We start from the raw sequence: 56,176 nt of genomic DNA, 5'->3' as shown, positions 1-56,176 counted from the left end.
TCCTTCACGTAGCGCAGCTGATTCAGGCCGCGCGGGCGAATCATGCCTTTTTTGGTGCGCAGGGCGACGGACGGTTCGGCAGGAGAGTGGTTGTCCATCTGCTCGGCGGCTGATTCCTGAAGGAACAGGTGCACCAGGTCCGGCGACAGCTCGGTCCCCTTGGTTTCCCGGTACAGGCGGCGCAGCAGGTTTTCCGCAGATGTGGTGAGCTTGGGATCGCCGATCAGCTCGAACTGGTTTCCGCGGTTGCGGATCTCGATGGTCAGGCGCTGTTCGATCAAGCGCAAATGCTCGTCGAATTGCCCGCACAGATTGGCGAAGCGGCGAGCCTCAAAGGGCTCGAGAATAAAACGATGTGGTTCGATGGGTGCGTTCAAGGTCGTATTTAGCCGCCCTGGGGCAATTAAGATGAAATCAAGGATAACGCCAGTGGCTTGGGTGCGAAAGCTCTTAAATAGCTCAGCCGATAAGCGCCGCTGCGCTTGACCTGTGGGAGCGGGCTTGCTCGCGAAAGCGTCGTGTCAGCCGCCATCAACGTTGCTGATACACCGTTTTCGCGGGCAAGCCCGCTCCCACAAGGGAAATGCGGCGTTATTGAATTAAAGAGCCGCGCAGCGAGTGCGGTTGCGCCGCGTCAATGTGCACGTCGGCGAACTGGCCGATCAGGGTTGGATTGTCGCAGCGGAAGTTGACGATACGGTTATTCTCGGTGCGCCCTTGCAGCTCGCCCGGATCTTTCTTCGAATAATCGGTCACCAGAATGCGCTGGATCGAACCGACCATTTGTCGGCTGATCTCGAAGCCCTGCTGATTCAAACGATGTTGCAGCGCGTTGAGGCGTTCTTTCTTCAACTCTTCCGGGGTGTCGTCGGCCAGATCGGCGGCGGGCGTGCCCGGGCGTTGGCTATAAACGAACGAATAGGAGAAGTCGAAGCCGACATCGGCAATCAGCTTCATGGTTTGTTCGAAGTCTTTCTCGGTTTCACCCGGGAAGCCCACGATAAAGTCCGAACTGATGCAGATCCCCGGCACGGCGGCGCGCAGTTTGCGCAGCTTGGACTTGTACTCCAGCGCCGTGTGGTTGCGCTTCATCGCCGCGAGGATCCGGTCGGAGCCCGACTGCACCGGTAAATGCAGGTGCTTGACCAGCTCCGGCACTTCGGCGTGGGCCTGAATCAGGCTGTCGGAGAATTCCAGCGGGTGCGAGGTGGTGTAGCGGATGCGGTCGATGCCGTCGACGGCGGCGACCACACGAATCAGCTCGGCCAGATCGGCCAGACGACCGTCGTGGGTCAAGCCGCGATAGCCGTTGACGTTCTGCCCCAGCAGGGTTACTTCGCGCACGCCGTGCTCGGCAAGGTGGATGATCTCGGCGATCACGTCGTCAAATGGCCGGCTGACTTCTTCGCCACGGGTATACGGCACCACGCAGAACGTGCAGTACTTGCTGCAGCCTTCCATCACCGAGACATAGGCGCTCGGCCCATCGATACGCGGCTCGGGCAGGTGGTCGAACTTTTCGATTTCCGGGAACGAGACGTCGACCTGCGGCAGTTTGGTGAGACGCGCGGCGTCAATCATCTCCGGCAGACGGTGCAGGGTCTGCGGGCCGAACACCACGTCGACGTAAGGAGCGCGGTCACGAATTGCCGCGCCTTCCTGACTGGCCACGCAACCGCCGACGGCGATGACCATGTCCGGGTTGGCCAGTTTCAGCTCGCGCCAGCGGCCCAGTTGCGAGTACACGCGGTCCTGGGCACGTTCGCGGATCGAGCAGGTGTTGAGCAGAATCACGTCGGCGTCTTCCGCGCGGGCGGTGACTTCCAGGGCCTGATGTTCACCCAGCAGATCGACCATGCGCGAGCTGTCGTACTCGTTCATCTGGCAACCGTGGGTTTCGATGTAAAGCTTCTTGGCCATGGATTAGTGTCGTCACGTGATTCAAAGAACCGCGCATTATAGGGAACAAGCCGTCAGGTTCCTACCGCTGTGCGTCCGGTGGCTATGCTATAGTTCGCGCCCTCATTTTTCTCCCCGATGTTATCCGTCCGCCATGACCAAACGCGAAGCTCCAATCTACAAGGTGATATTCCTCAACCAGGGCCAGGTGTTCGAAATGTACGCCAAGCAGATCTATCAAAGTGATCTGTGGGGCTTTCTGGAAGTGGAAGAATTCGTCTTTGGCGAGCGCACGCAAGTGGTCGTCGACCCGAGCGAAGAGAAGCTCAAGGCGCAGTTCGAAGGCGTGGTGCGCAGCTTTGTGCCGATGCACTCGATCGTGCGCATCGACGAAGTCGAACGTCTGGGCACCCCGAAAATCAGCGAGGCCCGCGGCGCGGTCGGCAACGTGATGCCGTTCCCGATGCCGATGCCTGAGAAGTAAAAACAGATTCTGCATTGGAATGAGTTTGTGGCGAGGGGATTTATCCCCGCTGGGCTGCAAAGCGGCCCCAAACCCTGCAATCCGGTTCTGTCTGACACACCTCGCTGAATGGATTTGCGACTGCTGCGCAGCCGAACGGGGCGGTGCGACGTTTCGCTAAATCCCCTCGCCACAGTTAACCTCCACAGCCCTTAGGGCAGTGGTGAGAATGGCGTACGCCCATCGGCGCTCTGCAGTTCCATCAGGTACTTGCGGAAAATCTGCCCCAGCACCTGAGTCGCTGTTTCGAGATCTTCGCGGGACATTTTTTCCGAGACTTCGTCGGCTGTGTCCAGCGCGTCTTCGGCGCCGTTGACCGCAGCCATCTTAAGCACGATGTAGGCCTGGATATTGTTGGCCTGCACGCCTTCGCCGTGGAAGAACATGGTGCCGAGCTTGAACTGTGCCTGCGCGTGGCCTTGCAGCGAGGCTTTTTCGAAGTAGCTCAGCGCTTGATTGAGGTCGCGCGGCGTGTTCTTGCCGTCATAGTAGAACTCACCCAACTCGTATTGCGCTTGCGCATCCCCTTCGTCCGCCGCTTTCTGGCAGGCGGCCAGTGCCTGCGTGACGTCTTGCGGCTGAGTATTGAGGGTGCAACGACCCATCGCCGGGATCAACAACGAGTTGCCGCCTGCTTGTGCATGCGCGAGCAGGGGCTGAAGGAGCAACAGGCAGCCCAATGCAAGGGTGCGGCCGGTGCGGTTCATGGGAATCGACTTACCTCTGAAGGGCACGCGGACCCGTCGAGGGATCCAATAAGCGCGCATTATGAAATAAGCAGGGCCATCCTTACAAAGTCTTTACTCGTTTTTCTGCTGCGTGGGGAATATATCGCCCACTTCTGCGCACATTTTTAGCAGACGCGTCGGAAAAACCGTGCAGATGTAGGTGAAAGCTGACGCTGGCGATAGCCAACGTCAGCGGGGGCGGTGCTTACTTCAGTGCGGCGAAGGCGCGCTCGGCGGCGTCCAGGGTCAGTTTCAACTCGGCTTCGCCGTGGGCAATCGAGGTGAAACCGGCTTCGAAGGCGCTCGGCGCCAGGTACACGCCGCCTTCGAGCATCAGGTGGAAGAAGCGACCGAACAGTGCGGCATCGCTGGCCATCACGTCTTCAAAGGTGACGATGTCGTCGGCGCCGCTGAAGTACAGGCCGAACATGCCGCCGGCCTGGGTGGTGACGAACGGAATGCCCGCCGCATCGGCGCGCTGTTGCAAGCCGTCGAGCAGGCGCGTGGTGTAATCGGTCAGTTCGGCGTGAAAACCCGGGCGGCTGATCAGGCGCAGGGTAGTCAGACCGGCCGCCATCGCCAGCGGATTACCCGACAAGGTTCCCGCCTGATACACCGGGCCCAGTGGCGCAATGCGCTCCATGATGTCGCGCTTGCCACCAAAGCAACCCACTGGCATGCCGCCGCCGATGATTTTGCCGAAGGTGGTCAAGTCGGGAGTCACGCCGTAGTGCGCCTGGGCGCCGCCGAGGGCAACACGGAAACCGGTCATCACTTCGTCGAAAATCAGCACCACGCCATGTTGGTCGCACAGCGAGCGCAGGCCTTCGAGGAAGCCCGGCGCTGGCGGCACACAGTTCATGTTGCCGGCCACCGGCTCGACGATGATGCACGCCACATCCTGGCCGACTTCAGCGAGCATGGTTTCAACCGCGCCGATGTCGTTGAACGGCAGGGTCAGGGTGTGTTTGGCGAATGCCGCCGGCACGCCGGCCGAGCTCGGTACACCTTGGGTCAGCGCGCCGGAGCCGGCCTTGACCAGCAGGCTGTCGGAGTGACCGTGGTAGCAGCCTTCGAATTTGATGATGCTGTCGCGGCCGGTGTAACCACGGGCCAGACGGATCGCACTCATGGTCGCTTCGGTGCCGGAGCTGACCATGCGCACCATGTCCATCGATGGCACCAGCGAGCAGACCAGATCGGCCATCTCGGTTTCCATCGCAGTCGGCGCGCCGTACGACAAGCCGTGTTGCAGCTGATTGCGTACCGCGTCGAGCACGTCCGGATGGCTATGGCCGAGGATCATCGGGCCCCACGAACCAACGTAATCGACATAACGCTTGTCGTCTTCGTCGGTAACGTAGGCGCCTTCGGCGTGTTTGAAGAACAGCGGCGTGCCGCCCACGCTCTTGAACGCGCGGACCGGTGAGTTGACGCCACCGGGAATGTGTTTCTGGGCATTGGCAAACAGGGTTTCGGAACGAGACATGATCGGGCTCTCAATCTTCAGGATTTGGCGAATTATTTACGCAGCAGTTCGTTGAATGCGCGGGCGCGGCGGGTCACTTCGGCGCTGCTGTCGGCGCCGAACAGGCCATGAATCACCGCGAGCAGATCGACACCGTGTTCGACCAGTGGCGCGGCGTTATCCAGGGTGATACCGCCAATCGCGCAGACGGGCAGGTGCAGTGAGCGTTTGGCCTCGGCGAGCAGTTCGAGGCTGCACGTCGGCGCACCGGGCTTGGTATTGGAATTGAAGAAACGACCGAAGGCGACGTAGCTGGCGCCTTCTTTGGCGGCCTGTTCGGCCAGCGCGATTTGCGCGTGGCAGGTCGAGCCGATGATGGCTTTCGAACCGAGCAGGGCGCGGGTCGGTGACAGTGGGCCGTCGGTCTGGCCCAGGTGCACGCCGACGTTGAGGCGCGCGGCCAGTTCGGCGTCATCGTTGATGATCAGCTGCGTCTTGTAGCGTTCGCACAGGTTGCGCAGTGCTTCGGCCTCGCGCAGGCGGCGGGCCTCGTCGCTGCTCTTGTCGCGGTATTGCAGCAGGGTGACGCCGCCTTCCAGCGCCGCCTCGACATAAGACAGAAACTTGCCGGCCAGCAGTTGGCTGTCGGTGATGGCATACAGGCCACGTAGTTTCATCAGGCAGACCTCACGACGTTACGAGCAGAAATCCAGCGGCAGGCGACGCGGGACGAACTGGCCTTTGCCCAGTTGTTCGGCATCGCGCAGGGTGCGCCAGGTGTAATCCAGCGCACTGCGCACGGCGCTGGCCAGGTGTTCGCCCTGGGCCAGGCGGCCGGCCAGCGCACTGGCGAGGGTGCAGCCGGAGCCGTGATAGCTGCCCGGCAGGCGCTGGCAGATAAAGGTTTCGCGCAGGCCGTCGCGGCTGTACACGCGGTTGTGGATTTCAGTTTCGTCGCCGTGACCGCCGGTGATCAGCAGGTTTTTGACGAACGGCAGAAGTTTTTCCGCGCACTCATCCGCAGTGCCTTCGGGCAGTTCGGCGAGGATGCGGGCTTCAGGAAGATTGGGGGTGGCAATGATCGACAGCGGCAGCAGACGCTCGCGCATCGCATAGCCGACCTCGTCCTTGCCCAGGCGTCCGCCGCCGCCGGCACGCAGTACCGGGTCGCAAACGACTGGCAGGTGCGGGTGCGCCGAAAGCAGTTCGACCACCGTGTCGACCATCGCCAGCGAACCGAGCATGCCCAGTTTCACCGCCGCGACTTCGGAGTCGTTGAGTACGGCGTTGGCCTGGGCCAGGACCCACTCGCGATCGAGGACGCGAAAGTCAGTGACGTTGACGGTGTCTTGCACGGTCAGGGCGGTGACGGCCGGAGCCGCATGGCAACCCTGCGCGAGCAGGGCTTCGATATCTGCCTGCAAGCCGGCGCCACCACTGGGGTCGTGGCCGGAGAGACAGAGGACAACGGGGCGGGAGCTGTAGATATTCATGGTGCGCGAGCTTACCACCAAAGCTGATTTTCGGGTTCAGTACTGACGTTGTTTGCGAGCAGATTGTCGGACAACCCCGCAGTCTTTATTTGGAGCACATTTGTGGCGAGGGGATTTATCCCCGTTGGGCTGCGAAGCGGCCCCAAACCCTGCAATCCGGTTCTTTCTGACACACCATCGCTGGATGGACTTGCGACTGCTTCGCAGCCGAACGGGGATAAATCCCCTCGCCACAATTGGTCACCTATCAAGGAGGCTGTCGTCGCAAGTTGACCAATGCAACAGCTCTAGGTCGCTGCTTTGCTCTGAAACGCCCGTTCTAGAGCCTTTGTAGGAAAAATTTCAATGGTGCTCAATGGCCATCAACGGCTATGCTAGTCTGGATCCAAACCAATAACAGGTAATACCGGTTTTACGTCTACTCAAAGGGAATGGGGGGCTTCCTGACACAACCGGACGAGCCACGCTGGGGCTTCAATGCGCTATTTGCTGATGTTGCTGTTCTGCTTGCCCCTCCTGGCGAGCGCCGTCGAATTCGACGAATTCACCCAGAGCCTGCCTCTGGGCCGGTCGCTGCAAGTGTTCGAAGACCCCAGCGGTCAGGCGAGCATTGCCGATGTTCGCGCGCAAGCCGCCGCCGGCCAGTTCAAACCGCACGATAAAGCCACGCTCAACGCCGGTTATTCGCGTTCGGCGTTCTGGCTGAAAATCGACCTGCATTATCGCCCGAGCAATCCCGCCGCCCAGCGCACCTGGCTGCTGGAGCTGGCGTATCCACCGCTCGACCATCTCGACCTGTACCTGGCCGATGCCCAGGGCAATTATCGTCTGGTCCGCCAGACCGGCGACGCCTTGCCCTTCGCCAGCCGTGAGATCCGCCAGAACAACTACCTGTTCGACCTTGCGTTCAAGGCGGATCAACAGCAGACCGTGTACCTGCGACTGGCCAGTGAAGGCTCGATTCAGGCACCGGTAACGTTGTGGTCGAGTACCGCGTACCTCGAAGACCAGCCGGTGCGCCTGTATGTGCTGGGCATCATTTATGGCGTGCTGCTGGGGATGCTGGTCTATAACCTGTTCATCTTCTTGAGCGTGCGCGACACCAGCTACCTCTATTACATTTTCTACATTGCTTCGTTCGGCCTTTATCAGCTGTCGGTGAACGGCGCGGCGGTGGAGTACTTCTGGCCCGACAACCCGTGGTGGGCGAACGCTGCGACGCCGTTCTTCATCGGTTGCGCAGGCTTGTTCGGCAGTCAGTTCGCGCGCAGTTTCCTGCAGACCAAGACCCACAGCCGCTGGCTCGACCGATTGCTGATAGCCCTGATTGCGTTTGGCGCGCTGGTGGTCGGTCTGTCGCTGATGGCCAGTTACGCACTGGCGTTGCGCCTGGCGACGACGCTGGCGCTGACCTTTACCATCGTTATTTTCGCCGCCGGTCTGCTGGCCTGGTGGCGGGGCTTGCGCGTGGCCCGTTATTTCATCATCGCCTGGTCGGCGTTTCTGCTCGGCGGCATCGTCAACACATTGATGGTGCTCGGTCTACTGCCCAACGTGTTCCTGACCATGTACGCCAGCCAGATCGGCTCGGCCATCGAAGTGGCGCTGCTGTCGCTGGCGTTGGCCGACCGCATCAACGCGATGCGCGAGCAACAGGCGCAGACCCTGTACGACGCCGGGCAGAAACTCGAAGTGCTCAACCAGCAACTGGCCCACAGCAACAAGCTCAAGGACGAATTCCTCGCGACCCTGACCCACGAGCTGCGCACGCCGATGAACGGTGTGATCGGTTCGCTGGAGCTGATGCAAACCGTCGAGATGGACGCAGAACTTGAGCAGTATCAACAGACCGCCGCCGGTTCCGCGCGGGACATGATGCGTATGGTCAACGGCATTCTCACCCTCACCGAATTGCAGGCCGGCAAGCTGACAGCGACGTCGGCCAGTTTCAGCCTGCGCGGTGTGATTGAAGCACTACGCACTCAGTTCGCGGGCAACGCGGCGAGCAAGTCGCTGGACTTCAAGGTCGAGGTGCTGCCGACTCTGCCGGATCGCCTGCTCGGCGACAGCGCAAAACTGGCGCAATGCCTGGAGTGCCTGCTCGATAACGCGATCAAATTCACGCGGGTCGGCGGGCTGGCGTTGCGGGTGACCGGCAAGCCCTCGACCGGCAATCGTCTGGCGCTGTCGTTCGCGGTGATCGACAGCGGCATCGGTTTCTCCGATCTGGGTGAGGCGACGTTGTATCAGCGTTTTTTCCAGCTCGACGGCTCCATGACCCGCGAGTACGGTGGACTGGGCGTTGGCCTGGCGATCTGCCGGCAGTTGGTGGAATTGCTCGGTGGCAAGCTCACGCACCGTTCCGAGCCGGGCAGCGGCAGTCGCTTTCAACTGGACGTCGAATTTGCGCTGCCGCTGGTCGAGACAGCGCCAGCACCAACGCGTGATTGCGCACGGGCACCGCAGGACTGCACGGTGCTGCTGGTCGACGACAACAGCGTCAATCAACTGGTGATGCGCGGCATGTTGCTCAAGCTCGGCTTTCGCGTACGCAGTGCCGACAACGGCGTGGCGGCGCTGGACTGCCTGCAGCGCGAAACCTTCGATGCAGTGTTGATCGATTGCCAGATGTCCCGCCACGAGGGCGCGTCGTTGTGCTGCCAGATTCACGCCTTGCCCGGCTGCGCCGATGTGCCGGTGTTCATGCTGGCGTTGACGGCTGACCGTGAACCCTGCGCTCCTGGCGCAGCCATCGATTATCTGCACAAACCGGTGAAATTCGAGGATTTGCAGGCTGCGCTGGAGCGTCGGGTGCTTAGCTGCTGATGGGGTAAAAGCGCCGCAATAACGGCGCGTATGACACTTTGTTCAAAAAAGCACCAGTGCTTAACTGGTGGCATTGCTGAACAAGGAGCCTTGCCATGAACCTGCATCAGTTCGCCGAAACCCACGAAGTCACCAACCAGCCACCGTCGCTGGACGGCACCAACCTGTACCGCATCGACCTGCCTTTGCAGGAGTGGTCGCGGCGGTTCGGCGCCGGTTGGGCCGAGTCGCGGATCGACGCCTACGGCGCACTCGCCGGTGGCCCGCTGATGGAAGCCGGGTTCCTTGCCAACCAGAACAAACCGGTATTCGCCAGCCATGACCGCTACGGTCATCGTATCGATCTGGTCGAATTTCACCCGGCTTACCACGAGCTGATGCGCACCGCGATCGAACATGGCCTGACCTCGCTGCCGTGGGCTCATCCGCAGGAAGGCGCGCATGTCGCCCGCGCGTCGATGACGTATCTGCACAGCCAGGCCGAGGCCGGCAGCGGTTGCCCGCTGACCATGACCTTCGCCAGCGTGCCGGCCTTGCGCTTGCAGCCAGAGCTGGCCGAACAGTGGCTGCCCAAAGTCCTTGCTACTGAATACGATCCGCGCAACGTCGGCATGGCACACAAGGCCGGTGTGACCATCGGCATGGCGATGACCGAAAAACAGTGCGGCACCGACGTGCGCGCCAACACCACCAAAGCGTATCCGGTCGGCGCCAGCGGCCCGGGCCAGGCGTATGAGCTGGTCGGGCACAAGTGGTTCTGTTCGGCGCCGATGTGCGATGCGTTTCTCACCCTGGCGCAAACTGACAAGGGTTTGAGTTGCTTCCTGCTGCCGCGTCATCGCCCGGACGACACGCGCAATCAGTTCTACATCCAGCGCCTGAAAAACAAACTCGGCAATCAGTCCAACGCCTCCAGTGAAGTGGAGTTTCGTGGCGCGCTGGCATGGATGATTGGCGAAGAAGGGCGCGGCGTGCCGACGATCATTGAAATGGTTGCGATGACGCGCTTCGATTGCATGGTCGGTTCCAGCTCGCTGATGCGTCAGGCGCTGACCCAGGCCAGCCATCACTGTGCACACCGCACGGTCGGCGGCAAATTGCTCAGCGAACAGCCATTGATGCAGAACGTCCTGGCCGATCTGGCGCTCGAGAGCGAGGCCGCACTGGCGCTGAGCCTGCGCATGGGCAAGGCGCTGGATCATCTGGATGATCGCCACGAAGCACAATTCGCGCGGCTGGTGACGGCGGTGGGTAAATACTGGATCTGCAAGCGGGCGCCGGGAATGATCAACGAAGCGGCGGAATGCATGGGCGGTGCCGGCTATGTCGAGGACAGCATCCTGCCGCGCCTGTACCGCGAAGCGCCGGTGAACTCGACGTGGGAAGGCTCTGGAAATGTGCAGTGTCTGGACGTGCTCCGCGCGCTGTCGAAAGAGCCGGGTGTGCTGGACGTGTTGTTCAGCGAATTGGGTGACGGGCATGGCGATAAGCGTCTGGCGGCGCATCTCCAGCAATTGCAGGCGCAGTTCAAGGACACCAGCGACATTCAGTATCGGGCGCGGCAGTTGACCGAAGACATTGCCCTGGGCTTGCAGGCCAAATTGCTGCTGGAGGCTGGCAACTCGGTGGTCAGTGATGCCTTTATCGCCAGTCGCCTGAGCGGTGGCGGCCGTGTCTACGGCGCGTTGCCGCGCGGGCTGAATGTCGAAGCCATCGTCGCCCGCTCAACCCCACAGCATTTCTGAATGCACACAAATCCCCTGTAGGAGTGAGCCTGCTTGCGATAGCGGTGTGACAGTCAATGCAATATCGACTGATAGACCGCTATCGCGAGCAGGCTCACTCCTACAGGGTCTGTATGCGACCGACATATTGTGGGGTTGCCAACATGCCACTGTTCCCGTGAGACCACGATGCAGGCAAGATGAAGCTCTGCAAGTCAGAACACAGGAAGCTGATCGTGACCGAAGCGTTTATTGTCGTTCAAACCGCCGAACAAGCCGTGGATCGTCTCGCCGAGTTGCATGAGCGGGCCACCACGGCGCTGAACTCGGCGCTCAAGCGTTACCTCAAGGATCGCGTCGAACCCGACGCTGTACAGCGTGCCCTGTTTCGTTATCCCGAGCTGCGTCTGACCTACCATTGCCAGGGCGAAGTCCCGCAGACCACCCGCGCTTACGCCAAAGTACAATTGCCGGGCACTTACAGCGTCACCGTCACCCACCCGGCGGCGTTTCGCAAATACCTGCTCGAACAACTGACACCGTTGATGCACGACTTCACCGTGACCGTCGAAGTCGGCGTCAGCCAGCAGAACATTCCGTATCCGTATGTGGTCGAGCAGGGCGATGAACTGGCTGGTTCCGGCGTTACCGCCGCGGTGCTGGCGCGGGTGTTCCCGAGTACCGACCTGTCCGCTGCGACCGACGGCATTGCCGACGGCCTCTACGACTGGGAAAACACCGATCCGCTGCCACTGGCACTGTTCGACGCTGCGCGCGTGGACTTCTCGCTGCGTCGCTTGGTGCATTACACCGGCAGCGACTGGCGCCATGTGCAGCCATGGATTCTGTTGACCAACTATCACCGTTACGTCGACCAGTTCATCGTCCATGGCCTGGAACAATTGCGCCGCGACCCGCGTTTCGTGCGCATGGTCTTGCCGGGCAACGTGATCATCGAGAAGGGCATGGATCACGGCGAGGCGTCGGCGATTGCCGCCGGTGTGGTCTGGCACCGTTACCAGATGCCGGCCTATCACCTGATCGCCAGCGATGGCCATGGGGTGACCTTGGTGAATATCGGCGTCGGCCCGTCCAACGCCAAGAACATTACTGACCACCTGGCCGTGCTCCGTCCGCATTGCTGGCTGATGATCGGCCACTGTGGCGGCCTGCGTCAGTCGCAGACCATCGGCGACTACGTGCTGGCCCACGCCTACATGCGCCGCGACGGCATTCTCGATCGTGTGGTGCCGCCGAACATTCCGATCCCGGCACTGGCCGAAGTGCAAATGGCGCTGCAACAGGCGGCTGCGAACGTTACTGGCGAGAAGGGCGACGACCTGAAGAAACGCCTGCGCACCGGCACCGTGCTGACCTACGACGACCGTAACTGGGAGTTGCGCTGGGCTCAGGAGCGACCACTGATCAACCTGTCCCGCGCGGTCGCCGTGGACATGGAAAGTGGCACGATTGCCGCCCAGGGTTATCGTCTGCGGGTGCCATACGGCACGCTGCTTTGCGTCTCGGACAAGCCGCTGCACAGCGAAATCAAACTGCCCGGCTCGGCCAACGCGTTCTATGAACGCGCGGTCAGCCAGCATTTGAAGATCGGCATCGAAGCGGTGGATCTGCTGCGCACCGAGCTCAACTCGCTGCACTCGCGCAAACTGCGCAGCTTCGACGAGCCGCCGTTCCGTTAACGGTTAATCGTGGTCATTTGGCGGTCGGGGCACTAGCATTGTCAGCCCTGATCGCCAGATGTTGTTTTGTCCATGTCTCGTCCTCCGCGTCCTCCTTCGCGCCGTCCCGGTGTGAAGCCGCCATCCTCTTCGCCACGCCGTGTCGCGAAAGCGCCGCCGGCCGAGCCCAGGCTGATCCTGTTCAACAAGCCGTTCGATGTGCTGACGCAGTTCAGCGACGGTGAAGGGCGGGCGACGCTCAAGGACTACATCGATGTGCCGGGCATCTATCCGGCCGGGCGTCTGGATCGCGACAGCGAAGGATTGTTGCTGCTGACCAACGACGGCCAGTTGCAGGCGCGGATTGCCGATCCGAAACATAAACTGGCGAAGACTTACTGGGTGCAAGTCGAAGGCGAGCCGACGGCCGAGCAGTTGCAGCGCTTGCGTGAGGGTGTCGAACTGAATGACGGCATGACTTTGCCCGCCGAAGCGCGGCAGCTGGATGAACCACAATTGTGGCCGCGCAACCCGCCGGTACGCTTTCGCAAAAGCGTGCCGACAAGCTGGCTGGAACTGGTGATTCGCGAGGGGCGCAACCGTCAGGTGCGGCGCATGACGGCGGCGGTCGGGTTGCCGACGTTGCGTCTGGTGCGGGTCAGGATCGGCGACTGGACCATCGAGGGCCTCGATCAGGGCCAGTGGAAAGAAGCGCCGGCGCGTTTATAGAGCGCCGGACTCGATCAGGCCGATCACCACACTCTTGATGATGAACGCGGCCACACCCAGGCCCAGTACGAAAAACAGAATGAACGAGCCGAACCGTCCGGCCTTGGACTTCTTCGCCAGATCCCAGACGATGAAACCCATGAAAATGATCAGGATGCTGACCAGACCGGTCATCATCCATTCTTCGAGCAGTGCTGGATCCATCGGCGATCTCCGGCGCGGGGGCAGGGCTGAAAGGGCGGCGGCGAGTATACGTCATGGTCGGTGGGGGTGGCATTGATCTGGGTCGCCTGTGCCGGCCCCTTCGCGAGCAAGCCCGCTCCCACATTTGGAATGCATTTCCCTGTGGCAGCAAGCCTGCTCTCACATTTGCAATGCATTTCCCTGTGGGAGCGGGCTTGCTCGCGAAAGCGGTTTCAGCTGCGCAGATGAGTCAGCGGCAACTCGGTGCTGTTCAGCACTTGGTTCAACACAAAACTCGACCGCACGCTCGTAACCCCGTCAATGCGGGTCAGATGCCCCAGCAGCAATTTCTGATAGTGATCCATATCCGGCACCACCACCTTTAACTGGTAGTCGGCGTCCACCCCGGTCACCAGGCTGCACTCCAGCACCTGCGGCAACGTACGAATGGCTGCCTCGAAATTTTCGAAGCGCTCTGGTGTATGCCTGTCCATGCCGATCAGCACATACGCGGTCAGGCTCAGCCCGAGCATTTTTCGATCAAGCAGCGCGACCTGCCGCGAAATGTAGCCGTCGTCTTCCAGTTGCTTGACCCGACGCGAGCAAGGCGAGGGGGACAGACCGATGCGCTCGGCCAGCTCCTGGTTGGAGATGCGGGCGTCGCGTTGCAATTCCGCCAAAATGCTCAAGTCGTAACGGTCGAGTTTGCTCATCAATCTGTCCTTGGCTGTAACTATTGCGGCAGATTATCTATCCAGGGTTAAAAATTGCGCAAGTGGTGTTTATTTGAGCAATCTTCGCAATCATCTGTCGCGGCGTCCGGCCTATTCTTATCACCAGAATCACTGCTCGGTAACACAGTCCACGCGGCCCGCCCAATCCGGCCCGCCGCGGCCGCCACCCCCACCGGGGTTGTGCCGGCCCCCGAGCTGCACACTGTCCAGAAGACGGCGTGAGGTGAGCCGACGTCAAAAGCGTCGAGCCAGGACGAAGTTCTCTAAAAGGGAGGCCGACGGGTCTCCCTTTTTTCTTGCCTGCGATTTCATCTTGTCGCCTCAATAAATAAGTTGCGCGACTGATAACCTGTTGCAGAACCCGGTGTACCGGTTTCGAGTCTTAGCAACAGGCCCTCCCAATGACAGGCTCTCGCGCCGTGAGGAAAAGCATGAATTCGCGTATCTGGCGTCTGGCCGGTGTTGGTTTGCTGTGTGTGAGTGTCAGTGCGCAAGCGCTTGCCGATGAGCCGCAGAATCGTGGCCCCGACGACAATGGCCGCGGCCAGGACCATCAGGGCAATAATCAGGGCCGTGGCGGCGAGCAGCCGCCGCGCGGGCAGAACAACGAGATCATTCGTGGCGACAACAGTCGTCAGTTCGAGCACAACGGCCAGTCTCATCAGAGCGACGGGCAGTGGCAGAACCGCGACCGTCCTGACAATCGGCCAGAGCCGCCCCGGCAACCGAACAACAATCTGCCGATTCAGCCGCGGCCCGATACCGTGCGCCAGACCGAGGAACCGCGTCCGGGCTACTACCGCGACGAGCGCCCGCAAAACGGTTACCACAATCAGCAGTGGCCGACCCGCCCTCGGCCCGATGACGACCGCTGGCCGGGGCGCCCGAACGGACATGGCAATGGCTGGGGACCCGGCCCGCAATATCGCCCGGGGCAGGTGATCGAGCGCTTCCCGGATCGCGATTATCGCGTGCCGTATCGCGGCCAGGATTACTTCTATTCCGGCGGCTACTGGTATCGCTCGCAAGGCCCGCGCTACATCGTCGTGCAGCCGCCGCGCGGGATCCGTATCCAGTATTTGCCCGATTATGCCCGTGAGGTGTGGATCGGCGGTTCGCTGTTGTTCCTCGCCGCCGGCTCCTATTACGCCTATCAGCAAGCCACGCAGGATTACGTGGTGGTCGAACCGCCGGTGCAGCCGCCGCCACAATCTCAAGGCTATGACGTCGAGGCGTATCCGGCCAACGGCCAGTCACCACAGCAGGTGCAGCAGGACGGTTACCAGTGCTACCAGTACGCGGTGCAGCAAAGCGGTTTCGACCCGCGCACCGCGACCTACCAACCGGCGCCCGAAGTGGTCCAGGCGTACCGTCAGGCGCAGGGCAATTGCCTGAGCAGTCGCGGGTATAAAGTCAATTATTGAGTTCGGGCGGCGAGCACCACTTCCTGTGGATCGGCGTGGACCAGCACCTCGGCCTTGGGGTAAGACGTGTGAATCGCTGCCGCCGCTTGATCGCTGATGCCATGGGCGACTGACAGGGTCAGTTCGCCCGGCAGTTCCAGATGCAACTGCACAAACCAGTGATTACCGGAGATGCGGGTGCGCAAGTCATGCGCGCCCAGCACCCCCGGCACACTGCACGCCAGTTCGAGCATGTGCTGGCTGACATCCGCCGGCAGCTCCTCGTCCATCAACACCGAAAAGCTTTCCCGAGCGATCTGGACTGCGCTCCAGAGGATGTACGCGGCGATTCCCAGGCCGAACCACGCATCCAGTTGTGCAAAACCAAACCCGGCCAGTACCAGCGCTATCAGAATGCTGCCGTTGAGCAACATGTCCGAGCGGTAATGCAACGAATCGGCACGCACGGCGTTGGAGCCGGTCTGCTTGATCACCCGGTGTTGCAACATCAGCAACGCGGCGGTCAGCAGCAGTGAAAAAACGATGACGCCGATGCTCAGCCATGGCGCGCCAAGCGGTTGCGGCGTCTGCAAACGTTCGTAGGCCTGAAACGCGATCAGCAGCGCACTGCCACCGATGAACAACGCTTGCGCCATGCCGGCCAGCGATTCGGCCTTGCCGTGGCCATAACGGTGATCGTCATCCGCCGGACGCAGCGCGTAATGCACCGCGAGCAGATTGAGCAGCGAGGTGACGCCATCCAGCGCCGAGTCGGTGAGGCCGGCAAGCATGCTCACCGAACCGCTGAGCCACCAGGCAATGGCCTTGGCGACGATCAACGTACAGGCCACCGCTACCGAGGCGCGGGTCGCCAGCCGCAGCAGGCGGGCGTGTTCGGGGCTGGTGGTCATCGAAGGTCCTTGTTCAGGCGGCCGGTTGCAGGCCGAACATCGCCAGTTGCTGGGTGCTGCCCTTGTGTTGAATGAGGCGTGGGTCGTCGAGGGCCCTATTTATTTCAACGGCAGCTCTTCCCAGCTCGCTCTCGAGAATCGCCTGCAACTTGTGGTTATCGACCTGGCCGTCCGCACCGATGGCTTGCTTGAGCTTGGCCGGGTCGATCTGCGCGGTGTGCCCCGGTTCGAAATAGATCGCGCCAGTGGCGAAATCGACGGCAAACGCGATCAGCCCCGGGATGATGTAAAACAGCAGGCCGACGGCATCGAGCGCGGCAATCGCCGGGTCGATCTTGCCGTCGATCTGGCCGCGACGGTCCGGGTAGAAAATCGAACCGCACGCAGTGATTTGCGTAAGCAGCGTGGCGACCAGAACACCGCCGATCAGGCGAAAAGGTAAGCGCATGGAAATGTCTCCTGAGAGCTGAACAATAACGGCTACTGTTTTGAGTTCAGACTACGCCAAACAGTTCGCCGTTATACTCGCCGATCTGTTTGGGAGCCAGCATGATTTCTTTGCCGATCGACGATGTTTTACCCGCCCTGCGTGAAGCCCTCGCGGCGCGCCACGAAGCCGTACTCGAAGCACCACCCGGCGCCGGTAAAACCACCCGCGTGCCCTTGGCCCTGCTCAATGAAGCGTGGCTGGCGGGGCAGACCATCGTCATGCTCGAGCCGCGGCGTCTGGCGGCTCGCGCGGCAGCGGAACGTCTGGCCAGTGAACTGGGCGAGAAGGTCGGTGAAACCGTTGGTTATCGCATTCGCCTGGACAGCAAGGTCGGCCCCAAGACACGTATCGAAGTGGTCACCGAAGGCATTCTGACCCGGCGTTTGCAGGATGACCCGGCGTTGGAAGGCGTGGGCCTGCTGATCTTCGATGAGTTTCACGAACGCAGCCTCGACGCCGATCTGGCGCTGGCGCTCAGTCTGAACGGTCGCGAGCTGTTTCGCGCTGAACAACCGCTGAAGATTTTGCTGATGTCGGCCACCCTCGAAGGCGAGCGTCTGGCCGGCTTGCTTGACGATGCGCCGATCCTGCGCAGCGAAGGGCGCATGTACCCGGTGACGATGCGCTGGGGCCGACCGTTTCAGCCCGGCGAATACATCGATCAGCGCGTTACACAAACGGTACTCGAAGCGCTGCACGATGAGACCGGCAGCCTACTAGTGTTCCTGCCGGGGCAGGCGGAAATCCGTCGTGTGCATCAGCAACTGGCGGACGCCATCGGCGAGCGCAAAGACGTCTTGCTGTGCCCGTTGCACGGCGAACTGGACCTCAATGCGCAACGGGCGGCCATCGATCCGGCGCCACCCGGCCAGCGCAAAGTGGTGCTGGCGACCAACATTGCCGAGACCAGCCTGACCATCAACGGCGTGCGTGTGGTGATTGATGCCGGGCTGGCGCGGGTGCCGCGATTCGATCCGGGCAGCGGCATGACACGCCTCGACACTCAACGGGTTTCCAGGGCCAGTGCCACGCAGCGAGCCGGGCGGGCCGGGCGTCTGGAGCCGGGTGTCTGCTATCGCTTGTGGTCGCAGGATCAGCACGAACAACTGGCCGCGTATGGCAGTGCGGAAATTCTCTCGGCGGACCTCGCCAGTCTGGCTCTGCAACTGGGGCGCTGGGGCGTCACGCCCGACGAACTGGTCTGGCTGGACGCGCCGCCCGCAGCGGCTTATGCCCAGGCGCAGGATTTGTTGCAGCGCCTCGGCGCCTTGCACGGTGAAACGCTGACGACCCACGGCCAGGCGATGGCCGAGTTGCCGGCCCATCCCCGCATCGCCCATTTGCTGTTGCGCGGTCAGGCGCTGGGATTGGCGAACATGGCGTGCGATGTCGCCGCGTTGCTCGGCGAGCGCGATATCTTGCGCGGCGCTGGCGCGGATTTGCACAGCCGCCTGGTCTTGCTCTCGGGCGAGGAACGCGCCGGTCGTGGCACGCAGGGCGGGGTGCAACGCGCCCGGCAATTGGCGCGGCAGTATCGCGGGTACCTGCGTGGCAAACCGAGCGAGCCGGTCAGCGATCCCGATCATCCGCGCTGGCTCGGCGCGTTGCTGGCGCTGGCCTATCCGGATCGCGTCGCCCAGCAGCGACGTGCCGGTGGCGCCGAATATCGTCTGGCCAACGGACGCGCGGCGCTGTTCGCCGAAGCGGACAGCCTGATGAAAGAACCGTGGATCGTCATCGCCGACCTCGGCAGCCGCCAGGGTCAGCGCGAAGAGCGGATTTATCTGGCCGCTGATTTTGATCCGGCGCTGTTCGATTCAGTGCTGGCAGAACAGGTGCGCAACGTCGATCAACTGGACTGGGACGAGCGTGAAGGCGTGCTGCGCGCCGAGCGTCAGCGCAAGGTCGGCGAGCTGATTCTCAGCCGTGAGCCGTTGACGGGCCTTGATGAAAACGCGCGCAGTCAGGCGCTGGTCAATCTGGTGCGGCGCAAGGGCCTGGAGTTATTGCCGTGGACGCCGGAGTTGCGGCAGTGGCAGGCGCGGGTGGCGCTGTTGCGCCAGCTGGATCTGCATACGCAGAACGACAGTCAGTGGCCGGATGTCAGCGACGCGACGCTGCTCGACACCCTCGAAGACTGGCTGCTGCCGTATCTGGGCAAAGTCTCGCGGCTCAGCCATTTCGCCCAGCTGGATTTATCGAGCATTGTGCGCAACCTGCTGCCCTGGCCGCTGCCGCAGAAGCTTGATGAGCTGGCACCGCATCATTTGAGCGTGCCGTCGGGGTCGTCGATTCGTCTGGACTACAGCGAACATCCGCCGATCCTCGCGGTGCGCTTGCAGGAGCTGTTCGGCCTGGCCGACACGCCGCGCATCGCCGGCGGCCGGCAGGTCGTCAAGCTGCACCTGTTGTCACCAGCGCGGCGACCGGTGCAGGTGACGCAGGATCTTGCGAACTTCTGGCGCAGCACCTACGCCGAGGTAAAGAAGGATCTGAAGGGGCGCTATCCGAAGCATTACTGGCCGGACGATCCATTGGTGGCTGAAGCGACCGCGCGGGCGAAACCAAGGGGGACCTGAACAGCAATAGCCACGTGCCATTAGCCCATCCGTGCTAATTGCCCTTGTTTGTTCAGGCTCCCAAAATCGCGGCCTGACCCACAACGAGTGTTGCTGCCTGGCAACCTTTGCCCAAGGAACGGAACTGCCCATGTCATCTTTCTTCAAGTTCAAGAAGATCATCTTCTTGTCGGCTGCGCTGCTGGCCGCCTCCGGTTCGGCCATCGCCGAAGAGCCGAACCCGGCGGGCGACTGGTGGATTATCTACGGCAACGGCGTTGCCCAGAAAAACATCATGTACGTCGCCGATGCGATGTCGGTGGTGCCTTCGGAAAAAACCAAAGGCGCGACCATGGTTGCGGTGACGCTGGTGTATGAAGAACCCGGCAAACCGATGATCGACGTTTACAACATCGAAGCCCAGTGCTCTACGGGCAAGGTACGGTTTATCAATGGCCAGTCCATCGAGCGTCTCGCTTACACCATGCGTCATCTGAAAGTTGCCAATCAATGGCAGACCCCGAAAGAGTTTTGGGTCCAGCAAGCGCTGAAGTTTGCCTGTGCGCCGGGCAGTCGCGCCAAAAACGACATGGCCGCCGTGGGCAAGATGGAATATCTGCAGATGATCCAGATGCTGCAGCAGATGTTCTTCAAGCTCGCGCCGATTCAGCAAAAGAGCCAGATGATGGACAACATCGACAGCCTGCTCGAACTGAAAAAATAAGCCGGGGCATCCAATGACTTACACACGCTTATCGCTGACAACCCTGTTGGCGGGGTTGCTCTTGACCGGTTGTTCCAGCATTGCGCAAAGCCGCTGGGAAGGACGCGACCTTCAGGAAGCGCTGGACCTGTTCGGCACACCCGATTCGATGCAAAAGGAAACCGCTCCGAACGGCGAACCCTTGGCCGTGCTGACCTGGTACAAGTCCGCGAGCTGGACCACCACCGAAGCGGCCGGCACTTCGATGAACCATACCGGCAATGGCATGGTGTACACCGAGCACTACCAACAGGTCGGGCACAGTTCTACCTGCAAGTTGCAGGCGAAGATCAATCAGCAGAAGAAGATCGCCCAGTTCCTGATCGAAGACGGGCGGATATTGCACGGCAAGTGTGCCAACGTTCGTTATGTTCCGGGCTACGTTCCGCCGGGGCTCTGACCTCGCGAGCTGTCACCGCTGCGCAAAAACTGTCTCGACCCAGCCTTGCAGTGTGTACTTGCGATAGATCGGTTCAGGAATATCGACATACGGCGCAGAGATGAACGAAGCCGGAATCACCGGCTCCGCCTCATCGATCACCAGTATGTTCGCCGGGTTGTAGAAGTCGTAATCGAGCACATGCTTATTGGTGGTAATGACTTTCTTGCGCGCGGCCATGGCTTCGAAAAACCGGAAGCTCAAACCGGCCTGGCCGGGCTTGGAAATGTCCAGAATGATCCGCGAGCGTTTCACCAGATCGCCGACCGATTCCAGTGACATTCTTTGCTCGAAAAAGGTGATGCCCGGATGCGCGTCGGGAATCGGTTTGCATTGCACGAGAAATTTGTAGTCGGTCACGCCTAACTGATCGAATGCTCTGGCCAGACCTTCCAGCGCAGGCACGCGATCTTTCCCGGCCATCACCACAAAAGCGGCATATTCGCCGGCATCGCCATCCTCGACGTAGTCGTCGTAAATGAAGTTGTGCAGTGTTTTCAGACCGTATTGCTCGGCATTCTGCGGGTCGAAGGAGAACACTTCGTCGTACACCGCCAACGCTTCACGGCTCATGGGCCAGCGACTGAAACTGTCGTAGAGGTAGGCGATCTTGCGCTCGCAAGCGTTAAGCCCTGTCGCCAGTTGCTTCGGGTCGATTTGCGCCGGGTTGATGATCAGGGCGACGTCGAAGCGCCCGCCAGTCGCCACGGCCTTGCTGAACTGGCGCAACTGCGACCAGCGATTGAGCGGGCGCCGCAAGATCTTCGGCGCGCGATCGAAAGGTTTGGCCAGCGCAGCGGTATCGATGAAGCAAACCTCATGATCGATACTCAGGTGCTCTGCCAGCTTGCGCGCATAGCCACCGATGTCCTTGCATACCAATAAGATCTTCATGCTATTCCATGTCTTGAATTCGAGGCGGTCGGCCCGTTGAGTACCGCTTGGGGTCAGGGTGCCGCCGGCAGCAGAAACCGTGCAATCACCGGCAGGTGGTCGGAGATCCGCAAGGTGTCGTCCTGTCGGACCCGCGCCTGGAGCCGTTTGATCCTGGGACTGTAAAACAGATAATCCACCGTGCGATCCGGGCCGTTGAGGCCAGGATCGTTGGGGTAGTGGGTCAGCCAGCGGGCGCGGTCGATACCGCTGGCTTCGCTGTTGGTCGGGATCATTGGATATTTATCCCACAGCAGGTGCAGTTCGCTGTCGGCGGCGTAAGGCGTGCGCTGCTCGGCGGGCAGGCGGCGATACTGGCCGAGGGGCAGCAGGTTGAAATCGCCACCGATCAGCCATGGCAGGCCCTGGCTTTCATATTTGTCGAGCACCTTGGCCACGGCGCTCATTTGCCTGCGCAAAGTGTCGTCTGGCTGCCGGGCGCGCTCCAGATGGGTATTGAAAACGGTCAGTTGCCCACCATCGCTGAGCGGCAGTTTGCTCGCCAGCAGGGCATTGCGCGGCTGAAACTGGCGGCTGATGAAGTTGCCTGACGCCACCGGCAATTGCAGGCGTTCGGCGTGTTCGATGCGATAGCGGCTCAACGTGACCAGTTGCCGGCCGACGCTGCCGTAGAGGTGCGGCTGCGGGACAAAATCGGCCTTCCAGTCGAATGCACTGACGCTGCACGGATACAGATCGGCGAGTCGGTCCTGCAACAGTTTTAGCTGGTTCTGGTAATCGCTGGCCTTGGCGCCGTCGTCGAGTTCCTGCAACAGCACCACGTCGGGCTGCTCGTCGCGAATCACTCGGGCCACTTCGTCGAGGCTGAACGCCATGTCTTCCAGGGTCGGCGCTTCATCGTCGCCCTGGGCCAGGTCATGCCAGAACACGTAACGCTTGCCGGCGAGAAATTGCACGTTCCAGGTCATGACTTTCAGCGCTTGCCCCGGCACCAGTGTCGGCGCCGTGGCGCTGCAACTGACTGGCAGGGTTTCGCGGGCGGCGGGGCGCCAGGTCAGGCTGAACGTCAGTACGCCGAGCAAGACGATGGCGAGCACAACGAGCAACAGGGTGTAGCGCAGCAGACGGGTCATGGCTCGGCTTATAGCGTTACAGAAAGTGGCCCCGAGCATACCTGACGGCAACCGCGAAGCCCAAGCGGCGAGCGGTCAGACCGCTCCGTCATTTTTCTCAGGCAATTGGCTGATCAGCATGAACAGGCGGAACAGCACCACGCTGGTGAACAGTTGCAGGAAGCTGTGGGCACTGTCGATCAGCACGGCGACCAGCGGGTTTTGCGGCTCCGGGTACACCGCCAGGGTGGCGCCCTTGAGCAACCACAAGGGCGTCATCACACAGAGGATGCACAGCAGAATGCGCCAGAAATGCCCACGGGTCAGGCGCAGGCTTTCCTTCATCGCCTGCAACGGCCCGAGGCCACGCAGCACCAGCAGGTATTCGCCAAAGGCGAGCATGACCATCAGCATCAGCCCGGGCAGGAAATACAGCGACAGCCCCAGCAGGATCAGCAAGGTGTTGAGCGCGGTGAGCACGGCGAAGCGCGGCCACAGGGTCGCGGCCATCGCCAGCAGGTCGCGGTTGCGTGGCGACTCACCGCGGCTGCGCGCATCGAGAAACAGAATCAGCGCGGCGGTGTACAGCGGATACACCAGCAGGCCGACGATGATGCTGATCCCCGAGAAGCTCTCGGGTCCGGTGGCGTGATCGACCGCCTGTTGCAGGAACGCCTCGACGATCACCAGCGGCAGGCACAACTGCACGATGCTGCCCAGATGGCGTTTGAAAAAATACAAAGAGTCGCGCAGTACTTCGAGGGCATTCATCAGTCGGTATCGCAGGTCGAAAACAGTGGCTCACTTTAACCGATGATGACTGGCGCGACACAAACGTAAACATTCGGTAAAGGTCATTGAAACGTTTTGTCACCGTCTCCATTACAGGGAGGCACCTCGGCCAATGTGGACGAGGGCAACGTTATCCCCGGCAATCTACGAGGTCGCCATGAACAGCGAAGAGCAAACCCTGATCGATGGACTGTTTTCCCGGCTGCAACAGGCCGAAACGGAGGCAGCCCCGCGCGACGCCCAGGCCGAGGCGCGGATCAAGGAACACCTGACCCGCCAGCCGGCGGCAGGCTATTTCATGACCCAGGCGATTCTGGTGCAAGAGGCGGCGCTCAAGAGCCTCGACGAACAGAACAAGCAACTGACCGAGCAAGTCCAGCGTTTGCAGGCCGATTTGCAAGCGGCGAAGGCCCAGGGCAGCGCGCCTGCACCGAGCGGTGCGGGTGGTTTTCTGTCGAGCATCTTTGGCGGCGGCAGTTCGCGTCCGGCGTCGACGCAAAATGCCCCGGCGTCCACTGGCGGTTGGCGTGAGCCGGCGCCGCAGCAGAGCTTCCAGGCGCCGGCCCCTCAACAGAACTTCGGCGCCGCGCCGCCCAACTATGCGCAGCAGGCAGCCCCGGCGGCGGGCAACAGCTTCCTCGGCGGCGCGCTGAAAACCGCCGCGGGCGTGGCCGGCGGTGTAATGCTGGCGCAGGGCATCAGCAGCCTGTTCCATCACAACCAGGCGCCTGAGGAAATCGTCGAGGTGATCAAGGAAGAACCGGCGCAGGTGGCCGACCAGAGCAATAACGGCTGGGGCGATGAGCCGCGTGTGGCGGATAACGGGTTCTCTGGCAACGATCAGGCCGGGTTTACCGACGCCGATTACAGCGCTGACAATTCATCGTTCTTCGATGATGACGACTCGTTCGTCTGACACAGCCTTTCAAGGCTGACATCGACCCTGTGGCGAGGGGATTTATCCCCGTTGGGCTGCGCAGCAGCCCCGCTTTTCCTAATTGGAGAGAGGACTGCTGCGCAGCCCAGCGGGGATAAATCCCCTCGCCACAACACCGTTTGTCAGGGACACCTCGGCGCCAGCCGGCGATTATTCGCTGAATCTTTCTCTTGGCTGGCATACTGAGCGCCTTTTTCAGGCCCGATCGCCTGATCCCGCTTCGTGCGCTCGTGCGCCCAGGAACTCCGGTGAAAAAAATCGCAGTGTTCGCCGATGTGCAGAACCTCTACTACACCGTGCGTCAGGCCTATGGTTGCCACTTCAACTACGCCGCGCTGTGGGCGGACATCAGCAAGGACGGGCAGATCGTCGAGGCCTATGCCTACGCAATCGACCGGGGCGACAGCAAGCAGCAGCAGTTTCAGCAGATCCTGCGCAATCTCGGCTTCACCGTGAAGCTCAAGCCCTACATCCAGCGCAGTGACGGCTCGGCCAAGGGCGACTGGGACGTTGGCATCACTCTCGATATCATGGACGCCGCCGACCATGTCGACGAAATCGTCCTGGCCTCCGGTGATGGCGATTTCGACATGCTGCTCGAACGCATCATCAACAAACACGGCGTGCAAGCGGTCGCTTATGGCGTGCCCGGCCTGACGGCCAACTCGCTGATTCGCGCCGCCAGCCGTTATGTGCCGATCGAAGGCGCACTGTTGCTCAAGAATTGATTTGAACGGAGTTGAACCCGGTTTGGAACGCATTGCAGTCATCGACTTTGAAACCACCGGCCTGTCGCCGAACAGCAGTTGCCGCGCTACGGAAATCGCCGTGGTCATGCTGGAAAACGGCCGCATCGTCGAGCGTTACCAGAGCCTGATGAACGCCGGCGTGCGCGTCCCCGCGTTCATCGAACAACTGACCGGTATCAGCAACGCCATGCTGCGCACCGCGCCGTCGGCCGAGCGCGTGATGGAAGAGGTCAACGAGTTCGTCGGCTGCACGCCATTGCTGGCGCACAACGCTTCGTTCGACCAGAAGTTCTGGGATTTTGAACTGGGGCGGATCAAACGCACACGTCTGCAGAATTTTGCCTGCTCGCTGTTGCTGGCGCGGCGGCTGATGCCGGCGGCGCCGAATCACAAGCTCGGCACGCTGACCACCTTCGCGCGTCTGCCGCACACCGGCCAGGCTCACCGGGCCATGGCCGATGCCGAGATGGCGGCCAATCTGATGGCGCATCTGGCCGATGAGTTGCGTAGCAAGCACGGCGTGCGTGAACTCAACCACGATCTGCTGTGCAAATTGCAGAAAGTCCCTGCGGCCAAAGTGGGCGAGCATTTGCAGCGTTATCGCTGATCCCAGACCCCGACACAAAGGCCCCTGTGGGAGCGGGCTTGCTCGCGAATACGGTGTGTCATTCAAAGCGTTGTTGTCTGATACGGCCTCTTCGCGAGCAAGCCCGCTCCCACATTTGGACTTCGGGGGGCCTGATTATTTGCCGTTGCTTTCGATATGGCCGAGCGGCACGCGCTTTTCGACGGCGCTCGACAGCACGATCGAAGTCTTGCTGAAACCAAACGTCGCCACCCGATTGATCAACTCCTCGAGTTCCGGCATCGAGCCCACCGCCGCCTGCATGATCACGCACGGGTCGCCCGTGACCCGGTGGCATTCGGTGATTTGCGGGATTTTGATCAGTTCGTCGTAGGTCTTCTGGTTGCCATGCTGGTTCAGGCGCAATTCGATAACGCACTGGATCGGCAGGCCGATTTTCGCCAGGTCGATTTTCGCCTGATACCCGGTGATCACCCCGGACGCCTCAAGCTTGGCCACGCGCTCGGCGACGGCGGGGGCGGAGAGATTCACTTTGCGCGCCAGATCGGCGTAGGACGCGCGACCGTTTTCCAACAGGGCGCTGAGCAGCATGCGGTCGTATTTGTCCAAGGCGCACCTCTTGAAAATGCCAGACTTTCGAAATCGCGCTTTATTCCGCTGATCTCCGTGATTTCAAAAGTGTACCGGCCAGATAAACAGGTTTTGTAACTTATTTTTGCGCGGCGGCCTTTCTAGAATAATCCGTCCACAGAAATCTGACTGTCGAGTTGCCCATGCCTGCCTTGCGCCGTTTTTCCTTGCCGTTGATTGCCGCGTTTTTTGCGCTGTATGTGATTTGGGGATCGACCTATCTGGTGATTCGCATCGGCGTCGAATACTGGCCACCGCTGTTGCTGGCCGGGGTGCGCTTCGTCATCGCTGGCAGCCTGATGTACGGCTTTCTGCGCTGGCGCGGTGCGCCGGCGCCGACCTGGGCGCAGTGGAAAGCGGCGGGGATCATCGGGATTCTGCTGCTCAGCTTTGGCAATGGTGCGGTCAGTGTCGCCGAGCATACGGGCGTGGCGTCCGGCGTCGCTGCGCTGGCCGTGGCGACGGTGCCGCTGTTCACGTTGCTGTGCGGCTATTTCTGGGGCGCACGGAACACGCGACTGGAATGGGCCGGGGTGGTGCTGGGGATCATTGGCATCGCGATGCTCAACATGGGCTCCAATCTGCAATCGAGTCCGCTGGGGGCGACGTTGCTGATTTTCGCGGCCGCGAGCTGGGCGTTCGGTTCAGTGTGGAGCCGGCACCTGCCGTTGCCGGCGGGGGCGATGGCCAGTGCCGTGGAAATGCTCGTCGGTGGCGTGGTGCTGTTGATCGGCAGCGTCGTGAGTGGCGAGCAGTTGCACGCCATGCCACCGCTCGAAGGCTGGTTGGCGCTGGCGTATCTGATCGTTTTTGGTTCGATCATCGCTTTCAATGCCTATATGTATTTGCTCAAGCACGTGCGTCCGGCGGCGGCGACCAGTTATGCCTACGTCAATCCGGCGGTGGCGGTGCTGCTGGGCATCGTGTTTGTCGGCGAGACCATTGGCATAGAGGAGGCGCTGGCAATGCTGGTGATCATCAGCGCCGTGCTGCTGATCAGCCTGCCGCAGTGGCGGCGGCCGGCGCAGCCCCCGGCAGTGGAGGAGAAAGCCGTTCCGGCGGAAGCGCGTACGAATTAGGGTAAACTGCGCGGCATTGCATCCTCGCGTCATTTTTTCCTACGGTACTCCCATGACTTTCGCCTCCCTTGGCCTGATCGAACCCTTGCTGCGCTCCCTCGAGACGCTCGGCTACCAGACCCCGACGCCGGTGCAGGCGCAAGCCATTCCGGCGGTGCTGGCCGGTCGTGACCTGATGGCCGCGGCCCAGACCGGCACTGGCAAGACCGCCGGTTTCGCTTTGCCGCTCTTGCAGTTGCTGGCCATGGAAGGGCCGAAAGTCAGCGCCAACTCGGCGCGTGCGCTGATTCTGGTGCCGACCCGCGAGCTGGCCGAGCAGGTTCATGAGTCTGTGCGCCAGTACGCCGAAAACCTGCCGCTGCGCACCTATGCGGTGTACGGCGGTGTCAGCATCAACCCGCAGATGATGAAGCTGCGCGGCGGCGTCGATGTGCTGGTCGCCACGCCCGGTCGCTTGATCGACCTGTTCCGCCAGAACGCGCTCAAACTCGATCAGTTGCAAACGCTGGTGCTGGATGAAGCCGATCGTATGCTCGACCTGGGCTTCTCCGAAGAACTGGCGAATATTTACCGCATGCTGCCGAAAAAGCGCCAGACCCTGTTGTTCTCCGCAACCTTCTCCGATGACATCCGCTTGCTCGCCGGGCAGATGCTCAACGATCCGCTGAGCGTCGAAGTCAGCCCGCGCAACGTTGCCGCCAACACCGTTAAACAGTGGATTGTGACGGTGGACAAGAAGCGCAAGGCCGAACTGTTCGTGCACCTGATGCGCAAGAACAAGTGGAAGCAGGTGCTGGTGTTCGCCAAGACCCGCAACGGTGTCGATGCACTGGTGGAAAAACTTCAGGGCCTGGGCGTGAACGCTGACGGTATCCATGGCGACAAACCACAGGCGACTCGCCAGCGCGCGCTGGACCGTTTCAAACTCAGCGAAGTGCAGATTCTGGTGGCGACCGACGTCGCCGCCCGCGGTCTGGACATCGAAGACCTACCGCTGGTGGTCAACTTCGACCTGCCGATCGTGGCCGAGGACTACATTCACCGCATCGGTCGTACTGGCCGTGCGGGCGCTACGGGCGAGGCGATCTCGCTGGTGTGCGCCGATGAAGTAAACATGCTGTCGGCGATTGAAATGCTGACTCGCCAGACCTTGAAGCGCCAGAACGAACCGGACTTCGAGCCTGAACATCGCGTGCCGGACACCGATGCCAGCGGTCAGGTGATCAAAAAGCCGAAGAAACCGAAGAAGCCGAAAGCGTCGGGCGGTGGCGGCGGTAAGCGCAACCTGGGCAAGTGGGTGGACAGCGGCGAGACCTCGGCACCGGAACCATCGATCAAGCCTGTGCGCAAGGTGCCGGTCTTTAATACTGGGCCGCGTAAACGCAAACCTTAAACATCGCTGCGCCTGTCAGATTGCTATCGCGAGCAGGCTCACTCCTACAAGGTCCTATGCGCTCCCTGTAGGAGTGAGCCTGCTCGCGATCTGGTAACGCACGGTCTTCAGCCCTTACGCTGCAACCATTCCAGCATTGCAAAACCGGCAGCCCGCCCGCTGGCAAAACACCCGGTCAACAAATACCCACCCGTCGGCGCTTCCCAGTCAAGCATCTCGCCCGCGCAAAATACCCCCGGCAACGCCCTGAGCATCAAGCGCTCATCCATCGCTTCGAACGTCACGCCACCGGCACTGCTGATCGCCTCATTCAGCGGCCGGGTTTTCACCAAGGTCACCGGCAATGCCTTGATCGCTCGCGCCAAGAGCGCCGGATCGGCGAAGGTCTGGGCATCGGTCAACTCACGCAACAACGCCGCTTTCACCCCATCAATTCCCACCTGACTGTGCAGATGCTTGGCCATCGAGCGTGAACCGCGTGGCTTGCTCAGCGCTGCCTGCAATTTATCCACAGGCCGGCCGGGCAGCAGATCGATGTGGATAACCGCTGCCCCATCGCGATTGATTGCCTCGCGAATCGGCGCCGACAGTGCGTAGATCAGACTGCCTTCCATCCCGGTCGCGGTGATGACGCATTCGCCCAAGCGCGGCACATCGTCGTTCAATCCAATGGCGATGTTTTTCAGCGGCGCGCCGGCGAATTTACTGACCATCAGCTCGCTCCAGGCCCGCACCTCGAAGCCGCAATTGCTTGGCTGCAACGGTGCCAGGTCCACACCGCGTTGCTCCAGCGCCAGCATCCATGCGCCATCCGAACCCAGGCGCGACCAACTGCCGCCGCCGAGGGCGAGCAGGGTGGCATCGGGTTCGACGGCTATTTCGCCTTGTGGCGTGTCGACGCGCAGCGCGCCTTGCTCATCCCAGCCGAGCCAGCGATGGCGGGTGTGGATCACTACGCCGCTGTCGCGTAGGCGCTTGAGCCAGGCGCGCAGCAACGGGGCGGCTTTCATGTCGGTGGGGAACACGCGGCCGGAGCTGCCGATGAAGGTTTCGATACCCAGTTCGTGAATCCATCGGCACAGCGCATCGGCATCAAACGCCCGTAACAGCGGGGCGACCTGCGGCGCACGGTCGGCGTAGCGCGAGAGAAACGCCGGGTAGGCTTCGGAGTGGGTGATGTTCATGCCGCCGACCCCGGCCAGCAGGAATTTGCGCCCGACCGAGGGCATGCCGTCGTAGAGATCGACGCGCACGCCGGCCTGGCTCAGCACTTCAGCGGCCATCAGGCCGGCGGGGCCACCGCCGATGATGGCGACGTGAGCATTGATGGGGACGGAGTTCTGGGTCATGGGCGTGCGCTGCGGTATGGCGGGATAAGGCGCGCATTCTAACAGCGCAAAACCCCTGTAGGAGTGAGCCTGCTCGCGATAGCGGAATCACATTCAACATTGATGCTGGCTGATCAACCGCAATCGCGAGCAGGCTCACTCCTACAGGGACTGCGCAGTGGCCAATTATTAACCAGTCTTCTGTAAGCCCCAGCCACCAAGGCCCGCAGTGCCTTTCACTCAGGTTATCCACAGGCAGTTCCACAGCGATTGTGGGTAACGCAGCACGTTTCAATGACAACCGTGTGAATCCCACACGCGCTTTGCGCTGTGATGAAGGATGCCGTGGCGGCGGGCGAGGGCGTGGCGGTCCTTGCTGTAGCCGCCGCCGATCACGCCCATCACCGGAATGTCGCGGCCCAGGCAATGGCGCATCACGCTTTCATCGCGGGCGGCGACGCCCGCGTCGGTCAATTGCAGATAACCGAGGGCGTCGTCCTTGTGCACATCGACGCCGGCGTCGTACAGCACCAGATCCGGCTGGTACAACGGCAACAGGTAATTGAGCGTGTCGTCCACGACCTTCAGATAGTCGGCATCGCCCATGCCTTTGGGCAGTGGAATGTCCCAGTCACTTTCGGCTTTGCGCGCAGGAAAATTCTTTTCGCAATGCAGGGAAACGGTAATCGCCTCTGGGGTGTTATGAAGAATCCGCGCGGTGCCGTCGCCCTGATGCACGTCGCAATCGAAGATCAGCACGCGATTCACCCGACCGCTTTGCAGCAGGTAATGGCTGATGATCGCCAGGTCATTGAAGATGCAGAAGCCGGCCGGATAATCGTAGTGGGCGTGGTGAGTACCGCCCGCCAGATGGCAGGCCAGGCCATGTTCCAGGGCTTTTTCCGCCGCCAGAATCGAACCGCCGACCGCCCGCACCGTGCGCCGCGCCAGCGCCTCGTTCCATGGCAAGCCGAGACGCCGTTGGTCTTCGCGGGACAACTCGCCGCTCATGTAGCGTTCGATATAGCGGCGGTCATGCGCGAGGGCGAGGATGTCGTTGGGGCAGATTGGCGGGCGCAGCAGGTCGGCATCGCGGGTCAGGCCGCTGTCGATCAGGTGATCGCGCAACAGACGAAACTTGTCCATGGGGAAGCGGTGATCCGCCGGGAACTCGGGGCTGTAGTCTTCGTGGTAGATCAGCGGCAGCGGCATGACTTGTTTCGTGCAGGACGTAGGAAAGAATGAAGGATCCTACCAGCGATGTAGACTGGCGGCATGGAAATGGAGGGGCACGATGGAGCCGATACTGGAACTGCAAAGCGCACGTTTGCTGATGCGTCAGTGGCAGGACGAGGATTTGCCGGCATTTGCGGCGATGTGCGCCGATCCGCAAGTGATGCGCTATTTTCCGGCGCCGTTGAGCCGACTGCAAAGTGCCGAGCTGATCGGCCGGGTCCGCGGGCATTTTGCCGAGCACGGCTTCGGCCTGTGGGCGCTGGAGCGCAAGGACACCGGCGAATTCATCGGATTCACCGGGCTCGGTGTGGTCGGTTTTGACGCGCCGTTCACCCCGGCCGTGGAGATCGGCTGGCGTCTGGCCAGAGAACATTGGGGGCTGGGGTACGCCAGTGAAGCAGCGTGGACGGCTCTGCGATGCGGCTTTGATCGGTTGGCGCTGAAGGAAATCGTTTCATTTACCGCTGAGCAAAATGCGCAGTCGGAGAAAGTCATGCAGGCGATCGGCATGCATCACGACCCGCAGGATGATTTCGATCATCCGAAACTCGCTGTCGATCACCCGCTGCGCAGACATATCCTGTACCGCATCACCCGCGAACAATGGCTGCAAACCTTGCATGGATAAGCCGACATGGACGTTTACAATGGCGGCCATATCAATGGCTCGGGCCATAACCTGAATCGGCCGCCGCAGCCAAGACTGCGCGGCATTGCTGTGTGTGAGGAGAGTCTGAATGAGCCAAGTGCTGGAAGATCTGGTCGATTTGCTGACCCTGGAGCCGATCGAAGAAAACCTGTTTCGCGGCCGTAGCCAGGACTTGGGTTTCCGTCAGTTGTTCGGTGGCCAGGTGCTGGGCCAGTCGCTGTCGGCGGCCAGTCAGACGGTTGAAGAAGCGCGTCACGTGCATTCGATGCACGGTTATTTTCTGCGTCCGGGCGACGCCAAGTTGCCGGTGGTGTATTCGGTTGATCGTGTGCGCGATGGCGGCAGTTTCAGCACCCGTCGGGTCACGGCGATCCAGAAGGGCCAGCCGATTTTCACCTGCAGTGCGTCGTTTCAGTACGACGAAGCCGGTTTCGAACACCAGAGCCAGATGCCGGTGGTGGTCGGTCCGGAAAACCTGCCCTCGGAGCTGGAGCTGACCCAGCAGCGGGCACACCTGATTCCCGAGCACATGCGCGAAAAGCTGTTGTGTCCGAAGCCGATCGAAGTGCGCCCGGTCACCGAAAAAGATCCGTACAACCCGCAACCGGCCGATCCGGTGAAATTTGTCTGGTTCCGCGCTGACGGTGCCTTGGCCGATATTCCGGCGCTGCACAAATACCTGCTGGCGTACGCTTCGGACTTCGGCCTGCTGACCACTTCGATGCTGCCCCACGGCAAATCGGTCTGGCAGAAAGACATGCAGGTCGCCAGCCTCGACCACGCACTGTGGTTCCACAATGATCTGCGCGCCGATGACTGGCTGCTGTATGCGATGGACAGTCCGTGGGCCGGCAATTCCCGTGGTTTTTCCCGGGGCAGCGTGTACAACCGCGCCGGACAACTGGTTGCCTCGGTCACGCAGGAAGGCTTGATCCGCCATCGCAAGGATTGGGCATGAGCCTGGCCGATGTGCGCCACTGGGTGTTCGACATGGACGGCACGCTGACCGTCGCGGTGCACGATTTCGCGGCGATTCGTGTGGCGTTGGCGATTCCACCCGGAGACGACATCCTGACTCATCTCGCCGCATTGCCGCCGGATGAGGCCGCGGCCAAACACGCCTGGCTGCTGGAACACGAGCGCGATCTGGCCTTGGGTTCGACCCCGGCCAGCGGCGCGGTGGAGCTGGTGCGTGATCTGCATGCGCGCGGCTATCGCCTCGGCATTCTCACGCGCAATGCGCGGGAGCTGGCGCATGTGACGCTGCAGGCGATCGGTCTGGCGGACTGCTTTGCCGTGGAGGACGTGCTGGGGCGCGATGAAGCTCCGCCGAAACCGCACCCCGGTGGTTTGCTGAAACTCGCAGCAGCCTGGAATGTTCCGGCCAGCGAGATGGTGATGGTGGGCGATTACCGTTTTGATCTTGATTGCGGGCGAGCGGCGGGGGCGCGGACGGTGTTGGTCAACTTGCCGGATAACCCGTGGCCGGAATTGACCGATTGGCATGCAAGGGATTGTGTGGAGTTGCGGCGGATGCTGTTTGCCTGAGATCTTTGTTGCCTGAACCGGCCCCTTCGCGAGCAGGCTCACTCCTACAGTTTGGAATGGGTTCCCCCTGTAGGAGTGAGCCTGCTCGCGATAGCGTCGGCACATCGAACACCAAACCTACTGATCAAACAACGCCTTCTGCCCCTCAGGCGATGTCAACATCCCATCCCCGTCATGCCCCACTCCGGGCACTTCAATCAGTCGCTGATTGATCCCCTCGGGATGGCGGCGCAGCAGATAACCGAAATACAGCTTCCCGCGCATCAACCGGTAAGCGCCTTGTGCCTCGGCCGCACAGCTTTTGTCCAGCGCCGGATGTTCGGGATCGACATCCTGCTGCCCCAGCAGATAAATCACTTCACGTTTGACGTAAGCGCTTTCCACCTGCAACGGCGTTTGCCCGCCGGCGTATACCGGCATGTCGGTCAGGCCATACTTCCAGCGATTGAAGCCCGGGCACTGCGCGTGATCGAACGCCACCGGCCGCTGTTCGTTGAAGTACGCATACGATGAAGGATTGGCGACCACGTAGCGCATGCGAATACCGTTGGCCTTGAGCGCCGGCTGTTCCTTGGCGAGCAGGGCGTAACGCTGCACCACCTGAGCGCCGCCGGAATGGCCGAAAATCACGATCTGCTTCACGTCGGCAAACTGCTTGCGATCGCTGACCCGTGCGACGATTTCATCCAGCGCCGCGAACGAACTCAACGGATTCGGCCCTGTGGATAAGCCGCCGGCCATCCATTCGTTGCCTTTCCAGCGCAGCAGCGTTGCCGGCAGCGAATACAGCGGCACATCGCTTTCGTTGAGAAACTGCGGGGCAATCACCAGTGTGTGCGATGTCTGTCCCGCCAGTTCGACGGCACTTTCCGCGCTTTTGCGGTAGGTCTCGGCATTGCGCAGCCGACCGTGAATGACGATCACCACGCGCTCGATTTTTTCCGGCGCCGGTCCGATGCCGACGGCCATTTCGCCGGCTTTGAACTGCAAGCGCCCGGGGCTGATTGCGTCGACCCCGGCGGCCTGCGCCGTGCTGCCGAGGATCAGTAGAGCCAGAAGCCATTTATGCATTTACAGGGTTTTCGCCGCGAAGGTGTCGCACTGGCTTACCTGGCCTTGTGCGAATCCGGTTTTGAACCAGCGCACCCTTTGCGCCGACGTCCCGTGGGTGAACGAGTCCGGTACCACGCGGCCCTGACCCTGTTGTTGCAAACGATCATCGCCGATGGCGTTGGCGGCGTTCAAGGCTTCTTCGATGTCGCCGGGTTCCAGCCAGTTCAGGCGCTTCTGTGCATTGTAGGCCCAGACGCCAGCGAGGCAGTCGGCTTGTAATTCCTGGCGGACCAGCAAGCCGCCGTCGCCTTCCATCTGCCGGCCTTGCTGGCGCGCAGCCTGGATTTTCGCCGAGACGCCAAGCAGCGTCTGCACGTGGTGACCGACTTCATGCGCGATCACGTAGGCCTGGGCGAAATCTCCGGCGGCCTTGAAACGTTGCGACATTTCCTCGAAGAAGGCCATGTCCAGATACACCTTCTGGTCGGCCGGGCAATAGAACGGGCCGGTGGCCGACGTGGCCATGCCACACGCCGAATTCACCCGGTTGCTGAACAGCACCAGCGTCGGGTCTTTGTATTGGCGCCCGGCCTGCTGAAAGATCGGGCCCCAGGTGTCTTCGGTGTCGCCGAGGATCGAGCGGACGAATTCGGCCTGTTCGTCGTTGGCCGGTGGCGCCTGACGGGTTTGCGAAGTGGGCGCCGGTTGCTCCATCTGTCCGGTGAGCTGACCGAGGATCTGCATTGGGTCCTGGCCGGTGAGCCAGCCGATGCCGACGATCAACACGATCGCGGTCAGGCTCAGGCCTTTGCCGCCACCGAAGCGCATGCCGCCGCCACCGCCTGCGTCATCACCCCGCGCGTCGACGACGTTGTCACTGCGTCGGCCTTTTTTCCATAGCATGTGGGAATCCTCTTTTGGTGCGGGTGAAGTGGCAGGTGGTGATGAGTGTTGCTGGTGTGTGAGTGTGGCGCCAGTCCGGTCGTCCGTCCATTCACACGCGCCCTCGTCGGGCGGGCTTGTTATTGACGGTCGACCGGGCCGCGAATTCAATCCCAGGGTGAATTTCTGCAGGCGTTTTCGTGAACCCGCCGTTTCGACAGCAGTCAGTGACGTTGCAGGCGTGCCGAAGTGGCGGGAGTCTTGCTTCAGACTTCTGACTAACGGCAGTTTCCCGGCGAAGAAGGGTGCGACCTGTGCGGTTGTTGAAAGCTCCGCCGACTATGCTTGCCAAATCGATTGCAGCCAGTGCGACCGTGTTCGCCAGCGTATTTTTTCCTAGAGATTGCCCATGACCGTCAGCACTCCGCTCTCCGGTGTCAACCAGCCCTTCAAGGGGATTTTGCTGATTGTCGTGGCGACGTTTCTGTTTTCCAGCCACGACGCGCTGTCGAAATACCTGTCCGGGTTCTATCCGATCGTCATGGTGGTGTGGGCGCGCTATGTGGTGCACACCTTGTTGATGGCGGGGATTTTTCTGCCGCAGTCCGGGCTGCGCGTCCTGCGCACCAAAAAACCGTTGTGGCAGTTGGTTCGGGCGCTGTGCCTGCTCGGCACCAGCCTGTTCTTCACCACGGCGCTGCTGTACATCCCGCTGGCGGAAGCCACGGCGGTCAACTTTCTCGCGCCGGTACTGGTGACGGCGCTGTCGGTGCCGCTGCTCAAGGAGCGGGTGACGCGCGGGCAGTGGATCGCGGTGATTTGCGGCTTCATCGGCGTGCTGATCATCGTCCATCCCGGCGGTGAACTGTTCACCCCGGCGGTGTTGCTGCCGTTCTGTTCGGCACTGTTTTTCTGCTTCTATCAATTGCTGACCCGCAAGCTCGCCGAAGTGGACAGCCCGACCACCAGCAATTTTTTTGCAGGTCTGTGCAATACCCTGGTGATGAGCGCGCTGGTGCCATTCTTCTGGCAAGTGCCGACGTTGCCCCATGCCGCGCTGATGCTGGCGCTGGGCAGTTGCGGGATGACCGCGCACCTGTTTCTGACCCAGGCCTTCCGTCACGCCGCACCGGCCTTGCTGGCGCCGTTCGGTTATTGCCAGATCGTGTTTGCGGGATTGTTGGGCTGGTTGTTGTTCGACCACACGCCGAGCGGGTTGACCGTGATCGGCATCGTGGTGATCTGCTGCAGCGGCCTGGCGGCGGCGTGGCAGCAGAGTCGGCGCTGAAGAAACGCAAAACTCCCTGTAGGAGTGAGCCTGCTCGCGATTACGGTGTATCAGTCGCTGAAGATGTTGACTGATACAACGCTATCGCGAGCAGGCTCACTCCTACAGGGGACGGGTTTGGCAGGTTACTCGACAGTCGGAATCTTGCGCGGTGCCATGAAGTACATCCACGTCAGTGCGAGGAAGTACATCGCCGGGATCAGGGTGAACAGCACTGTGTAGTTGTTGTGGGTAACAGTGAGGATGTGGCCGACGATCTGGGTCATGAACATCCCGCCGATCGCCGCGCACATGCCACCGAAGCCGAACACCGTGCTCATCATGTGCTTGGGCGTGTAATCCATCACCAGGCTCCAGATGTTCGCGGTCCAGGCCTGGTGCGCGCCGATCGCCAGGGAAATAGCCGCCACGGCCACCCACAGATTGGCCGAGCCAGCCGCCATGACCACGCCGATGATGCAGCAGGCGAACAGGAACATCGACAGCAATCGCGCCTTGATCGAGTTCATTCCGCGACCGATCAGGAACGAGGACAGGATGCCGCCACCGACACTGCCGAAGTCGGCGGTGACGTAGATGATGATCAGCGGAATGCCCATCTGCGTGACGTTGATCCCCAGGTTGTATTGCTGATTGAGAAACGGCGGCAGCCAGTACAGGTAAAACCAGAACACCGGGGCGGTCAGCGAATAGGCAATGGCGAAGGCCCAGGTGCCGCGCATACGCAGGATTCTCGAAAACGGCACGCGGGCCTGTTCCGGTTCGACTTCCTGCTGGATGTAATCGAGTTCCGATTGTTTAACGCTCGGGTGATCTTCCGGGTTGAAGTACTTCAAGCCCCAGAACAGCAGCCAGATCCCGCCCAATGCCGCCATGCACAGAAACGCTGCCTGCCAGCCCCACACATGAAGCACCAGCGGCAACAGCATCGGCGTGAACATCGCACCGACGTTGGTGCCGGCGTTGAAGATGCCAGTGGCCACCGCGCGTTCGCCGGCCGGAAACCACAGGCGTGTGGTTTTCACACAGGCCGGGTAGTTGGCCGCTTCGGTCAGGCCGAGGATAAAGCGGCAGACCATGAAGCCGACTGCCGAAGTCGCCAAGCCATGGGCGCCGGTGGCCAGGCTCCAGAGCAGCACGGCGCAGAAGAACACGCGCTTGACGCCGACCCGGTCGATCAACCGCCCTTGCAGGACGAAACCGATCGCGTAGCCGACCTGAAACCAGAAGTTGATGTTGGCGTAATCCATCGCCGTCCAGCTCATTTCCTTGGCGAGGATTGGCTGCATGACGCCGAGGGCGGCGCGGTCGATGTAGTTCAGAGTGGTGGCAAAAAACACCAGCGCCAGCATGCCCCAGCGGGTCTTGCCGACCGCCATGGCGCCGCGGATCTTGTCGCCGATGCCAGCCGTGGCAGTGCTCATGGCCGGAGCCACGCGGGAAGTCTGTGAAGGAATCATTGTGTTCCACCCGTTTTTGGATTTTTTATTTGGTGTGCTTTTTCTCTTGCACGCTGCGACCGGTGGTTCAGATCCGGACTCAATGTGCGGTCGATGTTGGGCAGTGGACGAAAAATCGTCAATTCGCCAAACCGCCATTGTGTTCGATAATCGCACGCAAAACTAACCGGGTAGTACACTTTAAATTGCTGTGCGCAGGGATGCAGCCAATAATTTGCTCATTATAAAAACCTACTCGATGTAGGCGTTGCCGAAGGCTGCGATCTTCGCTTTTGACGATCAACAGATCGCAGCCTTCGGCAGCTCTTATGTAAAAGCGGCGCAGTCCGGGAGTTGAAAGATGCAGCGTTCCATTGCCACCGTTTCCTTGAGCGGCACCCTGCCGGAAAAACTCGAAGCCATCGCCGCCGCCGGGTTCGACGGGGTGGAGATTTTCGAAAACGACCTTCTGTACTACGACGGCAGCCCCCGTGAAATTAAACAGATGTGCGCCGATCTTGGCATCGCCATCACGCTGTTTCAGCCGTTCCGTGACTTTGAAGGCTGCCGCCGTGACCGGCTGGCGCGCAATCTGGAGCGCGCCGAGCGCAAGTTCGATCTGATGCAGGAACTCGGCACCGACCTGGTGCTGGTATGCAGCAACGCAGCGGCAGACAGCATCGGCGATCAGCAAATTCTGGTGGACGATCTGCGCCTGCTGGCCGAGCGCGCCGGTGCCCGTGGCTTGCGCATCGGTTACGAAGCGCTGGCCTGGGGCCGTCACGTCAACACTTATCAACAGGTCTGGGACATTGTGCGTCAGGCCGATCACCCGAGCCTGGGTGTGCTGCTCGACAGCTTCCACACCTTGTCGCTCAAGGGCGATCCAGGCGCGATCGCCGAGATTCCCGGCGACAAGATCTTCTTCGTGCAAATGGCCGACGCGCCGATTCTGCAAATGGATGTGCTGGAGTGGAGCCGACATTTCCGCTGCTTCCCGGGGCAGGGCGAATTCGATCTGGCGGGATTTCTCGCGCCGATTATCCAGAGTGGCTACACCGGGCCGCTGTCTCTGGAGATCTTCAACGATGGCTTCCGGGCTGCTCCGCCGCGGGCCAATGCTGCCGACGGTTTGCGATCGCTGCTGTACCTGGAAGAGAAAACCCGCCAGCGTCTGGAGCAGGCAGCCACGCCGGTGGTTAATCGCGAGATCCTTTTCGAAACACCCAAGGCCAGTGAGTACAACGGCATCGAGTTTCTCGAATTCGCCGTCGACGAGGCGCTGGGCGCAAAACTCAGTCTTTGGCTGCAACGCCTCGGTTTCGTCACGGCCGGGCAGCATCGCTCCAAGAGTGTGAGCCTGCTGCGCCAGGGCGATATCAACCTGATTCTCAACGCCGAGCCTTATTCGTTCGGCCACAGTTTTTTCGAAGCCCACGGCCCGTCGTTGTGCGCCACGGCGATCAGGGTCAAGGACAGCGCCAGCGCACTGGCCCGCGCCGTTGCGTATAAGGGCCAGCCCTATCGCGGACTGGTCGGCCCCAATGAACTGGAACTGGCGGCAGTGCGGGCGCCGGACGGCAGTTTGATTTATCTGGTCGATGAAGACGCCGATGTCTACGGCACCGACTTCAACCTGCTGCCAGACGCGGTGGCCTGCGGCGGCCTCAAGCGCATCGATCACATGGCCATGGCCCTGCCGGCGGACAGCCTCGACAGTTGGGTGCTGTTTTATAAAAGCCTGCTGGATTTCGAGGCTGACGACGAGGTGGTGTTGCCCGACCCCTATGGTCTGGTGAAGAGCCGCGCACTGCGCAGTCGTGACAGTTCGATTCGCTTGCCATTGAATATTTCCGAGAACCGCAATACCGCGATCTCCCACGCGCTGTCGAGCTATCGCGGCTCCGGGGTGCATCACATCGCCTTTGATTGTGACGATATCTTCGCCGAAGTCAGTCGGGCGAAAGAGGCGGGCGTGCCGCTGCTGGATATCCCGCTCAATTACTATGACGACCTTGCCGCGCGCTTCGATTTCGACGACGAGTTTCTCAGCGAGCTGGCCTATTACAACGTGCTCTACGACCGTGACGCCCAGGGCGGCGAGTTGTTTCACGTCTACACCGAGCCGTTCGAAGGGCGTTTCTTCTTTGAGATCATTCAGCGTAAAAACGGTTATGCCGGATATGGCGCGGCGAACGTCGCGGTGCGTCTGGCGGCGATGGCCAAATCACGCAGTGGTGCGGTGCGTCAGGCGAAGTTGTAGGAAATTCGTAAGCGCGGGACCAAACAGCGGTTGCGTGGCTTCCTTCGGTGTGCCGCGCGGCCCATAATCGCCAGCCTGTGCAGTGATGGCCGTGAGCCCGCAATGACAATGAATTCAGAACTATCCGCTGCTGCTGTCGAGTCCAGCGCCGAGCCGCGCAAGAGTCGCAAGAACAACCCGGAAAAGACCCGCGAGAACATCCTGCAGGAGGCGATCGTCGAGTTCGTCCAGCAAGGTTTGTCCGGCGCCCGCGTTGACGCGATTGCCGAGCGCATCCACACCTCCAAGCGCATGATCTATTACTACTTCGGCAGCAAGGAGCAGTTGTACGTCGAGGTGCTGGAAAAACTCTACGGCGATATCCGCAGCACGGAAAACCGCCTGCATCTGGACGAACTGCCACCGGAGCTGGCGATTCGGCGCCTGGTGGAGTTCACCTTTGATCACCACGATCGCAACGTCGATTTCGTGCGCATCGTCAGCATCGAAAACATCCATAACGCCGAATACGTGAAGCGTTCCGATGCGATCAAGGCGCTGAACAATACGATTCTCGATACCCTTGGCACGATCTTGAAGCGAGGTGCTGACGAGGGCGTGTTCCGCCGTGGAATCGATGCGCTGGACGTGCATCTGCTGATCAGCTCGTTCTGCTTTTATCGCGTGTCGAACCGCCATACGCTGGGTGAGATTTTTCAGATCGATCTGCCGGACGACGCCATCAAACAGCGTCATCGCGAGATGATCTGCGAATCGGTGTTGCGCTACCTGCAGGCCTGACGCATCCCACCCTGTAGGAGTGAGCCTGCTCGCGATGGCATTCCGTCAGCCAATGCATCTATTGGCTGACACACCGCTATCGCGAGCAGGCTCACTCCTACAGGGGGCGGCAGGGTTCAGCCACTCATGCTTTGAAAGTGCGCCAGCATCCGCAGCGCATCCGGCACCACGCCGCTGAACAATTCGAACGCCTTCACTGCCTGAAATACCGCCATGTTGCCGCCGTCCAGGGTTCGGCAGCCCAGGGCGCGGGCGTTACTCAACAGCTCGGTTTCCAGCGGGAAATACACAATCTCCGCGACCCACAGTTCCTTGCGCAGCAACTCGGCCGGCACTGGTGAGCCCGGCAGCTTGGCCATGCCCACTGGCGTGGTGTTGACCAGGCCATCGGCCCGCGCCAGCGCGCCGGGCAAATCCCCACCGGCCTGCGCGCGACCCACACCGAAATGCTGGTTGAGATTGTTCGCCAGGCTTTCCGCACGCTCGCGGTCGACATCAAAAATAGTCAGTTGCCGTACGCCTTCGCTCAACAGCGCGTGAGCCACCGCCGCGCCAGCGCCACCAGCGCCCATCTGGACTACGCGTTCACGGGCGACGTCCGTCAAACCCCGGCGCAAACCTTCAGCGAAACCGAGGCAGTCAGTGTTGTGGCCGACACGCTTGCCGTCCTTCAGCACCACGGTGTTTACCGCCCCGATACCGCGGGCTTCCGGCGACAGTTCATCGAGCAGCGGGATGATCGCCTGTTTGCACGGGAAGGTGATGTTCAGTCCGGTGTAATTCATCCGCTCGGCTGCCAGCAGCAGGTCGGGCAGGGCGCTGCTGTCGAGGTGCAGTTGATCCAGATCGATCAACCGGTACAGATAACGCAGACCTTGAGCATCGCCTTCGCGCTCATGCAGCGCAGGCGTTCGCGAGGCCTGAATGCCGGCGCCAATCAGCCCGGCGAGTATCGCGTTGCATCCGGACATGCGCTTACCCCTTGAGCCGCTGGCTGAAGTGTTCCAGCGCCAGTCGATAGCCGTGGCTGCCGAATCCGCACATGACCGCCGTGGCAATCGCCGAGACGAACGAGTGATGGCGAAACGGCTCACGGGCGTGAACGTTGGACAAATGCACTTCAATGACCGGCAACTCGCTGGCCACCAACGCATCGCGAATCGCCACCGAGGTATGTGTCCACGCGGCCGGGTTGATCACGATCCCGGCGCAACGGCCGCGAGCGGCGTGAATCCAGTCAAGCAACTCGCCTTCGTGATTGGTCTGGCGAAACTCGACGCTCAGACCGAATTCTTCAGCGGCGCGACCGCATAGCGCAGAAATGTCAGCCAGGGTCTCGTGACCGTAAGTCGCCGGCTCGCGAGTGCCGAGCAGGTTCAGGTTCGGGCCGTTAAGCACCAGAACGATAGGGCGCATGGGGAGAACTCCACTTATTGTTTTTTGGCTTGGGCCGAGGGGTTTCAGCCTGTGGAGATAAAATGTACTGGATGGTTACATCGGTCAATTGAACAAAAACGACCTTGGCGATTTATGTTCGGTGATCGCACAGATCAAAAGATCGCAGCCACAAAAAAGCCGTCAATCACGACGGCTTTCTCGTACAACTACCCGCGATCAACGCCGGGTCAGCAACACGCCCGATTCCATGTGGTGGGTCCACGGGAACTGGTCGAACAGCGCGCAGCGGGTGATGCGGTGGGTGTCGTGAAGCTGGGCGATGTTTGCCGCCAGGGTTTCCGGGTTGCAGGAAATGTACAGGATGTTGTCGAAGCGGCGGGTCAGCTCACAGGTGTCCGGGTCCATGCCGGCGCGCGGCGGATCGACGAAGACGCTGCCGAATTCGTAGCTCTTCAGATCGATGCCGTGCAGGCGCCGGAACGGGCGCACTTCGTTGAGCGCTTCGGTCAGCTCTTCGGCGGACAAGCGCACCAGGGTGACGTTATCCACAGCGTTTTCGCTGAGGTTGCTCAAGGCGGCATTGACCGAGGTCTTGCTGATTTCCGTGGCGAGCACTTTGCGCACGCGGGTAGCCAGCGGCAGGGTGAAGTTGCCGTTGCCGCAGTACAACTCCAGCAGATCGTCAGTGCGATCGCCCAAGGCTTCGTACGCCCAGTTCAGCATCTTCTGGTTCACCGTGCCGTTGGGCTGGGTGAATGCGCCTTCCGGTTGGCGATAACTGAAGGTGCGCCCGCCGACATCGAGCCGTTCGACCACATAATCCTGACCAATCACCTCGCGCTTGCCCTTGGAGCGTCCGATGATGCTGACGCCAAGGTCCGCGGCGAGTTGCTTCGCCGCGTTGTGCCAGTGCTCGTCCAGCGGACGGTGATAGCACAGCGTGATCATCGCATCGCCGGCCAGCGTGGTCAGAAACTCCACCTGAAACAGCTTGTGGCTCAGCGCTGAACTGGCCTGCCACGCCGTCTTCAGTTGCGGCATCAACTGGTTGATACGCAGGCTGGCGATCGGGAATTGCTCGATCAGGATCGGTGTGCGTTTATCGTCCTGAGAGAACATCGCATAGTGACGCTCGCCGCCTTCGCGCCACAGGCGGAACTCGGCACGCAGACGAAAGTTCTGCAACGGCGAGTCGAACACGGTCGGCTCGGGTGCGGCGAACGGTGCCAGCAAGTCACGCAGGCGCGTGACCTTGGCGGCGAGTTGTTCGGCGTAGGCTTGAGAATCGAATGTCATGCGTTGAACCAACCCAGCTTGATCACGAACAGAATCGACAGAATCACCAGCGCCGGGTTCAGCTCACGGGCGCGCCCGGCGAGCAGTTTGATCACGGTCCAGGCGATGAAGCCGAAGGCGATACCGTTGGCGATCGAATAAGTGAACGGCATGGCCAGCGCGGTCACAACGACCGGCGCGGCGACGGTGATGTCTTCCCAGTCTATTTCTGCCAGACCCGATGTCATCAACACGGCGACGAACAGCAGCGCCGGCGCGGTGGCGAAAGCCGGAACGCTGGCTGCCAATGGCGAAAAGAACAGCGCCAGCAGGAACAGCATCGCGACGACAATGGCGGTCAAACCGGTACGGCCGCCGGCACTGACGCCCGCAGCGGATTCGATGTAACTGGTGGTGGTCGAAGTGCCCAGCAGCGAACCGGCCATGGCGGCGGTGCTGTCGGCAATCAGCGCACGGCCCATCTTCGGCATGTGGCCGTCCTTGCCCATCAGGCCGGCGCGCTTGGCGACGCCGATCAGGGTGCCGGAGTTGTCGAACAGATCAACGAACAGGAAGGCGAAGATCACGCTGACCAGACCGATGTCGAGCGCGCCTTTGATGTCCAGTTGCATGAAGGTCGGCGCCAGCGACGGTGGCATCGAGGTCACGCCACCGAACGGGGTGAAGCCCATGGCGATGGACACGATGGTCACCGCCAGAATGCCGATCAGCACTGCGCCGCGCACTTTCAATGCTTCGAGGGCGACGATCAGGGCAAAGCCGAGGGTGGCAAGAATCGGCGCCGGCTGTTTCAGGTCGCCGAGGCCGACCATGGTGGCTGGGTTGCTGACCACGATGCCGGCGTTGTGCAAGGCGATCAGCGCCAGGAACAAGCCGATACCGGCGGCAATCGCCGAGCGCAGCGGCAGCGGGATGCTGTTGATGATCCACTCGCGGATGCGGAAGATCGACAGCAGGAAGAAACACACCGCCGAGATGAACACCGCACCCAGCGCCACTTGCCAGGTGTGGCCCATGTGCAGCACCACGGTGTAAGTGAAGAAGGCGTTCAAGCCCATGCCCGGCGCAAGGGCGATCGGGTAGTTGGCGATCAGGCCCATGATCGTCGAACCGATGGCGGCCGCCAGACAGGTGGCGACGAACACCGCACCCTTGTCCATGCCGGTCTCGCCGAGGATGCTCGGGTTGACGAACAGAATGTAGGCCATGGCCAGGAACGTCGTGACGCCCGCGAGAATCTCGGTGCGCACGTTGGTGTTGTGTGCCTTGAGTTGAAACAGCCTTTCCAGCATGTCTGCTCCCCGTGGCGCGCGTGGCGCCGTAAATGTATCGACCTCAACAGCAAAGCACAGACCGTCGCAAGCGCCTGGAAAATTGTAGTGGGCCGGAAAAAGCCGCGCATCATACCAGCAGAGTGAGGAATTTGGCGGATGCTGGTGTCGATCGTCGGCGAAGTTTTGCGCAGCAAATAACTGCGCCATACTGCGCGCTGATTTTTCGGAGTGGGCAAGCATGCGCAACGGCGGGATGACAGTTTTTGGTTTGATTGCAGCACTGCTCGCGGCAGTCCCGGCGTTCGCGGCGTCTGCGCCGCCGTTGAGCGAAGTGAAGGTGATCAAAGTGCAATCGCCGGCCTGTGGTCTGGAAGACATTGCCGATAACCAGCCGCAAACTCAATGCAATCACAACGGGCCGAACATCAAGGTTTATGTGCTGGAAATCGGCTATGGGCTGAACCAGCCACGGGTCGCCCTGGATGGTTTCGAAGTCAACGGCACCCGAGCGCCGGTGTGTGCCTTCGATAACGGCAATCTGACCGAGTGCAGCCCTGGCAGCAAAACCGTCGGTTCTCTCTATACCTTCGATCTGGCCGGCAAGCAGGAAGGCACCTTCAGCTTCAGCAACACCTCGATCAATGCGCCGCGCAACACCCTGTCGACCCAGCTTTACATCAAGTAACGGCTGACGCTGCGCGATCCGGGTGAAGCTGACTACGCTTCAGGTATCACCCAGCGGAAAGCGCCCATGACTTTTAGAGCACTGGTTACCCTCGCCGAGGGCATAGACGATCTGCAAAGCGTGACCCTGATCGACGTGCTGCGCCGCGCCGGCATTGAAGTCGTCGCCGCCAGCATCGAAGGCCGACGCATGCTCACCTGCGCCCGCGGTACACGCCTGACCGCCGACGGCATGCTGGTCGATGTGCTGGCGCAAACCTTCGACCTGATCGTGCTGCCAGGCGGTGCCGTCGGTTCACAACATTTGGCGGCGCATCAGCCGCTTCAACAGCTGCTTAAGGACCAAGCCAGCGCCGGCCGCCTGTTCGCCGCCATCGGCGAAGCCCCGGCCACCGCCCTGCAAGCAGCAGGCGTGCTGCGCCAGCGGCGCATGACCTGCTTGCCCGGCGCCAGCCACCAATTATCGGGCTGTACGTTTGTTGATCAACCAGTGGTGGTCGATGGCAACTGCATCACCGCCCAAGGCTCGGGCGGGGCGCTGGCGTTTGCCTTGACCCTGGTTGAGCAGCTTGGTGGCAAGGTGCTGCGGGGGAAGGTGGCGGGGGAGTTGATGGCCTGAAAACCTCAGACCTTCTCTTCCACCGGCACATGCATCCGGTCCCGATTCGCCAGGGTCGGGAACAGTTTGATCCACGTTCCCGTCACCACCAGCGTGCCGATCCCGCCCATGACCACCGCCGGCACCGTGCCGAACCAGTGAGCGGTGAGGCCGGATTCGAACTCGCCCAGTTGGTTCGAAGCGCCGATGAACAGGCCGTTCACCGCGCTGACCCGGCCGCGCATTTCGTCCGGGGTTTCCAGCTGCACGAACGAGGCACGGATGACCATGCTGATCATGTCCGCAGCGCCGAGGACCACTAGCACCGCCAAGGAGAACCAGAACGACGTCGACAGGCCGAACGCTATGGTGGCGACACCGAATATGCCGACGGCGGTGAACATCACCCGGCCAACATTGCGCTCCACCGCGAAGCGCGCCAGAAACAGTGACATCAGCAACGCCCCCACCGCTGGCGCCGAGCGCAACAGGCCCAGGCCCCACGGGCCGGTCAGCAGAATGTCCTTGGCGAACACCGGCAGCAACGCCGTCGCTCCGCCCAGCAATACCGCAAACAGGTCCAGCGAGATCGCCCCGAGAATGTCCGGGCGGCTGCGGATAAAGCGAATTCCCGCCAGCAACGAGTCGAGGGTGGCTTTGCCTTTGTTCAGCGGCGTCTGGCGGGCCGGCAGGTTGAGCATCAGCGCACAGGCAATTACATACAGCAACACGGTCGGGCCGTAGACCCAGACGCTGCCGAACGCGTAGAGCAAACCGCCGAGAGCAGGGGCGACGATGGTTGCCGACTGCTGCGCCGATTGTGCGGCGGCGACGGCACGCGGGAACAGGGCGCTGGGAACGATGCTTGGGAGCAACGCTTGAGTCGTCGGCATCTCGAACGATCGCGCCGCACCGAGCAGAAACGCGAGGATGAAGATCAACTCGCGGGTGACGTGGTCGGTCGCACTGCCAATGGCCAGCGCCAGGGCAATCATGGCCTGCAATGACTGACAGAGTGCCGCGACCTTGCGCCGGTCATAGCGATCGGCGACGTGCCCGGTGTGCAGCATGAACAGCACCCGTGGAGCGAACTCGACCAGACCGACCAGGCCCAGATCCAGCACGTTGCCGGTCAGTTGGTAGAGATTCCAGCCAATTGCCACAGTGAGCATCTGAAAGCCGCTGGCGGTGAAAATCCGCGCCAGCCAGAAAGCCAGGAAGGGGCGGTGATGACGTAACAGCAGCGGCGCTTGAGTGGGCATCTGAAGGCAGGTCTTGGGCGAAGGAACGGCGAGATTATCACCAGTCTGTAACAGGAAGTTGCTACTGGGCGGAAATTCACTTAGCCCGACACCGATCTCTTCCTGATGACAATCGACCCTGTGGCGAGGGGATTTATCCCCGTTGGGTCGCGCAGCGGCCCCCAAATCTCGAAGCGACGACTGCTGCGCAGCCGATCGGGGATAAATCCCCTCGCCACAGGCAATGAGACAACTTGTCACGCGGCAAACGACCACGCAGTTCATCGGCGAAAATGGGACTACTCTTTTAACGTTGCTTGATCCAGATCAAGACCGCTCGCGCAATTGATCTGACGGCCAGTTGGCCAGACTCCCTGCGTTGCGATGGTTGTAAAAAAAGAACGAATCCGAATTCGCCGCACTCCATATCCGTGGGGGCAGTGGTGCAGGCCTCCGGGTCCGCCACCCGTACTACCTGACAGAGGAAGCCATATGTTCGGTTTAGAGGCTCTCGATCTCGCCCGAATTCAGTTCGCGTTTACCATCTCGTTCCACATCCTGTTCCCGGCGATCACCATCGGCCTGGCCAGTTACCTGGCGGTGCTCGAAGGCCTGTGGCTGAAGACCCGCAACGACACCTACCGTGACCTCTACCATTTCTGGTCGAAGATCTTTGCCGTCAATTTCGGCATGGGCGTGGTCTCCGGTCTGGTCATGGCGTACCAGTTCGGCACCAACTGGAGCCGCTTCTCGGATTTCGCCGGGGCGGTCACCGGACCGTTGCTGACCTATGAGGTGCTCACGGCGTTTTTCCTCGAAGCCGGTTTCCTCGGGGTGATGCTGTTCGGCTGGAACAAGGTCGGGCGCGGCCTGCACTTCTTCTCGACGGTGATGGTGGCCGTGGGCACGCTGATTTCGACGTTCTGGATTCTGGCGTCCAACAGCTGGATGCAGACGCCGCAGGGCTTTGAAATCGTCAACGGCCAGGTCATTCCGACCGACTGGCTGGCCATTATCTTCAACCCGTCATTCCCTTATCGCTTGATGCACATGGCCACCGCAGCGTTCATCGCGACAGCGTTCTTTGTCGGCTCTTCAGCGGCCTGGCACCTGCTGCGCGGCCGGGACAACCCGGCGATTCGCACCATGTTGTCGATGGCGATGTGGATGGCGCTGATCGTCGCGCCGATTCAAGCGGTCATTGGCGACTTCCATGGCCTCAACACGCTCAAACACCAGCCGGCGAAAATCGCTGCGATCGAAGGCCACTGGGAAAACGTTGGCGACGAAGCCACGCCGCTGATTCTGTTCGGCTGGCCGGACATGAAAGAAGAGCGCACCAAATTTGCCGTGGAGATTCCCTACCTCGGCAGCCTGATCCTCACCCACTCGCTGGACAAACAAGTACCGGCGCTCAAGGAATTCCCGCCCGAAGACCGGCCGAATTCGACCATCGTGTTCTGGTCATTCCGGATCATGGTCGGCCTTGGCTTCCTGATGATTTTCACTGGACTGTGGAGCCTGTGGCTGCGCAAGCGTGACGCGCTCTACACCTCGCGTCCGTTCCTGCACCTGGCGTTGTGGATGGGGCCGTCCGGCCTGATTGCGATACTTGCCGGTTGGTTCACCACCGAAATCGGTCGTCAGCCGTGGGTGGTCTACGGCTTGATGCGAACGGCGGATGCCTCGTCCAATCACAGCTTCATGCAGATGAGCATCACCCTGATCATGTTCGTCGTGGTGTATTTCGCCCTGTTCGGCGCGGGACTGGGTTACATGATGCGCCTGGTGCGCAAGGGGCCGAAGATCAGCGAAGGCAGCGATACGCCGGACGGTGGTCCGGGCCAGAAACGTACACCGGCGCGTCCATTGTCTGCGGCCGACGATCCGGGCGACGGCGAACACGAAGACAACACTCGCTTGACCAAGGAGATTTGACTCATGGGTATTGATCTTCCACTGATCTGGGCCGTGATCATCATCTTCGGCATCATGATGTACGTGGTCATGGACGGCTTCGATCTGGGCATCGGCATTCTCTTCCCGTTCGTCCCCGGCAAGACCGACCGCGACGTGATGATGAACACCGTCGCCCCGGTCTGGGACGGCAACGAAACCTGGCTGGTGCTGGGCGGCGCTGCGTTGTTCGGGGCGTTTCCGCTGGCCTATTCGGTGGTGCTGTCGGCGCTGTACCTGCCGCTGATTTTCATGCTCATGGGGCTGATCTTCCGCGGCGTGGCCTTTGAGTTTCGCTTCAAGGCCAAAGACGAAAAACGCCATCTGTGGGACAAGGCATTCATCGGCGGCTCGATCGCGGCCACCTTCTTTCAAGGCGTGGCGCTCGGTGCATTCATCGACGGTTTGCCCGTGGTCAATCGGCAATTTGCCGGTGGTTCGCTGGACTGGCTGACGCCGTTTACGCTGTTCTGCGGTGCTGCGCTGGTGGTGGCCTACGCCTTGCTCGGTTGCACCTGGCTGATCATGAAGACCGAAGGCAAGCTGCAAGAGCAAATGCATGATCTGGCGCGGCCGCTGGCATTCGTGCTGTTGGCGGTGATTGGTATTGTCAGTATCTGGACGCCACTGTCGCACCCGGAAATTGCCTCACGCTGGTTCAGCATGCCGAACCTGTTCTGGTTCATGCCGGTGCCGATTCTGGTGCTGGTGACCCTGTACGGTCTGATCCGGGCTGTGGCACGCAATGCCAACTACACACCGTTCCTGCTGACGCTGGTACTGATCTTTCTCGGCTACAGCGGTCTGGGCATCAGCCTGTGGCCGAACATCGTGCCACCGTCGATCTCGATCTGGGACGCTGCCGCACCGCCACAAAGTCAGGGCTTCATGCTGGTTGGCACGCTGTTCATCATCCCGTTCATCCTGGGTTACACCTTCTGGAGCTATTACGTGTTCCGCGGCAAGGTCACCCATGAAGACGGTTATCACTAGTCTGCTGCTGGGCTTCCCTTGTGGGAGCGAGCCTGCTCGCGAAGGCGTCCTCAGTGACGCCTTTGCTTAACGGAGATCGATGCAATGACCGGCAAACATTCCCTGCATGACATTGAAGAAGCCGAAAAAAAACCGCTGTGGCAGCGGCTCGGCTGGCTGGCGCTGATCTGGGTCGGCAGTGTGGGCGTGCTGTTTATCGCCGCCAGCCTGATGCGCCTGTTCATGAACGCGGCCGGCTTGACCACGCACTGAAACACCCCGTCCCGGCGCCTTCGGGAACGGCTTTGCAACCCTCCTTGCGGAGGGTTTTTTTGCCCGTGAGTTACTTGCGCGCTTTGAGAATGACGAATTTGGGCGTGGCTGCGACTTGTTCGACACCGCGGAACAGGCGCGCCAGTTTGCTGTGATAACCCAGGTGACGATTGCCGACGATGTACAGCGCACCGCCCACCACCAGCGCCTCACGCGCCTGCTGGAACATGCGCCAGGCGAGGAAGTCACCAACCACTTGCTGTTGATGAAAGGGCGGATTGCACAACACCACGTCCAGTGATTGCGGTGCTTGCCCGGCCAGACCATCGTCAGCCCGCACGATCACTTCGCGATCACCCAGCACGGCTCGCCAGTTTTCTGCGGCCGATTGCACGGCCATGAACGATTCGTCGACCAGCGTGTAGTGCGCCTGGGGATTGTCCAGCGCGCTGACGATTGCCAGTACCCCGTTGCCGCAGCCGAGGTCGGCCACGCGAGCGCCGCCAAGGTTTTTCGGCAAATGCGCGAGAAAGGCCCGCGTGCCGATGTCCAGGCCGTCACGGCAAAATACGTTGGCATGATTGCGCAGTTCGATTGCCGGTTCGTCGAGCCGATAGGTCGAAGGGTAGGGCGAAAGGTCCGGTGCCTTGGCTTCGGGGGTCGCGATCAGCAGACGGGCCTTTTTCACCGCCAGTGAGGCTTGTACCGGTCCGATATAGCGCTCCAGCAGATCGCCGGCCGCACGTGGCAGGTGTTTGACCATGGCCGCCGCGATCACTTCAGCGCCGGGGGCCAGTTGACCATGCAGGCGGATCAATTGTTCTTCGAGCAGCGCCAGGGTTTTCGGCACGCGGATCAGCACGCGGTCGAACGGCCCGACCAAGGGCTCGCTGGCGGGAATCGGGCGGATTGCATCAAACGCGCGACCGTTGCGCTGCAGGTTCTTTTCCAGCCCCAGAAAACCCAGGTACGAATCGCCACTGCTGCTGACGTCGACCTTGCCCAGCAGGCTTGCCGCCAACGCGCCGAAGCTGTCGTTGAGCACCAGAACCCGCATGCTGGCCGGCGGTTGCTGCGCCGCCAGATAGTTGAGCATGTATTCATCGGCCGCATCGAACGCCTGGAGCGGTTCGTTCTGCTGTTCGGGTTGGCGGATCAAATCGAGTTGGGCGAAGGGCGTATCGAGCAAAGGCATGGGGCGGGGACTCTGATAATCGGCGGGTTCGCGCAGCCAGGCTGTGGCGCGGCGCAACCTGGCCGAGTGGACTGCGATGCAAGCGGTGTGCGTCATCACTCGGAGAGGGCGTAAATGTTACTTTTTTTTCCTGGTAAATACCCGCAAGTTTTTATTTCGATGCCAGGCGCAGGGATCAGAGGAAGCCGGCTTTGGCAGCCTTGAGGACTGCGGAAATCTTGTTGCAGGCGTCGAGCTTTTCCATCAGGTTTTTCAGTGATAATTCACCGTACGCTCGCTCAGGTTGAGGATCTTTGCGATCTCGTAGGCAGTCTTGCCGACGGCTGACAGTTGCAAGACCTCCAGCTCCCTGGGCGACAGGCGTGGGTGGCAGGGCCTGGCGGGATATTTTGGCATTGACCGCATAAACAGCTCACTGAAATGGCTGGCGGCGTAAAAGATGTAGCCGAAGTGTTCATACAGCTCAAGTGCACTGATCGGACAGCTGTGTCGGGCCAGGCTGATGACGCTGCACAACCCGCTTTCTTCGTGATGAAAGGCCTGTGACCAGCCATGCTGCAAGCCATGTTGCTGCAATGCCTGCCAAAGTTCAGGCGTGCCGGAAAAAGCCGACTGCTCCCAGACGATGGGCAGCGTTGAATGATTGCAATGAGCTACTATTGGGTCGATACATTTAAAGTTCTGTTTGTCATATTGCAAGTTCCACTCTTTGGGGTAGTTGTTGATTCGCAAGGTGTCCAGAAGTACTTCCCGACGGGGTGAACTGACCGAAATTGCGCAATAGTCGAAACCGAGGTTTTCGGCGAATCTCTGCAGGATCGGGTAAGCGGCGTCTATTCCCTTGGCATAAGACAGTAGTTTCAGCTGCGATTCTTTCCACGTTTCCATACCTACTCTCCATTTTTTTACAGTTGCATCTTGGATCCATTAAGCGGCACGCAACGGAGTGTAGGATGTTTCCTGCGAGTAGCCGTGGATTTTTTCGCAATTGAAACTACTGCCGTTTGGCTTAAAGGTTATGAGTCTTTCGTTAATATTTAACCTGTCATCTTAAGCTCAGGATTAAAGTCCATTCACTGCTAATCACAAACGATGCAGGCGCTGTACTGAATGCCATTACCAATCATCGGTGTTTAGGCCGGCCAATTTGCGGGACACTGTAGGCAGATCTTCGTAGGAGACGCTCATGACCGCCAGTGCAGAGAAATACACCATTCAGACCTTGCTCGATGTGCAGCCATTGACACCGGGCCTGTTCACCCTGCGCACGACCCGCGATGCGGGTTTTCGTTTTCGCGCCGGACAGTTCGCCCGGCTTGGCGTGACCAAGGCTGATGGCAGCATAGTCTGGCGCGCGTATTCGATGGTGTCGTCGCCATTTGACGAGTTCCTTGAGTTTTTCTCCATCGTGGTGCCGGGCGGTGAGTTCACCAGTGAGCTGAGTCGGCTGCAGGTGGGCGATACGCTGCTGGTCGATCGCCAGGCGTTCGGCTACCTGACCCTGGATCGCTTCAACGATGGCCGGGACCTTTGGTTATTGGCCACAGGTACGGGGGTGGCGCCGTTTCTGTCGATCTTGCAGGACTTCGAAGTCTGGGAAAAATTTGAGCGCATTATTCTGGTCTACAGCGTACGCGAAGCCCGGGAGCTGGCGTATCAGCCGTTGATCGCTGGGCTGAAGCAGCGCGAGTATCTGAGTGAATATGCGCACAAATTGCAGTTCATCCCCACGGTGACGCGAGAGGCATCGGCGGGGGCGCTGAACGGGCGTATCACTGCACTCATCGAAAACGGCGAGCTGGAGCGGGTCGCTGGCGTGGAGCTGAGCCCTGAGCATTCGCGGGTCATGCTGTGTGGCAACCCGCAAATGATCGATGACACCCGTGCGCTGCTGAAAAAGCGCCACATGAGCCTGAGTCTGACCCGTCGGCCCGGGCAGATTGCGGTAGAAAACTACTGGTAGAAAAACGGCACCTCGCGGGTGCCGTTATCGGTAGTGACGATGTTCAGGGCCGATTGTTCTGTGCCTTGAGCAGGTCGCGAATCTCGCCCAGCAGTTCCTCTTCCTTGGTCGGCACCGGCGGCAGCGTTGGGGCTACCGCCTCTTCGCGTTTCAGACGGTTGATGGCTTTGACGCCCATGAAAATCGCGAAAGCCACGATCACGAAGTCCAGAACGCTCTGGATGAACTTGCCGTAGGCCAGCATCACCGCGGGCGCATTGCCCTCGGCAGCCTTGAGCGTGATGGCTAAATCACTGAAGTCGACCCCGCCGATCAGCAGGCCGATTGGCGGCATGATGACGTCACCGACAAACGACGAAACAATCTTGCCGAAGGCGGCACCAATGATGATACCGACGGCCATGTCGACCACATTGCCTTTGACCGCAAAGGCCTTGAACTCACTTAGCACGCCCATAGGTTATTTCCTTGTTACAGATGAGGTTGGTGTAGCAGTGTAAATCAGCCAAACGCGTCCTGCGCGAAACACCTCCTTACAATGCCCGTTTTTATCGACACATTAATTTTCGATTAGTTTGCAAAGTGCCACTAATCGCGCGCGAAATACGCCGTAACCGGCTGATCGGGTAGCTATTTTTTTCAATCATGACCTTACGAACTTTCTATTTATGTTTGCCGGCTCAGCCCTCTAGCCTCTGGTTGGCGCACCTGGATGCGCCCAAAACAACCAGAGGAACCTGATATGACTCCCACTCTTGGCCTCGGGGCTTTTCCCCATCGCCGCACCCTCGGCGTACTCACCGCCAGCCTGTTGACGTTCTCTGTACATGCCGCGCCCCTGACGCGCGATAACGGCGCTGCGGTCGGCGACAATCAGAACTCGCAAACCGCCGGTGCCAACGGCCCGGTGCTGCTGCAGGATGTGCAGTTGATCCAGAAGCTGCAGCGATTTGACCGTGAACGCATTCCCGAGCGCGTGGTGCATGCGCGCGGCACCGGTGCCCACGGCACCTTCACCGTGACCAACGACCTGAGCGATCTGAGCAAGGCCAAGGTCTTCGCCGCAGGCCAGAGCACCCCGGTGTTTGTGCGCTTTTCGGCGGTGGTGCATGGCAACCACTCCCCGGAAACCCTGCGCGACCCACGCGGTTTTGCCACCAAGTTCTACACCGCCGACGGTAACTGGGACCTGGTCGGCAACAACTTCCCGACCTTCTTCATCCGCGACGCAATCAAGTTTCCGGACATGGTGCATGCGTTCAAGCCCGACCCGCGCACCAACCTCGACGATGACTCGCGCCGATTCGACTTCTTTTCCCACGTGCCGGAAGCCACGCGCACGCTGACCGAGTTGTATTCCAACTCGGGAACGCCAGCCAGTTATCGGCAAATGGACGGTAACGGTGTTCATGCCTATAAACTGATCAACGCCAAGGGCGAAGTTCATTACGTGAAGTTTCACTGGAAGAGTTTGCAGGGGATCAATAACCTCACGCCGAAAGAAGTCAGCAACGTTCAGGGTCAGGACTACAGTCATATGACCAATGACTTGGTGACTCATATAAACAAGGGCGACTTTCCGAAGTGGGACTTGTACGTTCAAGTATTGAAACCACAAGATTTGTCCAAGTTTGATTTTGATCCGCTGGATGCAACCAAGATATGGCCGGGTATTCCAGAACGAAAAGTTGGACAAATGGTATTGAACCGTAATCCGGCCAATGTGTTCCAGGAAACCGAACAAGTGGCGATGGCACCGGCCAATATTGTTCCCGGCATCGAGCCGTCAGAAGATCGCTTGTTGCAAGGTCGGGTGTTCTCTTATGCCGATACGCAAATGTACCGCTTGGGCGCCAATGCTTTGCAATTGCCGATCAATGCCGCAAAAGTTGCAGTTAATAACGGCAATCAGGATGGCGCGATGAACTTCGGGGCCAGCCGCTCCGGGGTCAATTACCAGCCGAGCCGCCTGCAACCACGGGAAGAGACCGAGACGGCACGTTACAGCCAGCTGGCACTGACGGGCAGCACCCAGCAGGCGAAGATCCAGCGCGAGCAGAACTTCAAGCAGGCCGGTGATCTGTATCGCTCGTTCAGCCAGCAGGAGCGTCGTGACCTGATCGACAGCTTCGGCGGCT

54 protein-coding genes (2 of these 54 cut by a window edge) are annotated in these 56,176 nt (G+C 60.7%); 27 read left to right on the top strand and 27 right to left on the bottom strand.

The window, feature by feature from the left end:
• Positions 1-377, bottom strand: partial view of a PhoH family protein gene (locus HU739_RS25420; protein ID WP_186546802.1) — the beginning only. It extends 622 nt beyond the left edge of the window; 377 of the gene's 999 nt are visible here — the first part of the coding sequence; it begins with the start codon at positions 375-377; its stop codon lies beyond the left edge, outside the window.
• 214 nt (positions 378-591) lie between these two features.
• Positions 592-1,920 (bottom strand): tRNA (N6-isopentenyl adenosine(37)-C2)-methylthiotransferase MiaB, encoded by a 1,329-nt coding sequence (gene miaB / locus HU739_RS25415; protein WP_186546803.1) that lies wholly within the window; start codon positions 1,918-1,920, stop codon positions 592-594.
• 133 nt (positions 1,921-2,053) lie between these two features.
• On the opposite strand from miaB, the gene HU739_RS25410 reads away from it, so the two are divergent.
• Positions 2,054-2,383, top strand: coding sequence for a DUF1820 family protein (locus HU739_RS25410; RefSeq protein WP_003185742.1), 330 nt, complete (start codon positions 2,054-2,056; stop codon positions 2,381-2,383).
• Between the two features lie 191 nt (positions 2,384-2,574).
• Here HU739_RS25410 and HU739_RS25405 read toward each other — a convergent pair whose 3' ends face one another.
• From HU739_RS25405 to HU739_RS25390, 4 genes are all read right to left on the bottom strand, one after another.
• On the bottom strand, positions 2,575-3,129 hold the full coding sequence (locus HU739_RS25405) for a tetratricopeptide repeat protein (protein WP_085612557.1): 555 nt from the start codon (positions 3,127-3,129) through the stop codon (positions 2,575-2,577).
• 226 nt (positions 3,130-3,355) lie between these two features.
• Entirely contained in the window at positions 3,356-4,639 is a 1,284-nt protein-coding gene (gene hemL / locus HU739_RS25400; protein WP_186546804.1) for a glutamate-1-semialdehyde 2,1-aminomutase, read from the bottom strand.
• A 32-nt stretch (positions 4,640-4,671) separates the two neighbouring features.
• Positions 4,672-5,295, bottom strand: coding sequence for a thiamine phosphate synthase (gene thiE / locus HU739_RS25395; RefSeq protein ID WP_186546805.1), 624 nt, complete (start codon positions 5,293-5,295; stop codon positions 4,672-4,674).
• A gap of 18 nt (positions 5,296-5,313) precedes the next feature.
• On the bottom strand, positions 5,314-6,111 hold the full coding sequence (locus HU739_RS25390) for a hydroxymethylpyrimidine/phosphomethylpyrimidine kinase (protein WP_186546806.1): 798 nt from the start codon (positions 6,109-6,111) through the stop codon (positions 5,314-5,316).
• A 477-nt stretch (positions 6,112-6,588) separates the two neighbouring features.
• Here HU739_RS25390 and HU739_RS25385 point away from each other — a divergent pair, with 477 nt between their 5' ends.
• The 4 genes from HU739_RS25385 to HU739_RS25370 all read left to right on the top strand — a co-directional run bounded on the left by HU739_RS25385 (position 6,589) and on the right by HU739_RS25370 (position 13,069).
• Positions 6,589-8,937 carry a hybrid sensor histidine kinase/response regulator gene (locus HU739_RS25385; protein WP_186546807.1) on the top strand — a complete coding sequence of 783 codons (2,349 nt, stop codon included), beginning with the start codon at positions 6,589-6,591 and terminating at the stop codon, positions 8,935-8,937.
• A 95-nt stretch (positions 8,938-9,032) separates the two neighbouring features.
• On the top strand, positions 9,033-10,682 hold the full coding sequence (locus tag HU739_RS25380) for an acyl-CoA dehydrogenase family protein (RefSeq protein ID WP_186546808.1): 1,650 nt from the start codon (positions 9,033-9,035) through the stop codon (positions 10,680-10,682).
• Positions 10,683-10,861: 179 nt separating this feature from the next.
• Positions 10,862-12,361: an AMP nucleosidase gene (gene amn / locus HU739_RS25375; RefSeq protein WP_186546809.1), complete on the top strand. Its 1,500-nt coding sequence runs from the start codon at positions 10,862-10,864 to the stop codon at positions 12,359-12,361.
• 72 nt (positions 12,362-12,433) lie between these two features.
• Entirely contained in the window at positions 12,434-13,069 is a 636-nt protein-coding gene (locus HU739_RS25370) for a pseudouridine synthase (protein WP_225922777.1), read from the top strand.
• On the opposite strand, the gene HU739_RS25365 is transcribed toward HU739_RS25370, so the two are convergent.
• Both HU739_RS25365 and HU739_RS25360 read right to left on the bottom strand, forming a co-directional pair.
• A complete protein-coding gene (locus tag HU739_RS25365) occupies positions 13,064-13,273 on the bottom strand; it encodes a DUF2788 domain-containing protein (protein WP_007909655.1) in 210 nt (69 codons plus the stop codon). The genes HU739_RS25370 and HU739_RS25365 overlap by 6 nt on opposite strands.
• A 212-nt stretch (positions 13,274-13,485) precedes the next feature.
• Positions 13,486-13,965 (bottom strand): Lrp/AsnC family transcriptional regulator, encoded by a 480-nt coding sequence (locus tag HU739_RS25360; RefSeq protein ID WP_042561225.1) that lies wholly within the window; start codon positions 13,963-13,965, stop codon positions 13,486-13,488.
• Between the two features lie 452 nt (positions 13,966-14,417).
• Between HU739_RS25360 and HU739_RS25355 the strand changes: the two genes are divergently transcribed.
• Positions 14,418-15,410, top strand: a complete 993-nt coding sequence (locus tag HU739_RS25355) for a DUF6515 family protein (RefSeq protein WP_186546810.1) — start codon at positions 14,418-14,420, stop codon at positions 15,408-15,410.
• Here the strand turns inward: HU739_RS25355 and HU739_RS25350 are convergent.
• Together HU739_RS25350 and HU739_RS25345 are read right to left on the bottom strand one after the other, a co-directional pair.
• Positions 15,404-16,300 (bottom strand): cation diffusion facilitator family transporter, encoded by an 897-nt coding sequence (locus HU739_RS25350; protein WP_186546811.1) that lies wholly within the window; start codon positions 16,298-16,300, stop codon positions 15,404-15,406. The genes HU739_RS25355 and HU739_RS25350 overlap by 7 nt on opposite strands.
• 13 nt (positions 16,301-16,313) lie before the next feature.
• Entirely contained in the window at positions 16,314-16,748 is a 435-nt protein-coding gene (locus HU739_RS25345; RefSeq protein WP_186546812.1) for a polyribonucleotide nucleotidyltransferase, read from the bottom strand.
• A gap of 101 nt (positions 16,749-16,849) precedes the next feature.
• Between HU739_RS25345 and hrpB the strand changes: the two genes are divergently transcribed.
• From hrpB to HU739_RS25330, 3 genes are all read left to right on the top strand, one after another.
• Positions 16,850-19,369 (top strand): ATP-dependent helicase HrpB, encoded by a 2,520-nt coding sequence (hrpB, locus tag HU739_RS25340; protein WP_186546813.1) that lies wholly within the window; start codon positions 16,850-16,852, stop codon positions 19,367-19,369.
• Between the two features lie 130 nt (positions 19,370-19,499).
• Complete coding sequence (locus tag HU739_RS25335) at positions 19,500-20,072, top strand: hypothetical protein (protein WP_186546814.1); 573 nt, start codon at positions 19,500-19,502, stop codon at positions 20,070-20,072.
• A 13-nt stretch (positions 20,073-20,085) separates the two neighbouring features.
• The gene (locus tag HU739_RS25330) at positions 20,086-20,511 is read left to right on the top strand and encodes a hypothetical protein (RefSeq protein WP_186546815.1); all 426 of its coding nucleotides are present in this window, start codon (positions 20,086-20,088) and stop codon (positions 20,509-20,511) included.
• 12 nt (positions 20,512-20,523) lie between these two features.
• Here the strand turns inward: HU739_RS25330 and HU739_RS25325 are convergent, their stop codons facing one another.
• The 3 genes from HU739_RS25325 to HU739_RS25315 form a co-directional block, all read right to left on the bottom strand.
• Positions 20,524-21,444: a CgeB family protein gene (locus HU739_RS25325; protein WP_186546816.1), complete on the bottom strand. Its 921-nt coding sequence runs from the start codon at positions 21,442-21,444 to the stop codon at positions 20,524-20,526.
• 53 nt (positions 21,445-21,497) lie between these two features.
• Entirely contained in the window at positions 21,498-22,577 is a 1,080-nt protein-coding gene (locus tag HU739_RS25320) for an endonuclease/exonuclease/phosphatase family protein (RefSeq protein ID WP_186546817.1), read from the bottom strand.
• A gap of 75 nt (positions 22,578-22,652) precedes the next feature.
• Positions 22,653-23,327, bottom strand: coding sequence for a YciC family protein (locus HU739_RS25315; protein WP_186546818.1), 675 nt, complete (start codon positions 23,325-23,327; stop codon positions 22,653-22,655).
• 178 nt (positions 23,328-23,505) lie between these two features.
• On the opposite strand from HU739_RS25315, the gene HU739_RS25310 reads away from it, so the two are divergent.
• From HU739_RS25310 to HU739_RS25300, 3 genes are all read left to right on the top strand, one after another.
• A complete protein-coding gene (locus HU739_RS25310; protein WP_186546819.1) occupies positions 23,506-24,264 on the top strand; it encodes a DUF2076 domain-containing protein in 759 nt (252 codons plus the stop codon).
• Between the two features lie 269 nt (positions 24,265-24,533).
• Positions 24,534-25,013, top strand: a complete 480-nt coding sequence (locus HU739_RS25305) for a LabA-like NYN domain-containing protein (RefSeq protein WP_003228475.1) — start codon at positions 24,534-24,536, stop codon at positions 25,011-25,013.
• A gap of 22 nt (positions 25,014-25,035) precedes the next feature.
• Complete coding sequence (locus HU739_RS25300) at positions 25,036-25,641, top strand: 3'-5' exonuclease (RefSeq protein ID WP_186546820.1); 606 nt, start codon at positions 25,036-25,038, stop codon at positions 25,639-25,641.
• Positions 25,642-25,776: 135 nt separating this feature from the next.
• On the opposite strand, the gene HU739_RS25295 is transcribed toward HU739_RS25300, so the two are convergent.
• Positions 25,777-26,229, bottom strand: coding sequence for an Lrp/AsnC family transcriptional regulator (locus HU739_RS25295; protein WP_186546821.1), 453 nt, complete (start codon positions 26,227-26,229; stop codon positions 25,777-25,779).
• 164 nt (positions 26,230-26,393) lie between these two features.
• Between HU739_RS25295 and yedA the strand changes: the two genes are divergently transcribed.
• Both yedA and HU739_RS25285 read left to right on the top strand, forming a co-directional pair.
• Positions 26,394-27,329 carry a drug/metabolite exporter YedA gene (yedA, locus tag HU739_RS25290; RefSeq protein ID WP_186546822.1) on the top strand — a complete coding sequence of 312 codons (936 nt, stop codon included), beginning with the start codon at positions 26,394-26,396 and terminating at the stop codon, positions 27,327-27,329.
• A 52-nt stretch (positions 27,330-27,381) separates the two neighbouring features.
• A complete protein-coding gene (locus HU739_RS25285; protein ID WP_186546823.1) occupies positions 27,382-28,722 on the top strand; it encodes a DEAD/DEAH box helicase in 1,341 nt (446 codons plus the stop codon).
• 107 nt (positions 28,723-28,829) lie between these two features.
• On the opposite strand, the gene HU739_RS25280 is transcribed toward HU739_RS25285, so the two are convergent.
• Positions 28,830-30,071 (bottom strand): TIGR03862 family flavoprotein, encoded by a 1,242-nt coding sequence (locus HU739_RS25280; protein WP_186546824.1) that lies wholly within the window; start codon positions 30,069-30,071, stop codon positions 28,830-28,832.
• Between the two features lie 270 nt (positions 30,072-30,341).
• The gene (locus tag HU739_RS25275; RefSeq protein WP_186546825.1) at positions 30,342-31,262 is read right to left on the bottom strand and encodes a histone deacetylase family protein; all 921 of its coding nucleotides are present in this window, start codon (positions 31,260-31,262) and stop codon (positions 30,342-30,344) included.
• Between the two features lie 82 nt (positions 31,263-31,344).
• On the opposite strand from HU739_RS25275, the gene HU739_RS25270 reads away from it, so the two are divergent.
• The 3 genes from HU739_RS25270 to HU739_RS25260 all read left to right on the top strand — a co-directional run bounded on the left by HU739_RS25270 (position 31,345) and on the right by HU739_RS25260 (position 33,483).
• Entirely contained in the window at positions 31,345-31,914 is a 570-nt protein-coding gene (locus HU739_RS25270) for a GNAT family N-acetyltransferase (RefSeq protein WP_186546826.1), read from the top strand.
• A 109-nt stretch (positions 31,915-32,023) separates the two neighbouring features.
• Entirely contained in the window at positions 32,024-32,893 is an 870-nt protein-coding gene (gene tesB / locus HU739_RS25265) for an acyl-CoA thioesterase II (protein ID WP_186546827.1), read from the top strand.
• On the top strand, positions 32,890-33,483 hold the full coding sequence (locus tag HU739_RS25260; protein ID WP_186546828.1) for an HAD family hydrolase: 594 nt from the start codon (positions 32,890-32,892) through the stop codon (positions 33,481-33,483). Before tesB ends, HU739_RS25260 begins: the two co-directional genes overlap by 4 nt.
• 117 nt (positions 33,484-33,600) lie before the next feature.
• Here the strand turns inward: HU739_RS25260 and HU739_RS25255 are convergent, their stop codons facing one another.
• Complete coding sequence (locus HU739_RS25255) at positions 33,601-34,554, bottom strand: alpha/beta hydrolase (protein ID WP_186546829.1); 954 nt, start codon at positions 34,552-34,554, stop codon at positions 33,601-33,603.
• Positions 34,555-35,439 (bottom strand): KPN_02809 family neutral zinc metallopeptidase, encoded by an 885-nt coding sequence (ypfJ, locus tag HU739_RS25250; RefSeq protein WP_186546830.1) that lies wholly within the window; start codon positions 35,437-35,439, stop codon positions 34,555-34,557.
• Between the two features lie 388 nt (positions 35,440-35,827).
• Between ypfJ and HU739_RS25245 the strand changes: the two genes are divergently transcribed.
• A complete protein-coding gene (locus HU739_RS25245) occupies positions 35,828-36,706 on the top strand; it encodes a DMT family transporter (protein ID WP_186546831.1) in 879 nt (292 codons plus the stop codon).
• A 125-nt stretch (positions 36,707-36,831) separates the two neighbouring features.
• Here HU739_RS25245 and HU739_RS25240 read toward each other — a convergent pair whose 3' ends face one another.
• Positions 36,832-38,166, bottom strand: coding sequence for an MFS transporter (locus HU739_RS25240; protein WP_186546832.1), 1,335 nt, complete (start codon positions 38,164-38,166; stop codon positions 36,832-36,834).
• Positions 38,167-38,506: 340 nt separating this feature from the next.
• Here HU739_RS25240 and quiC point away from each other — a divergent pair, with 340 nt between their 5' ends.
• Together quiC and HU739_RS25230 are read left to right on the top strand one after the other, a co-directional pair.
• Entirely contained in the window at positions 38,507-40,408 is a 1,902-nt protein-coding gene (gene quiC / locus HU739_RS25235; protein ID WP_186546833.1) for a 3-dehydroshikimate dehydratase QuiC, read from the top strand.
• A gap of 102 nt (positions 40,409-40,510) precedes the next feature.
• A complete protein-coding gene (locus HU739_RS25230; RefSeq protein ID WP_186546834.1) occupies positions 40,511-41,188 on the top strand; it encodes a TetR/AcrR family transcriptional regulator in 678 nt (225 codons plus the stop codon).
• Between the two features lie 116 nt (positions 41,189-41,304).
• Here the strand turns inward: HU739_RS25230 and HU739_RS25225 are convergent, their stop codons facing one another.
• From HU739_RS25225 to HU739_RS25210, 4 genes are all read right to left on the bottom strand, one after another.
• The gene (locus HU739_RS25225; RefSeq protein ID WP_186546835.1) at positions 41,305-42,159 is read right to left on the bottom strand and encodes a shikimate dehydrogenase; all 855 of its coding nucleotides are present in this window, start codon (positions 42,157-42,159) and stop codon (positions 41,305-41,307) included.
• 4 nt (positions 42,160-42,163) lie between these two features.
• Positions 42,164-42,604 (bottom strand): type II 3-dehydroquinate dehydratase, encoded by a 441-nt coding sequence (gene aroQ, locus HU739_RS25220; protein ID WP_186546836.1) that lies wholly within the window; start codon positions 42,602-42,604, stop codon positions 42,164-42,166.
• A 198-nt stretch (positions 42,605-42,802) separates the two neighbouring features.
• The gene (gene trmA, locus HU739_RS25215; RefSeq protein WP_186546837.1) at positions 42,803-43,882 is read right to left on the bottom strand and encodes a tRNA (uridine(54)-C5)-methyltransferase TrmA; all 1,080 of its coding nucleotides are present in this window, start codon (positions 43,880-43,882) and stop codon (positions 42,803-42,805) included.
• The gene (locus HU739_RS25210) at positions 43,879-45,174 is read right to left on the bottom strand and encodes an NCS2 family permease (RefSeq protein ID WP_186546838.1); all 1,296 of its coding nucleotides are present in this window, start codon (positions 45,172-45,174) and stop codon (positions 43,879-43,881) included. The genes trmA and HU739_RS25210 overlap by 4 nt, the downstream gene beginning before the upstream one ends.
• A 235-nt stretch (positions 45,175-45,409) precedes the next feature.
• Here HU739_RS25210 and HU739_RS25205 point away from each other — a divergent pair, with 235 nt between their 5' ends.
• Both HU739_RS25205 and HU739_RS25200 read left to right on the top strand, forming a co-directional pair.
• On the top strand, positions 45,410-45,841 hold the full coding sequence (locus tag HU739_RS25205; protein ID WP_225922774.1) for a DUF4879 domain-containing protein: 432 nt from the start codon (positions 45,410-45,412) through the stop codon (positions 45,839-45,841).
• A gap of 66 nt (positions 45,842-45,907) precedes the next feature.
• Entirely contained in the window at positions 45,908-46,459 is a 552-nt protein-coding gene (locus HU739_RS25200; protein WP_186546840.1) for a DJ-1 family glyoxalase III, read from the top strand.
• Positions 46,460-46,464: 5 nt separating this feature from the next.
• On the opposite strand, the gene HU739_RS25195 is transcribed toward HU739_RS25200, so the two are convergent.
• Positions 46,465-47,700 carry an MFS transporter gene (locus tag HU739_RS25195; RefSeq protein ID WP_186546841.1) on the bottom strand — a complete coding sequence of 412 codons (1,236 nt, stop codon included), beginning with the start codon at positions 47,698-47,700 and terminating at the stop codon, positions 46,465-46,467.
• A gap of 471 nt (positions 47,701-48,171) precedes the next feature.
• Here HU739_RS25195 and HU739_RS25190 point away from each other — a divergent pair, with 471 nt between their 5' ends.
• The 3 genes from HU739_RS25190 to HU739_RS25180 all read left to right on the top strand — a co-directional run bounded on the left by HU739_RS25190 (position 48,172) and on the right by HU739_RS25180 (position 50,880).
• Positions 48,172-49,617: a cytochrome ubiquinol oxidase subunit I gene (locus HU739_RS25190; RefSeq protein ID WP_186546842.1), complete on the top strand. Its 1,446-nt coding sequence runs from the start codon at positions 48,172-48,174 to the stop codon at positions 49,615-49,617.
• Positions 49,618-49,620: 3 nt separating this feature from the next.
• Positions 49,621-50,628: a cytochrome d ubiquinol oxidase subunit II gene (gene cydB / locus HU739_RS25185; RefSeq protein ID WP_186546843.1), complete on the top strand. Its 1,008-nt coding sequence runs from the start codon at positions 49,621-49,623 to the stop codon at positions 50,626-50,628.
• 84 nt (positions 50,629-50,712) lie between these two features.
• Positions 50,713-50,880 carry a DUF2474 domain-containing protein gene (locus tag HU739_RS25180; protein WP_095048725.1) on the top strand — a complete coding sequence of 56 codons (168 nt, stop codon included), beginning with the start codon at positions 50,713-50,715 and terminating at the stop codon, positions 50,878-50,880.
• Positions 50,881-50,950: 70 nt separating this feature from the next.
• Here the strand turns inward: HU739_RS25180 and HU739_RS25175 are convergent, their stop codons facing one another.
• Together HU739_RS25175 and HU739_RS25170 are read right to left on the bottom strand one after the other, a co-directional pair.
• Positions 50,951-52,075 (bottom strand): methyltransferase, encoded by a 1,125-nt coding sequence (locus tag HU739_RS25175; protein WP_186546844.1) that lies wholly within the window; start codon positions 52,073-52,075, stop codon positions 50,951-50,953.
• A 252-nt stretch (positions 52,076-52,327) separates the two neighbouring features.
• A complete protein-coding gene (locus HU739_RS25170) occupies positions 52,328-52,963 on the bottom strand; it encodes an autoinducer binding domain-containing protein (protein WP_323790884.1) in 636 nt (211 codons plus the stop codon).
• A 298-nt stretch (positions 52,964-53,261) separates the two neighbouring features.
• Between HU739_RS25170 and HU739_RS25165 the strand changes: the two genes are divergently transcribed.
• A complete protein-coding gene (locus HU739_RS25165; RefSeq protein ID WP_186546845.1) occupies positions 53,262-54,038 on the top strand; it encodes a ferredoxin--NADP reductase in 777 nt (258 codons plus the stop codon).
• Between the two features lie 43 nt (positions 54,039-54,081).
• On the opposite strand, the gene mscL is transcribed toward HU739_RS25165, so the two are convergent.
• Complete coding sequence (mscL, locus tag HU739_RS25160) at positions 54,082-54,495, bottom strand: large-conductance mechanosensitive channel protein MscL (RefSeq protein ID WP_186546846.1); 414 nt, start codon at positions 54,493-54,495, stop codon at positions 54,082-54,084.
• A gap of 285 nt (positions 54,496-54,780) precedes the next feature.
• Here mscL and katB point away from each other — a divergent pair, with 285 nt between their 5' ends.
• Positions 54,781-56,176: the 5' portion of a catalase KatB gene (katB, locus tag HU739_RS25155; RefSeq protein ID WP_186546847.1), read on the top strand. Its footprint extends 146 nt past the window's final position; 1,396 of the gene's 1,542 nt are visible here — the first part of the coding sequence; the start codon lies at positions 54,781-54,783; its stop codon lies beyond the right edge, outside the window.

This window comes from Pseudomonas hamedanensis (assembly GCF_014268595.2).
Classification (GTDB): Bacteria; Pseudomonadota; Gammaproteobacteria; order Pseudomonadales; family Pseudomonadaceae; genus Aquipseudomonas; species Aquipseudomonas hamedanensis.
This window is presented reverse-complemented; position numbering and strand designations above follow the sequence as displayed.

What these genes read in the sequence shown, in the direction of transcription:
- miaB (WP_186546803.1), bottom strand. Translation starts at nt 1,920, where the DNA reads ATGGCCAAGAAGCTTTACATCGAAACCCACGGTTGCCAGATGAACGAG.
- HU739_RS25410 (WP_003185742.1), top strand. Translation starts at nt 2,054, where the DNA reads ATGACCAAACGCGAAGCTCCAATCTACAAGGTGATATTCCTCAACCAG.
- HU739_RS25405 (WP_085612557.1), bottom strand. Translation starts at nt 3,129, where the DNA reads ATGAACCGCACCGGCCGCACCCTTGCATTGGGCTGCCTGTTGCTCCTT.
- hemL (WP_186546804.1), bottom strand. Translation starts at nt 4,639, where the DNA reads ATGTCTCGTTCCGAAACCCTGTTTGCCAATGCCCAGAAACACATTCCC.
- thiE (WP_186546805.1), bottom strand. Translation starts at nt 5,295, where the DNA reads ATGAAACTACGTGGCCTGTATGCCATCACCGACAGCCAACTGCTGGCC.
- HU739_RS25390 (WP_186546806.1), bottom strand. Translation starts at nt 6,111, where the DNA reads ATGAATATCTACAGCTCCCGCCCCGTTGTCCTCTGTCTCTCCGGCCAC.
- HU739_RS25385 (WP_186546807.1), top strand. Translation starts at nt 6,589, where the DNA reads ATGCGCTATTTGCTGATGTTGCTGTTCTGCTTGCCCCTCCTGGCGAGC.
- HU739_RS25380 (WP_186546808.1), top strand. Translation starts at nt 9,033, where the DNA reads ATGAACCTGCATCAGTTCGCCGAAACCCACGAAGTCACCAACCAGCCA.
- amn (WP_186546809.1), top strand. Translation starts at nt 10,862, where the DNA reads ATGAAGCTCTGCAAGTCAGAACACAGGAAGCTGATCGTGACCGAAGCG.
- HU739_RS25370 (WP_225922777.1), top strand. Translation starts at nt 12,434, where the DNA reads ATGTCTCGTCCTCCGCGTCCTCCTTCGCGCCGTCCCGGTGTGAAGCCG.
- HU739_RS25365 (WP_007909655.1), bottom strand. Translation starts at nt 13,273, where the DNA reads ATGGATCCAGCACTGCTCGAAGAATGGATGATGACCGGTCTGGTCAGC.
- HU739_RS25360 (WP_042561225.1), bottom strand. Translation starts at nt 13,965, where the DNA reads ATGAGCAAACTCGACCGTTACGACTTGAGCATTTTGGCGGAATTGCAA.
- HU739_RS25355 (WP_186546810.1), top strand. Translation starts at nt 14,418, where the DNA reads ATGAATTCGCGTATCTGGCGTCTGGCCGGTGTTGGTTTGCTGTGTGTG.
- HU739_RS25350 (WP_186546811.1), bottom strand. Translation starts at nt 16,300, where the DNA reads ATGACCACCAGCCCCGAACACGCCCGCCTGCTGCGGCTGGCGACCCGC.
- HU739_RS25345 (WP_186546812.1), bottom strand. Translation starts at nt 16,748, where the DNA reads ATGCGCTTACCTTTTCGCCTGATCGGCGGTGTTCTGGTCGCCACGCTG.
- hrpB (WP_186546813.1), top strand. Translation starts at nt 16,850, where the DNA reads ATGATTTCTTTGCCGATCGACGATGTTTTACCCGCCCTGCGTGAAGCC.
- HU739_RS25335 (WP_186546814.1), top strand. Translation starts at nt 19,500, where the DNA reads ATGTCATCTTTCTTCAAGTTCAAGAAGATCATCTTCTTGTCGGCTGCG.
- HU739_RS25330 (WP_186546815.1), top strand. Translation starts at nt 20,086, where the DNA reads ATGACTTACACACGCTTATCGCTGACAACCCTGTTGGCGGGGTTGCTC.
- HU739_RS25325 (WP_186546816.1), bottom strand. Translation starts at nt 21,444, where the DNA reads ATGAAGATCTTATTGGTATGCAAGGACATCGGTGGCTATGCGCGCAAG.
- HU739_RS25320 (WP_186546817.1), bottom strand. Translation starts at nt 22,577, where the DNA reads ATGACCCGTCTGCTGCGCTACACCCTGTTGCTCGTTGTGCTCGCCATC.
- HU739_RS25315 (WP_186546818.1), bottom strand. Translation starts at nt 23,327, where the DNA reads ATGAATGCCCTCGAAGTACTGCGCGACTCTTTGTATTTTTTCAAACGC.
- HU739_RS25310 (WP_186546819.1), top strand. Translation starts at nt 23,506, where the DNA reads ATGAACAGCGAAGAGCAAACCCTGATCGATGGACTGTTTTCCCGGCTG.
- yedA (WP_186546822.1), top strand. Translation starts at nt 26,394, where the DNA reads ATGCCTGCCTTGCGCCGTTTTTCCTTGCCGTTGATTGCCGCGTTTTTT.
- HU739_RS25285 (WP_186546823.1), top strand. Translation starts at nt 27,382, where the DNA reads ATGACTTTCGCCTCCCTTGGCCTGATCGAACCCTTGCTGCGCTCCCTC.
- HU739_RS25280 (WP_186546824.1), bottom strand. Translation starts at nt 30,071, where the DNA reads ATGACCCAGAACTCCGTCCCCATCAATGCTCACGTCGCCATCATCGGC.
- HU739_RS25275 (WP_186546825.1), bottom strand. Translation starts at nt 31,262, where the DNA reads ATGCCGCTGCCGCTGATCTACCACGAAGACTACAGCCCCGAGTTCCCG.
- HU739_RS25270 (WP_186546826.1), top strand. Translation starts at nt 31,345, where the DNA reads ATGGAGCCGATACTGGAACTGCAAAGCGCACGTTTGCTGATGCGTCAG.
- tesB (WP_186546827.1), top strand. Translation starts at nt 32,024, where the DNA reads ATGAGCCAAGTGCTGGAAGATCTGGTCGATTTGCTGACCCTGGAGCCG.
- HU739_RS25260 (WP_186546828.1), top strand. Translation starts at nt 32,890, where the DNA reads ATGAGCCTGGCCGATGTGCGCCACTGGGTGTTCGACATGGACGGCACG.
- HU739_RS25255 (WP_186546829.1), bottom strand. Translation starts at nt 34,554, where the DNA reads ATGCATAAATGGCTTCTGGCTCTACTGATCCTCGGCAGCACGGCGCAG.
- ypfJ (WP_186546830.1), bottom strand. Translation starts at nt 35,439, where the DNA reads ATGCTATGGAAAAAAGGCCGACGCAGTGACAACGTCGTCGACGCGCGG.
- HU739_RS25245 (WP_186546831.1), top strand. Translation starts at nt 35,828, where the DNA reads ATGACCGTCAGCACTCCGCTCTCCGGTGTCAACCAGCCCTTCAAGGGG.
- HU739_RS25240 (WP_186546832.1), bottom strand. Translation starts at nt 38,166, where the DNA reads ATGATTCCTTCACAGACTTCCCGCGTGGCTCCGGCCATGAGCACTGCC.
- quiC (WP_186546833.1), top strand. Translation starts at nt 38,507, where the DNA reads ATGCAGCGTTCCATTGCCACCGTTTCCTTGAGCGGCACCCTGCCGGAA.
- HU739_RS25230 (WP_186546834.1), top strand. Translation starts at nt 40,511, where the DNA reads ATGACAATGAATTCAGAACTATCCGCTGCTGCTGTCGAGTCCAGCGCC.
- HU739_RS25225 (WP_186546835.1), bottom strand. Translation starts at nt 42,159, where the DNA reads ATGTCCGGATGCAACGCGATACTCGCCGGGCTGATTGGCGCCGGCATT.
- aroQ (WP_186546836.1), bottom strand. Translation starts at nt 42,604, where the DNA reads ATGCGCCCTATCGTTCTGGTGCTTAACGGCCCGAACCTGAACCTGCTC.
- trmA (WP_186546837.1), bottom strand. Translation starts at nt 43,882, where the DNA reads ATGACATTCGATTCTCAAGCCTACGCCGAACAACTCGCCGCCAAGGTC.
- HU739_RS25210 (WP_186546838.1), bottom strand. Translation starts at nt 45,174, where the DNA reads ATGCTGGAAAGGCTGTTTCAACTCAAGGCACACAACACCAACGTGCGC.
- HU739_RS25205 (WP_225922774.1), top strand. Translation starts at nt 45,410, where the DNA reads ATGACAGTTTTTGGTTTGATTGCAGCACTGCTCGCGGCAGTCCCGGCG.
- HU739_RS25200 (WP_186546840.1), top strand. Translation starts at nt 45,908, where the DNA reads ATGACTTTTAGAGCACTGGTTACCCTCGCCGAGGGCATAGACGATCTG.
- HU739_RS25195 (WP_186546841.1), bottom strand. Translation starts at nt 47,700, where the DNA reads ATGCCCACTCAAGCGCCGCTGCTGTTACGTCATCACCGCCCCTTCCTG.
- HU739_RS25190 (WP_186546842.1), top strand. Translation starts at nt 48,172, where the DNA reads ATGTTCGGTTTAGAGGCTCTCGATCTCGCCCGAATTCAGTTCGCGTTT.
- cydB (WP_186546843.1), top strand. Translation starts at nt 49,621, where the DNA reads ATGGGTATTGATCTTCCACTGATCTGGGCCGTGATCATCATCTTCGGC.
- HU739_RS25180 (WP_095048725.1), top strand. Translation starts at nt 50,713, where the DNA reads ATGACCGGCAAACATTCCCTGCATGACATTGAAGAAGCCGAAAAAAAA.
- HU739_RS25175 (WP_186546844.1), bottom strand. Translation starts at nt 52,075, where the DNA reads ATGCCTTTGCTCGATACGCCCTTCGCCCAACTCGATTTGATCCGCCAA.
- HU739_RS25170 (WP_323790884.1), bottom strand. Translation starts at nt 52,963, where the DNA reads ATGGAAACGTGGAAAGAATCGCAGCTGAAACTACTGTCTTATGCCAAG.
- HU739_RS25165 (WP_186546845.1), top strand. Translation starts at nt 53,262, where the DNA reads ATGACCGCCAGTGCAGAGAAATACACCATTCAGACCTTGCTCGATGTG.
- mscL (WP_186546846.1), bottom strand. Translation starts at nt 54,495, where the DNA reads ATGGGCGTGCTAAGTGAGTTCAAGGCCTTTGCGGTCAAAGGCAATGTG.